This window comes from Chryseobacterium sp. JUb7, assembly GCF_024806495.1.
In the GTDB taxonomy this organism is placed as follows: Bacteria; Bacteroidota; Bacteroidia; order Flavobacteriales; family Weeksellaceae; genus Chryseobacterium.
On record NZ_JANUFF010000006.1, the window covers coordinates 1 to 57,671 of the forward strand.

Sequence of the window (57,671 nt, forward strand, 5' to 3'; positions counted from 1 at the left end):
CTTTTTCTTTATATAAAAACATTTATCCCCCCCCTCTCCCCCTTTTTTTTTTTTTTTTTTTTTTGTGGGGGCGCCCCCCCCCCCCCCCCCCCGAAAACCCAAAAATAGCGAGTGCGGAAAGCGGGATTAAGCTCCTAAAAAATATTATTTGATATTATATTTTTCTGATTTGAAGCTTAATTTTTTCAAACCTTGCTTGATTTCCGGAGCATTCATGAATAATTTCCATAAAAACCCTGTTCTGTAGTTTTCAATCATCGGTGCAATGGTTCCCTGATCGATCGCCAGATATCTTGGAGTCGTCCAATTATCATAATTGATTGACGTTGCATCGTAAGGTCCTGCAGATCCGATAAATTCGGGCTTTTGAGTATATATAAATCTTAAAAAATCCATTGATTCTTTCGGTGAATACGGAAAGCTGCTCAAAGCCGCAGTCGGAGTAATGACGCCATGGTCATTTTGTGGGAAATGGGCATCATAGCCAACGCTTCCGTCTTTATTTCTCGAATATCCAGCTGTTAATCCCCAGTAATTAGGTCCGTAACCTTTCCATTGTTTTGGGTTTTCAACACAGTATTTGTAGTCGATAAGCACCTGATTTTTATTTAAATCAAAATAATTTTTAATTAGTTTATCAGACAGGTTGGTAGGATCTAGACCGATGTAAGAATATTGAGTCCAAAACAAAGGACCGCCATATTCCTCGGCTCCGTTATGCTTAACATACATAGGAAGTCCGTATTTTTCTTTGTCTGAAAGATAGGTTCCATTTCTTGTCCAGCCCTGGTAATACGTTTCAGCATCGATTGAATAAGTGGGTGATGAAGCTGCTAAAATATACGTAATTAAACATTCGTTATAACCTTGCAGCGGAAAATTCATTTCCCACTGATATTCCGGTGACCAGTGCCAGTACAGAACTTTTTCGCCTCCTTTCGTATACCAGTTCCATTGAATACCTTTCCAAAGCTCATCACATTTTTTTGCCAAAGCTTTTTCTTCTGCATTTCCATTTTTGAAATATTCACGGACCATTAAAATTCCGGATGTCAAAAATGCTGTTTCTACCAAGTCTCCACCATTATCTTTTTTCCCGAAAGGAACTGTTTTTCCTGTTTCGCCATTGATCCAGTGAGACCAGGCTCCCTTGTGACGATCTGCTTTTGCTAAGAAATCCATCATGACAGTCAATCTTTTTACCGCCTCTTTTCTTGGAACGAAGCCTCTTTCCACTCCGACTAATATGGTCGCTAAACCAAATCCTGATCCACCTGTTGTCACAACATGTTTATCATGATCCGGATAGATATTGTCTTCATGGTAGCGCTCTCTTCCCAACATCGAGTTTGGTTCGGCATATTCCCAGAAATATTTCAAGGCATCTTTCTGAACTCTGTTCATCAACTGTTCGTCAGTAATATTGCTTTTTACGACTTCAGCTTTTGAAACTTCCTGTTTTGCACTTTGAGAGTTTTTGCAGGAAACAGTAAGTAATGATGCAATGGCAATTGCGCATATTATCCTTTTCATTATATCATTTTTTAAAACAAAATACTAAAAAAAGAGGAGAACTTTCATCCTCCTCTAAGTTTATGATTAATTTTAATAACCTGGGTTTTGAGCTGATAATCCTCCAGCTTCCATAATAAAGTCCTGAGGTAAAGGGAATACTTCATGAGTCCCAACCTTAAAGACTTTTCCACCATCAGCTGCCATTGCTGTCGCTGCCTGGCCTGTTCTCACCAAATCAAACCATCTGTCATGTTCGAAAGCAAGTTCTAATCTTCTCTGTTTCCAGATATCTGCTCTTACATCCGCTTGGGAAGCTGCAGGAGTAACTCCGATACCAGCTCTGTTTCTCACTTCATTTAAGAAAGGAATCGCCGCAGAAGTCTGACCCAGCTCGTTCATTGCTTCAGCTTTGATTAAAAGAACTTCGGCATATCTTAAGTAACGGATGTTTGTATCTGTAGAAGCCTGATCATAATATGCTGAAGAATAAGCTTTATAATTATAGTATTTATTTTCTGCATCTATATTCACCACTCTATTATCATAAAGAGACATTCCTCTGTGCATAATTGTAGCATCTCTTCTTTTATCTCCATCAGGATAAGCATCATATAATCCTTGAGTAGGTGTTGCAAATCCCCAACCCCAACCTCCAGTACCTCGAGGCGACTGAACTTGAGTATATTGTTGTATTGCACGACCACTAACAGCACCTGAACCTTGAATTTCAAAAATTGATTCAGCATTGTTTTCTCCCGTAACTTTATAAATATCAATAAACTCAGGAGTTAAAGAATATCCGGCAACCTGATTGGCTTCATCAACAGCTAACTGCCATTTTTTCTGATATAAATAAACTTTAGCTAGTAAAGCATGCGCTGCTCCTACAGAAGCTCTACCAACATTATTCCCTGTATATGTTGATTTACCAGGTAATGCTGCAATAGCATCCTGAAGGTCTTTTTCTATAAAAGCATAGATTTGTTCTTTAGAAACTCTAGTAAGCTGCATTTTTTTATCATCCTCACTACCTGGAGCAGGAACATGATCTACCAAAGGAACCCCACCAAATGATTTGACTAAAGTAAAATACATAAATGCTCTCAGGAATTTAGCCTCGCCTATTAATCTAGCTCTCAAAGCAGGATCAGCTTTATCTAATTGCGGAATATATAATAACGCCTGGTTTGCTCTATTAATACCCTGATAATTAGAAGCAAATAATTCTTTAAATGAAGGTGTAGTAGCCGTAAAGTTTAAAGCATCAAGAATATCCTTATCTGAACCATTATCTCCAGAGCTAGATCCCTTATCAGCGTCATCCGAAACAATTGAAGTAACTCCAATCCAAGCGAATGTACTCATATTCCAATCTAAAAATTTTGCATAAATAGAATTTACAAAATAAGTAGCTCCATCATTATTATTGAATTTTTCAATATCACCAACAGTCATTGATTCTGAAGGAGAAACATCAATAAATTCATCCTTGCAGCTTTGTGTTAAAGTCCCTGCTGCCAATAACATCAAAGAGACGATTAATATTTTATTTCTTTTCATTTTTTTAGAAGTTAACGTTTAAACCAAATAAGAATGATCTTAAAGTAGGGTAAGTATTCAATTCTACCCCAGCCAATCCGTAAGGATTTCCTTCAGCATTAGAATCTGTAGCACTATAACCAGACAATTCAGAAGAATATCCTGAATATTTTTGCCATACTACAGGATTGATTGCGCTTACATACAATCTAATAGATTTTACATTTTTAACTACATCTTTGATGGTATAACCAATAGAAATATTATTTATTCTAAAATAATCTCCATCTTCTAGGAAAAATGTAGATGCAATAGGAATAGCAGTCGAAGGTGCTGGGTTTGCAGCATTAACATTCGAAGGTGTCCAATAATCATTAGCCACAGAAGATTCAATATTTTCGCCACTTATTCTTTGTGCTTTTTTACCATTATATACCTTAAAACCAAATGCACCATATCCATTAGCTGCAAAATCCCAATCTTTATAGCTTAATGAAACGTTGATTCCTAAAGTAGATTTCGGAATATAAGAATCAAAATATTTTCTATCACCAGCATCAGCAGATCCAGTGACACCGTTTCCGTTAAGATCTTTATACTTCATATTTCCACTAGCATCGTATCCGTCAAATTCCCATAGATAAAAACTTCCCAATGCCTGCCCAACAGTAGATCCATTAAATAGCTTTGTCCATTGGCCATTACCTAAATCTCCTCCGCTTAATTGAGCTATATTTTTTCCTGTGTCAACTCTTGTTAACTTATTCTGATTGTATGAATAATTTCCACCAATAGAGTATCTCCAATTATCTCCGATTCTGTCAGCCCAGTTTAGTGAAAATTCCAATCCTTTGTTGACAACAGCTCCCATATGAGAATAATATGTTTCAGACTGTCCTGAAGTCAAATAATTAGAAATACCTAAAATAAGATTCTTAGTCTCTCTATTGTAGGCATCTACTGAACCCGTTAATCTATTATTCAATATTCCGAAATCTAATCCAACTGATGATTCTTCAGTAATTTCCCAACCCAATAACGGGTCATACCCTTTATTTACAGTGATACCATTACTTACGACACTACTGTTTCCAAAACCATAGTTATAAACTGTACCTGAGTTAAGTGGTAAATAGTTCAATGGAACTTTTTGGTTTCCTAATCTACCCCATCCTCCTCTAAGTTTTAAAAGATTAAAGAAACCTCCTTTCATGAAGTCTTCTTCAGATACTACCCAACCTGCTCCAAATGATGGGAACGTTCCCCATTTTTGACCTGCTGCGAACTGAGAAGATCCGTCACGTCTTACGGTAGCACTTAATAAGTAACGGTTCATTAATTTATATTGTGCTCTTGCGAAATAAGATATCGTTGTATTTCTATCACCTTTTACTGACTTAAGATTCTGTACATTATTGACATAATCAAAATCTTTAAGATTCCAGTAATTTTGATCTGTTAACAGAAGATTTCTTCTTGTAAGTTCTAATGATTCAATACCATTTATAACCGTTGCTTCAGTACCTATTGTCGCTTCAATATCATGTACTCCAAACTTTTTATTATATGTCAAGTAGTTTGTTAATGACCAGTTATAATAATCTTCTTTCTTATTAAGAAGGGTATTTCTAGCATTGTTATTATCAAAACCTGTAACCACTCTTGTAGGATCTGCCGCCAGCCAAACAGCAACAGCATCTGTAAAGTTATATGATTTATAATTTCCGTATTCACCACTAAATTGGGATGTAAATTTTAATCCTTTTACAATATCTACATCTAATTTCAAACCACCCTGCATAATCATTCCTTTACTTTGTTGATTATCATAGAATAGTTGACTCATTGGGTTTCCAACATTGTTAAATTGAGATCCTGTATAATCTACAATACCACTAGGATTAACTCTAGGAATACCAAACTGACCAGAACCATATCTAACAGGGACAATTGGAGATTGTTTATAAGCTGTTGTAAATGCGTTTAATGGTTTAGGAGTATCTTTTGTAAAAGCTACACTTAGATTTTGCGATAAAGTAACCCCTTTCGCAATTTTGAATTCGTTATTAGTTCTGATTGTTGAACGATTATAACTTGTACCTCTAAGTATAGATTCTTCATCATAATTGTTTAAGCTTAAGAAGTATTTTACTGATTCTCCAGAACCTGATATAGAAAGGTTATGTTGATTATAAATACCTGTTCTGGTAATTTCTTTAAACCAATCTGTATTTACTGGTTGATCAATTGAAAATTTATTTTGTCCCAGAGCAATATTATTGTAGTTAGCAAATTCAGAAGCATTTGCCATTTTCACTTTCCTTAAAGGATTTCTAATCCCAACTAAACCATCATAAGAAACGCTCAATCTCCCTTTACCAGATTTTGTGGTAATGATAATAACTCCATTTGCAGCTCTGTTACCATAGATAGCTAATGCAGCTGCATCCTTAAGAATATCATAAGTTAGGATATCATTCGAGTTGATGTTATTGATGTTATTAGCAAACATTCCATCTACAACATATAAAGGTGTTCTTCCCCCTGTTACAGTACCCATACCCCTAATCATAACGGTAGGTGTAGAACCCGGCATATCAGATGCTGTCACCTGTACCCCCGCAGCCTTACCCTGAATAGCCTGTGATGCGTTTAAAACTTTGGTTTTTGTAACTTCTTCTGCACTGATTGAGCTGATTGCTGTGGTATTATCAACCTTTTTACGGCTACCATACCCGATCATTACAATCTCGTCAATTTTATTCTCTTTAGGAATAGTATCCTTCGGAGCAGTCTGAGCATTGACATTCATTCCAAAATAGAGAACAGCAATGAGACATGAATACTTTAAATCACGTTGTTTCATATAGTTTAAATTTATTCGTACAATCAAATTAAGAATCAGGCTTCACGACCTTTTTCAATGTCTTAATTGAAATCGTTTCGTATTTCTCAAAAAAAGACATTAGCCAAAATTATAAAAATATACGTTACATCGTTAATATTTCTTAAAAATTATAAATTTTCATAACTAAAATAAATAAATTTCAAAAAAATCGATTTTTTAATAAAATATTTACCAAAATCAATCTGTTTTAATAAAATAAATAAAATGGATTTATATCGATTTTTCTTATAAAATTCCCCAATATCTATTGTAATTTTAATATTTTGTTAAACAGATTATAGTGTTTAACTTTGGTTCGTTATTTGAAAAGGAAACAACAAGAAAAAATTAAATGAAAAAATACATCATCGCCGCAGCTTTAATTATCGGAACCGGTGCAGTTATTACTACTACCATCCATTCGTGCTCTACACTGGCATCTACGGATCTGGGAGTTTCTATTATAAAGAAGCTTTTATTAAACGGTATTGATAAAGGGATGGGGATCTACAGCAATAAAGAAGCATTCCTGCAAAATAATATGGTGGATAAAGCACTTCCGAAGCAATTGAGAGATATCAACTCGACATTGGAGAAGATTGCCCCTTCTCTCGTTGCAAAAGAAAGAGATTATATTGCCCAGGCCGCAGCCTATACAGTGAATACTTCCCGACCTATTCTGGAAGGCGCTGTAAGCAGTTTAACCTCGCAGGATGTCAAAAGAATTGTTGATGGTACTACAGCCACACAGATTCTAAAAGAAAAGACTTCACAACAGCTTGTAGCTGCTATCGCTCCTAAAGTAGATGAAAAACTTAATGAGTACGGCATCGTTAAAACCATCAATACAGCTCTTTCCGGAAATAATCTTTTGGGAAATCTTTTAGGAGGCAGCAATAATAACGTCAATGCAGGAGGTTTAAGCAAACTTGCTTCAGAACAGCTGGTAAACGGTCTTTTCAATATTATCGAAGATTATGAGCATCAAAATTCCAAGGCGCTTTTAGGACCTCTTGGAAAATAGAAAAATTTTCGTTAATTTTATATATTAATTAAATTTGTAGATGGATATATTACAAGGAAATCAACATTCAAATCCCGAGGAATTTTACAGTTCTTTAAAGGAAAAACTGGAAGGTCATCATGATTTTCCGGAAGACTATTTATTTAAATTCATTATTCCTACAGATCAGAGTAAGCTTACTGAGATCTACAAGGTATTTGACGGAATTAAGTTCACACTAGGAAATCGTGAAAGCAAAAACGGAAAATACACAGCCTGCAATATCAATGCTTTTGTTTTGGACGCAGATCAGGTAGTGAAAATTTATAAGGAAGTCGCAAAAATAGAAGGAGTTATTCTATTATAAAAATAAAAAAGTCAGCGTTACAGCTGACTTTTTAGTTTATATGTTTGTTTCTTATTTTTCTATAAAATACTTTACATTTTCAATCGGTCGTCCCAACATTGCTACAGAACCTTTAATCAAAATAGGTCTCTGGATGAGAGAAGGATTTTCTGACAGAATTTTGAGCCACTCGTCCTCAGAATAGTTTTTATCGGTAAATTTTTCCTGATACAGTTTTTCAGTTTTGCGAATGATATGAAAAACACTTTGGTTAAGCTTTTTCAAGACCGTTTTAAGCTCCAGAATACTTAGTGGATCTTCAACAATATTAATTATTTCAAATGCGACCCCGTTTTCATCCAAATACTCTAATACAGCATTAGATTTTGAACAGTTTCCGTTATGTAAAACCTTAACTACCATTTTTTATTGGATTTAAAAATTAATCTTGTACTTAACAAATTTAGAAAGAAATCAAGTGACAATAGCCTTAATTAATGATAAATTATTGTTAAAACAATCCGTTAAGCTCGGCTTCTATTTTTTCAAGAATAAATCCGAAATCTTCAGGCTTTTCTACAAAGTCCAAATCATCGACTTCAATAATCAGAAGTTTTCCTTCAGTATAATCAGAAATCCATTTTTCATATTTCTGATTCAGTTTTGAAAGATATTCTATACTGATTGACGCTTCATATTCGCGTCCTCTTTTATAGATTTTCTTCACCAGATTCGGAACATCAGATTTAAGGTAAATCAGTAAATCCGGCGCCGAAACAAAAGATTTCATCAGATTAAATACTGAAGAATAATTATTAAAATCTCTGTCTGAAAGCAATTTCATATCATTAAGATTTTCCGCAAAAATATGAGCGTCTTCATAGATTGTACGATCCTGAATAATATTTTTACCGCTTTCTCTGATTTCTTTTACCTGACGGAATCTGCTTCCCAAGAAATATACCTGCAATGCAAAACTCCACTTACTCATATCAGCATAAAAATCTTCCAGATAAGGATTGTGATCCACATCTTCAAACTGTGCATCCCACCCGTAATGCTTAGAAAGCATCGTCGTTAATGTCGTTTTTCCTGCCCCAATATTTCCTGTAACCGCAATATGCATATCTTTTTCCTTACTATTTTTTTATTGATAACTCAATGATTAAACTCCTAATTTCTGAATTTCTCCGATCTCTTCAAAAAGGTTCAACATATCAAAACTTTCAGTTTTTTTAGCCGGTTCTTCTTTAGAATCCTCTGTTTTTTCCTTGGTCTTTTCTACCGGTTCCGGATCAGTCTGCTGTTTTATTTCTTTACTTTTTTCGAGGTCGTAAAGATAAAGTTTGTTGGCCTTGATTTCAAAATATGCAAGTGTATTTTTATCCACAATTTGCGCATCCTGATCTCCGAAAATCCTGGTCATTTCTTTTTCCGGGTTGTATTTTAAAATCGAGTTGTTGGTAATAACCAACACAAATTCATTTTCTCTTCTGAAGCGTTTTACGTTTTCAACAGGGGCCTCAAAGAGTTTTTCGAATTTGAAATTATAAACTCTGATATGTTTTTTTGTTAAAATGTATACTTTATTTTCAAAAATCAGCAGATCCATCAAATCCTCAAAACTCGCATCAAAAGGATAAGAATTGATAATCGTCTCATTCCTGAAATTGTACTGAATCAAACGTTTTGTACTGTCGTCCAACAGCCACAGCTGCTGAAGATCTTCAGCATATGCCATCTTGATAAAACCGAATTTCTGTTTAAAATCAACACGTTGAATTTCATTCATATTCTGGTCTACAAACTTCATTTCCTGGGCATTCTCAGAAAACAAAGGGACACTCAGAGGATTCTGAACAGTCTGAATTTTAAAAGGCACCGTCACCATCAGCTTTCCGATCTGTTTTCCTAAAGAATCGTATTTTGTAAAGCTAAAATCTTTGTTTCTGTAGATATAAAGATTTCCATAATCGTCAGCAAACATGTCTCGTGCTTCCTTCAGCTTTAATGTATCAAGGGGAAGAGCTTTCTGCGCAGAAAATGTACAGAAAATAAATAACAGTATTAAATGTAGTACCTTCAAATTTCGTTTTTTCGGGGATCGTTTTTCTAAAACGTACAGTAGCAATTTACATACTTTTATTGAAATATAATCCTCTTTTTAGATGATAATTATTTTATAGCGACCTCATATATTTTTGGCCAGTTTTTCCCTGTTACCAGCATATTTTCACCTTTGAAAGCGATTCCGTTTAAAACATGTTCTGGATTTCCCTGACTGTTTTCATCGGTAATTTTTGTAAAATCAAATTTACCAACCACTTCACCGGTTTCAGGTTTAATTTTCAGAATAATCGGTTTGTACCAAACATTTGAATAGATAAAACCGTTATGATATTCAAGCTCATTAAGTTTGTCATAAGTTTCCTTATTTCCTGCTACAGATACCGTTTTTACTACTTTTGAAGGATCATTAACATCCAAATAATAGAGATTATTTGATCCATCGGTGGCTACTAGGTTTTTACCATCATATGTTAATCCCCAACCTTCACCGATTACGTTAGGCAAAGGAAATTGAGACAGTTTTTTCAGCGAATTTTTATCATAAATAAAGCCTATTTTACTTTTGTATGTCAGCTGATAGATTTTATCTCCTGCAATCGCACATCCTTCAGAAAATATTTCAGCAGGCTGTTTTTCCGTTATAATAGGCGTTGTACTCCCCAACGTATATTTTATCAATTGAGAAGCGCCATCCAAACCGTCACTTTCATATACTGTATTCCCTTCCAGTAAAAATCCTTCCACGAAATTATTCGCATCATGAGGGTATTCAGCAATGATATCATAATCCATTTGTTTCTCCGGATTTTTCGCAAAAACATTAATGGTCGCATCCTGATTTAAAGTTTCTCCACCTTTGGTTTTAATAACAAAAGTAACCTCATTATCTCCCAATGCAAAAAATTTAGGGTCAATCGTTAAGCCCGAAGTTTCTTTATCTCCAAAACTTATGGTAATACTTTCTGCGTTCTCAGTGACATCTTTGGGAAGATTAAGCTGATCGCCAAAATGGTATCCTTTATCTTGCATTGAAATATTGTAGTTATTCAAAGAGTCCAGCAGCTTTTTATCATTTTTACAAGAGACCAGTAACAGCACAGCCACCAAACCCGAAATTATATTTTTTCTCATTGATTTTAAATATTTTTCAAAAATAGTAAAATTTATTCCTATCCATTAAAAATAGCGTCCCTAAGGAACGCTATCATTTATTTTAATTAAATCTATTGATTAACATTATTTAATGGCTACTTCGTAGATCTTAGACCAGTTTTTACCTGTCACCAACATATTTTCGCCTTTAAAAGCAATTCCGTTTAATACATCATCACTTCCTTTGGTATTTTGTTTTGCAATATCTGTAAAATCAAAAGTTCCGACTACTTCCCCTGTTGCAGGATTAATTTTCAGAATAATTGGTTTCTGCCAGACATTAGCATAAATAAATCCGTTGTGAAATTCAAGTTCATTCAGCTGATCATATGCCTGGGTACTTCCAGCCACGGCAATATACTTCACCAATTTTGAAGGATTATTGGCATCAAGGAAATACAGTAATTTACTTCCATCCGATGCGATCAGGTTTTTACCGTCATACGTCAAACCCCAGCCTTCTCCCAATACATTAGGATAAGCAAATTCGGATAATAATTTTAATGAACTTTTATCATAAATATATCCTTTTTTACTCTGCCACGTCAGTTGGTATACTTTATCTCCGACAATCGTGCTTCCTTCAGAAAAATCCTCCTGGGCCTGCTTTGTTGAAGCCAGAGGAGTTGTTGTTCCCAGTGTATATTTTAAAATCTGAGAAGAACCATTCTGCCCGTCGCTTTCATAAATCGTATTTCCTTCAATCTGGAAACCCTGCACAAAGTTCTTAGGATCGTGAGGATATTCAGCTACGATTTCGTAATTTATTTTTTGTTCAGGATTTTTCGCAAAAACGTTGATTGTAGCATCCTGATTTAAAGTTTCGCCCCCTTTTGTTTTGATATTAAAAGTGACAGCATTGTCTCCCAGAGTAAAAAACTTAGGATCAATGGTTAAATCTGAAGTTTCTTTGTCTCCAAAGCTTATTGAAATACTTTCTGCATTGTCTGTAACTTCTTTGGGCATGTTTAGTTTATCACCAAAATGATATCCTTTTGTTTCCATGGAATTATTAAATTCATTCAAAGTATTCAGGATTTTTTCATCCTTATTACAAGACGCCAACAATAAGATTGCAGCAAAACCTGCTATAATATTTTTTTTCATTGAATTTCTAAAATATTTCCCCAAAAATAGCAAATTTTATTCCGCTTTTCTAATTTCATCTGCATGTTGACCAAATTGTAATATATAACCGTTGTTATCATAGATCGCGAATTCCCGCATTTCCCAATCGAAAGTTTCAATTTGGTAGCAGATTTTTGCTTTTGTTTTCAGTTCTTCCCAAAGTTCATCAACATCAGTAACAGTAAAATAAAAAGATCCTGTAAAGCTTATTGCCGAGACTTTTTCATGCCCGTTAGGTTTCGACAGCATAATCTGAATATCATTTTTTTGTAATAATGCCCAATCCCAGTCATCATTTTTCGCCAACACTGTAAAACCAAGAATATGAATATAAAACCCTATTGTTTCTTCTAAATTTCCTGTCCATAATACTGGCCGAAGTGAGGTGAATTTTGACATACAGCCTATTTTTCAAGATAAGGTTTCAGACTTTGATTAATAATTCCGGACCAGCCCTCCGCAAAACTTTTTCTGGAAAAGTTTTCACCAAGATCTTTAAAATTATCAATATTTTCATGGATTAAAGTAATCACGGTTTCGTCTTCCTTTTGTAGCAGCTCCCAGGTAACTACCGTTTTTTCTTCTGTAAAATCAGGATATGACCAGGTATGTTTTAATTTTCTGTTTGGAACAATTTCCAAAATTTCGCCCTGATGATGGTATTTGTGGGCTTCTCCCGGTTCATAAAAATTAAACTGCTTACCTACTTCCAGTTCAAAATCGGTGATATTAAAATACCACGATTTCATTTCTTCTTTGTCTGTTAATGCCTTCCATACTTTTTCAACGGGAGCATTTACTTTGTACTGAACAATAATAGGAATACTCATATCAATATGGTTTATGGTTCATTAGCTATGTGAAAACCCTGTAATTTTAGCCTCATCAAAATCCAGCTGCATTTCGATCGTTCTCATGACATGATCATCAAATATTTTCTCACGTTTTAAACGGTGAAGTTCATTTCTCTGGGCCTGAATTACCTGTCTCAAAACATCTTTATTTTCATTCATTGCAGAAACATAATCTCCTGTAGAAGCCATACACTGGGCTTTATCAGCCATCATCATCATTTCGTTCTCAAGTTTATGCTTTTGGTGTTTTACCAGACTGTTTTTCTCTGCCAGTTCTGAAAAATCATTATCTAATTTATGCAAAGCAGTTTCTTTTAATTTTCTCATTAAAATAACTTCCTGTTTCTCTTCAGGCAGCTCGCTTCCGGCATCATTTATTTTTAATATTTTAAGAATCGGTGTTAATAACAGCCCCTGTCCGACCAAAGTGATTAAAATAATGACAAAAGTTACAAATAAAATAATATTACGATGCGGAAATGCCTCTCCGTTTGGTAAGAATGCCGGAATAGACAGCGCTGCCGCCAAAGATACCACGCCACGCATGGCTGCAAAACTGATGATAAACGGTTCCCGCCAATCTGGTTTTGGAGCTTTTAACCTTAATTCTTTGGAGCATAATCGTGGAAAATACATTAAAGCATAGCTGTATAAAATTCTTGTCAGAATAATAGCTCCGCCAATTACAATGCTGTAAAAAATACCTTCTGAGATAGTATAATCTTTCATCGCTGCTACGACAACCGGCAATTCAAGACCGATAAGGATAAAAATAATCGTATTCATCAGAAAAATAAGTACACTCCATACATTACCCGACTGAATTCTTGAGGTGTGGCTCAGATAGCAATGTGAATTGTACGACATCAACAAGCCTCCGGCAACCACGGCCAACACGCCGGAAAAATGAAAATGTTCTGCCCCGACATACATGATGTAAGGAACAATCAGGGTTATAATGGTATCGATATTTGAATTTGATGGAATTTTTCTCAACAGGGCTCCAAACAAAAATCCGGTTCCCACTCCTACTGCTATTCCGCCAATGGCCATTATAAAGAAATCCTGAACGGCTTCTCTAAAAATAAACTGTCCCGAAATCACTGCGGCCAGGGCAAATTTAAAGACAATTAAACTTGATGCATCATTAATGAGACTTTCACCTTCAAGGATACTTGTTATTTTTTTAGGAATCTTCATATGCTTTAACACCGAAGTTGCTGCCACAGCATCCGGAGGAGAGTTTACGCCGCCCAATAAGAATCCCATTGCAACGGTAAGTCCCGGAATTATAGATGATGAAAGATATGCTACAACAATTGACGTCAGAAATACCAATCCGAAAGCCATTGAAAAGATCTGTTTTCTCCATTTATGGAAATCCTGCCATGAAGTAAACCAAGCCGCCTCAAAAAGGATCGGCGGAAGGAAAATCAGGAAGACCAAATCCGGTTCTATTTCAATATGGGGCATTCCCGGAACAAGGCTTATTAATAATCCTGCAATAACCAGGAAAATGGGATAGGCCACTTTCAGTTTCTGCCCTATCATTACCAATATCATCACAGACAATAACACCGCGATTGATATTATGACATAAGTGTGAATCATATATTTATAATTTTTTATTTAAAGTTAATTTTTGTTTTTCTTACCTCTCACAAATGATCATTAATGATAAAATCAGTATGCTCTGCTTACTCTGCAAAAGGTCTTTTATTTTAGCTCATTTTAAAGGACGATATTATTTTTGGGAACAATAGCCGGCGGAAGATCACTTTCATCCAGCATATCTCTCATATCAATCTCAATGGTTCTGCTGATCTGAGTAATCGGCACATCATTGGGACTCCCTTCAAAAGGGTTCACTGAAGCCTCGCCTACACTGTCCAAGGTATGAAAACACCACGTTACAAGAAGAGAAAACGGAATATTAAACCACAAAGTAAAATCTTCGAAGAAAGTTCCGTCGCCCAATTTATCAAACTCTTTCAACAGCCCGAACGGCACAAAAACAATAAACAGGAGTAAAAGATAGGTGGTAATAGAAGAGAAATTTCTTGGATACGGAAAATTTTTAATTCTCTCTGCCTTACCCTGATTATCTGTAAATTTCACCAGCTGCTGATTGATCTGAGTCCATTGAAAGTCATTAATTTCCCCTTCTGCATAAGCTTCAGATAATATTTTGCTTTGGCTTGCCATCAATTGGGTCGCTCTGTTTTTTTTACCTAAAATATATTCAAGCTCCGTTTCTGTGAGATATTTTTTCAGTTCATTATCCAATGTGGTAAGTCTTTCGGGAATATCATACTTTTTCGCATATTCATCATATTGTGCCGTCATCATATTTTCCCACGCCCGAGGATCACGAAGCTGAAAACGGAGTGCCGTCAACCAGGCATAATGACGCAGAAACATCTCTTTTACTTTATTCGGATTCTTTGCCGAAAGAGCATCGCGGAGAATATATCCGAAACTTCTACTGTCATTGATGATGGCTCCATAAATCTGGCGAGCTTCCCAAAGGCGGCTGTAGCTTGCATTGTTTTTAAAACCCACAATAAAAGCAACCGCCGTTCCCATAATAGCAATCGGCTGCCACGGAAATGATAGAAATGTACATCCTAAAAAATATAATATCGTAGGAACAGCCGATAAAATGGCTAAACATACAATGCTTCTCTTCGTCCAGACAATGAACTCCCGGGCACTAAATCTTTTTCCTGAATGCATAAGTGTCGGTTATTTTTAGTTTTTAATTAGTTTTATATATTGAAGACTTAACACTCAGCAAAACTCTTTTTAGTTTTTCGTAAATGGAATATTATTGTAAAAGCCAATTTGTATTTGTCCTCTGTTTTTATTTTCCTGAATCTGATTCATATAACCTGCCTCAATCTTCATATTTTTATTGATTACATATCCTAAAGCCCCATAGACCCTGTTTCTGTCGAAAGTCGGACTGTTTAAATGAAGAAAAATCTCATTATAGGCAGATAAATAAAATGTTTTCGGAAGCATTTCTTTATTGGTAATAGGAATATTCACTCCTAAATAATAACGGAACCTCATCCTGAAATCATCCTGTAAAAAACGTTCTTCCAATCGGTAACGGTGCTGAAGATTAAAACGTCCGAACTTTTGCTTTGTAATAAACTGCTGGAAAATTCTATGTTCTATATTTTCTGTTTTTTCACCATTTACGTAAGGCTGACTTAAAATAAAGCCATATCCAAGCAAAACATTGTTATTATTTTCCGTTAAGTCATATCCAATACCTGTACGGATCAAAAGCTGTTCTAAGTCTCCGACGGCATCAAAATTACGGTATTGAATTTCATTATGGAAATTAAATTTCTTACTGATTTTATTATTTCCAAAATACATATACCAAGCTCCCAAATCATTTTTTTGTGCGAATGAGAACGTAGCTCCCAAACTAAAAACAAACATGGCCAGTGACTTTAAAATCTTCATATTTCTTTAATTTTTTAACTTATAATTTTAAATAACTTTCGAAAAGACATTAATTTTAATTATTATTATCTATCATAATTTAAAAAGTGATTTCGATTATCAATAATAAGTAAAAAAAAGATGGTATGAAAATAATTTTTATCAGGTCTTCAAAATGATTATATTTCTAAAGAAAAGGTACTTTTTCTATGAGAATTTCATTTCCTGATCTGTCAAAATATAAGCACGTCATTTCATTTAAATCCATTTTCCAGCCTTCTACTCCATTATCGGCACAATCGTTACAAAAAGTCATATAATCTGTACCGCCTTGCTGATGAAGTTTCAGCCTTGCCATGAAATTGCCCAGGTTTATATTTTCCGAAATCGTTAAATGATCATATTTTGCTCCGGTAGAACCCGATTTATTTTCTGCATCAAAATATTCAGTATTCCCATCTTTCACATGGGCGACATAGTGAGAAACTCCAAGGTTTTTAATAGCCTGAATATATTTAGGAAAATCAGCCCCGCTTTTTACTTTTTGATGTTCTGCTTTAATTTGATCAATACTAAATTTCATCTCTGTTTTATTTTTTAATCTGATTTAATTTAAATTTTGCCTTGACTACTTATCCAAATTTAAAAATTTTTGGAATGCAAATGTATTGTAAAATAAAAACCGGCAATATCTTTTGCCGGTTTGTTTTAACGATATTTCGAATACAAAATATTAATATTAAGAATATTGCTGCATTTTTGCAGGGTCATCATAGTTGACCATCCAATTAATCCCGAATTTATCGGTAAACATTCCGAAATAAGCACCCCAGAACGTATCTGCCATTGGCATAGTCACCTGTCCGCCATCCGAAAGACCGTTGAATAACTGATCTGCCTCCTCTTTAGACTCTGCATTGATTGAGATTGAGAAATTATTTCCGGTTTTCAGTTGAGAAACCCAGTCGCAACCGGCATCGCTCCCCATTAAAGTGGTTTCTTTAGAAATAGGAAGAGAAACATGCATAATTTTATTTTTGTCTTCTTCTTTAGCTTCCTGGCCTTCCATTGGAGGCATTTCCCCGAAAGTTCCGATGTATTGATATTCGCCTCCGAATACGGATTTATAAAAATCAAATGCTTCCTTACAATTCCCGTTGAATGTTAAATAAACGTTTACTGATGCCATAATGTGTTTCTTTTTTATTAGTATAATTTAGTTTTAATCTGTTAAAGGTTGGGTTAAAAGTTACTTTACAAGCATTACTTTTCTGATAAATCTTTCAGTCTGGTAAGTCCCTCCTGATAATCTTTCCCGATGGCATCTTCCATATTCATCACTAACTTCATTATGGTAAAAGGATAAGGAATTTTAGACGTAAATCCCCAGGTTGCTTTTGTGCCGTTTCCTTCCGGAGTTAATGTCACGTAAGCATGAGCTTCACTTTTATAAGGTGTTAAAAAAACGATATCTGTATCAATTCTTTTGTGGTCAGCATCTACTTTTTTAACTTCCTGACAGCCTTGTCCGGCTTCTTTTTTTGTACTGCTCCAGCATACCTTTTCACCAGGCTGCCCCGTTGTTCCGGTCCAGTCTTTTTTCATTCCGGGATCGAGATCATTCCAGGAACTCCATTGGTCCATGGCTTTCAGTGTATTGGTATTTTGCCATACTTTATCGATGGGAGCATTGATAGATATTGATTTCTCATATTTGCAGTCTCCAGAAATCAAGGCTGCGGCAACCATCCATAAAATAAGGATAGAAGCAAGTACGATAATAATTCTTTTTAATATTTTTTTCATCTTTGAACGTTTTTAAATTTATCTGTGTTGATCTATAAGAATCATATTTCCGTCAGGATCTTTAAGGTATATATGGGCAGGACCTGAAGTCGTTTCATCAGTTTCTTTATCGATTTCCACCCCTTGATTTTTTAAATGCTTCTGAATATCACGAACATCATCAAAAGATTCAAGGTTTTGGGCATTCTGATCCCAGCCAGGGTTGAAAGTAAGCATATTCCCATCAAACATCGCCTGAAAAAGACCAATCAAATGATCTCCGTTTTTCATAATAAGATAGTTATGTTCTATACTTCCAGCCATCTGAACGAAACCTAATTTTTCGTAAAAATCCTTTGATTTTTGTAGATCTTTGACACTTAAACTGATTGAAAATGCTCCTAGTTTCATATTATTTTTTATTTAAAGCTAATTTATATCCCACTAAAACCAGTCCCCAAACTGCGATTCCTAAAATCCAGAACCAGATTGGAGTAGGCAGAATATACATCATATAAATTCCCTGCAGCAAGAAAATGGCTCCGCAAATAACGGCATATATTTTCTTTCCGTCACCGGCGATTTTTGTAGAAGAAAAACCTGCTATAAAAGCTCCGACAGCATACCCTATAATCACAAACATCAGCGCCATAAGAGGTGCCGTTTCAACATATTGTTTTAAAGCCTCCATATCATCGGCTTTCATCCCTTCAGGTCTCGGAAACAGATAATGTCCCAATTTTTCAATGGCAGAAATGCACAGTACTCCAAAGAAAAGTCCCGCAGGCACCGCTAAAATTTTTCTGAGCATAATTATTGGTTTTTCAGGCGCGTTTTGAAATCCAGTGTATGATCATAGCTCTTCCAGTCACCAATGAGTTCAATATATTGAGCTTCTACTTTTTCAGACGTCTTATTCCATTTGAAAGTATAGATAAATTTACCTTTGAAAACTCCGGAATGCTTCCCTTTACTTTCTTCAGCAAATTCATATTCACCATATACACTGCCTCTTTTCTTAGCATCTTTATATTTGGTGATTTTTAATTTACCTTCAAATTTGGTATAATTTTTATCGACCAGTGAATATCCTGAAACAAAATATTCCTGATCATTTTTTTTGTCCTGCTCGGAGATGTTGATCTTTAGTTTGATCTCCTGTTTGTTATTTCCGATGGTCCCTGTGTAAGGCTTACTTTCATTCAGCCAGACATTAGATATGTTGGGCATCTGGGCAAAAATGAAATTGGAAACAAGAATAAAGAATAATAAAATTTTTTTCATAGATGTTGTTATTTTAAACTCCGAATTGAGCCAAATGGTGATTTAAATGTTTTGCAAACATATTATTCCACTCATCAGCTTTTAATTTTCCGAACGAGAAAGACTCTTTATCATCAAAAGCCGAAGCGCCCAATTGTTGTGTTTTTTGGATAAACCCGATCAGTCTTTTCTTTTCATCATCAAAGCTTTTTCTTCCTGAGATCAGAAACTGCGGTGCTGTAGGAGAATCTCTGGGATAAGCTTTTTCTCCTACCACTTTAGGCTTTACAAAAGTCTTCAGAATAAATTTAGCAATAGCACCCGGTTTTTTATGTTTTTCAGGCTCGTATACCATTTCATAAGTAATACAACAGTGTGCCAACATCTGGTCAACTGTCATTTTCCCCCACAGACCGTGGGTGTCTTCCACCAGCTTATTTATTCTATCAATGTAATTCTGAGCATCTTTTGCATCAAAAACGTTTTCCATAGTTGTTTAATTGTTAAAAAACAAATATATCAGTTTTTCTTATCATTTTCCACTCTTTTTTTCAAAGAAGTTAAGCAACTACTTTATAATCAGTTATCCATTAATAACAATAAATTTAAAGTTAAAAATAAATGAATGATCAATCAGTGCTTTAGTAAAAATAATATTTTGATGTTTAGTGTAAATTAATCATCTGTTTCAGGTAAATCGGGTATGGTTTCAGGTTTGACATAACGGAACATCAACCACATTTTAATTTTTAAAGCAATCCATCCTAAAACAGCATATACAATCAATAAAATTCCCAAATGTTTCAGATAGGGAAAAGTAAGTTCTACGGAACCTTTTTGAATGAGTAAGATTTTAAACGCCTGTAAAAATGGAGTCAGCGGAATAATATTCGCGATAAACTGTACAAAGGCCGGCATCGCATTCAGAGGCCATGTGAAACCACTGATGATAAATGCAGGAGAAGCAATAACCATCAATATCTGAGTGGCTTTCAAGGCATCAGGAATCAAAATACTGATAAAAACACCTAAAAACGATGCAGAACCTACGAAAACTGCCGTTAATACAATAAAATTGAATATTCCTTCCGGCATCGGGACTTTAAAAATCATGTGCATAAAATAATAAACTCCAACAATCAGAATTGAAAATATCCAGATTGGAATCACCTTGATCAGCATGGTCGGAAACGCCCATCTTTTCATTTTAAAATATTCTTTAATAAATGTCCCGCCCTGAAATTCAGCAGCAAAACTCACAGCCATCGCCAACAGAATCACTTGTTGCAAAACGACGGCCAACATCGCCGGCCACATAAAAATCAGATAATTTCCGGTCGTGTTAAACAGGGTAATATAGTTTGCTTTAAACGGCTCATACTGTGTTGCAGCTCTTGTTGCCGGCATTCCCGCTTTTTGAAGTGCCTTGATTGAAACTCCCGCAGAAAACGTTCCGACTGTCAGCTGCAACGCTTTTGAAGCAAAATTGGCCGTCAGTACATTTCCTGTGTTAATGTAAACATTCAGCTCAGGATATTTTTTCTGAAGAATAAAAGCTTCAAATTTTGAAGGAATGATAACCACCGCTGCCGCTTCATGTTTTATCACTTCATCTTTAATACTGAAAGGCTCCTGCAGATAGCGAATGACTTTAATACTTTTATTATCTTCCAGCATTTCGGTCAGCTGATTCGATAAAGGAGTATTATCTCTGTCGATCACCAGAACAGGTGTATTTTCAACTTTTCCGCTTTTATAAACGAAACCCAGTAAAGTGGCATAGAAAATCGGCGCCAGAAAGAACACTGTTCTTAAAGTCGAATTGCCGATAAACAGCTTGAATTCTCGCTTTAAAAGTCGGAAAAACTCTTTCATAATTATTTTAGCAATACATTTGAATTCACCAGGATATCTTTTGCTTTATTCATATCTTTTGGCTTTACTTTAATCTCATAAATTGCATCCTGAAGCTGATAATCCGGATATGCCGTGGTAATATCTGCATACTTAGTCAGCTGTTTAATATACAGAATTGTTCCTTCAATGTTTTCTTTGTTGTAAGGAATCTGCATATTGACGGTCTGCCCTTTTTTATACCTTGAAATCTGACTTTCAGGAACTGTAAATCTGAAAAATGTACTGTTGGGAATATATCCGTTGAACAAAGCAAATCCTGCAGTAGCCAATTCTCCCGTATTCAGGCTGATCGTCTCAATTTCCATATCATTGGTGGCAATGATATATCTTTCGGAATAAGCAACATTGGCTTCCTGTAAAGCACCTTTTGCCTGTGAAGCCTGACCGGCGGCCATCTCCACTTTTTCAAAACGGGTTCCTCTTTTTACATCATCCAATTCAGCAATTACTGCGTCATACTGAGCTTTTGCACCCTGCATTTTAGCATAAACTTCATCATAGGCCTGTGGAGACATCAGACTGTCGCGGAACATATTTGAAGCTCTTTTAAATGATTTCTGGGCAAAATCATATTGTTCTTTCAAGCCTTTATATTTGGCCTGAAGCTGCTTCAGCTGATCAGCTGTAGCTCCGTTTTTAGCCATTTGCTCCTGAGCGGTTGCTGCACTTACCGCGCCCTGAGCCTGAGCTATTTTAGCAGAAACTTCGGGAACATCGAGCAATGCCAACGTATCCCCTTTTTTTACCGTCTGTCCTTCTGCAACGTATATTTTTAAGATCCTTCCGGTAACTTTGGGAGCAAAAGAAACGACGTCTTTTTTTGTCTTCCCTTCAGAATCATTCAGTTTTTCATTTTTTTTATCGCAGCTTCCCAATACAAAAAGAAGTACAAATAATAGGGAGATATTTTTTTGCATCATTTTAATTTTAAGGTTGATAAAGTTTAGCAATATCCAATTCCTGAGTAGACCTCATCAGCTCTATTCCTGCTCTTCTTTGATTAAAAATTGCGTTTTGATATTCGAGTTCGGATACTTCAAGATCATTTTCGGCATCTATCAGCTGGGAAGACTTGCTCATTCCGTATCTGAATTCTTTTTCAGCCTGAACCAAAGCATTTTTCGCCAGTTCTTTTTCTTTTGCTTTTAATGTAATCTGAGCACTGGCAATATTATAATTGGTTTGGTTGTTGGCTAAATTTAAAGTCAGTTTCTTCAAAGCATCTTCCTTTTGATTCTGAAGAATTTCTTTTCCTATTTTTGCAGTTTCTTCAGCATGCTTGCCTTCCTTGCCGTCAAAAATCTCCCATTTAAAGCCCACTCCGGCTGTAATCAATGGGAAAATATTGATGTTGGTAGGTCTCCAGTCCAGTCTGGCGCCTTCATATCCAATCAAAGGAATTGCGGGAATGATATTTTCAGAAGTCTTAATTCTGCTTCCGTACAGCCCGATATAATAAGCGGATGCCATTAACTGAACCTTTGGAATCATCCATGTTCTCTCTGCTTTTATTTTGTAATCGGCTGCAACGATGCCATGCTCCAGTGCACGGATTTCTGCTCTCTGATCAATTCCTTTTTCCGGAGATAACAATTCGACAGGCTCCAAAACCGGTTCGATCACTCTCAGTCTTTCTTTATTGATTCCCGTTAAAATATAAAGTTGTGTAAGAAGAAGTTCCTTTTTCCCTTCATATTCCACCACTTTCGCATCTAAAGTAGCCTGAGCCAGTTCTATTTTTTTATGATCGTAAGGTGTTATAAGCCCATAACCAAGTGCTTTATCAGCTGTTTTCCGGTTGATATCCAACCTTTTTTTACTTTCGTCCAATACTTTTTTGGACTGATGAATTAAAGCTAACTGATCATATGCTTTTGAAATATTGGCAACGACCTCATCTTTTGTTTTTTCGAGCAAAATATCTTCTGACATTTTCTTTTCCTCGATTGCTTTTTTCAGATATTTGACTTTTCCTCCGGAATACAGCAACATTTTTGCATCTGTTTTTGCAATTCCTGAAAATCCTGAAACATTTAAATTATTATTAAAAGAACCCTCCGGAATCCTGATAAAAGGTGTGAGATTGATCTCGGGGGATGTAAGCCTGGCGGTTCCGTTAAGATAACCTACCTGTCCGCTGACCTCCAGAGTCGGAAGAAAAATATCCTTTAGTTTATGAGCATCAAGATCTGTAAGTTTGTTTTGTGTTATCTGCATTTTAAGATCCGAATCACGAACCATTGCACTGTCTAAAAGTTCTCTGAAGTCCGGTGCAGATTGAGCCCAACCGAAGACAGGAAGTGCTAAAAAACCAAACGTAAAAATCAATAAATTGTTTTTCATTGTTCATGTTTCTAACAAATATAATACAAAAAATCCTGAAATCCGAGAAGAAAAACCACGAAATGGTGAATTTAAAAAAGGTTTAATATGAGTTTAATCCCAAGCCTTTGCTGATGCTGTTTTCAGCGAAATCGTTTAACCAGTATTTGGGTTTTGTTTTAATGAAAAATTTTACTTTTTTGAAATAAAAAGAAGAAAATAAAACTTTATTGGTCTTATCAGTATTCCTTTAGCAAAGGAAAAAAATGATTCATAAAATAAAATCGTATTAATTATCGTTAAAAAAAATCATAAAACTAAAACCTTGAAAAAAACAGTCCTCTTTTTTCTACTTTTCATCTGTATGTATTCAACAGCTCAAGAAATGGAACCCTGTCAATGCAATCTCTTGAAAAAATATCAAGACAGTATTAAAAACTCTTATTCCAAGCATACATTCAAACCCATTTCAAAGAGAAAAACATTAAAACCACCTTTTAATTTTATCACTGTAAAATACCTAAATAAACATGCTAACTTACATGATATTATAGATTCGGTAAAAATAAAAACTGATATTGCCCGCAGTAGGAAGAAACCTGACAACAGTTTTGAATTTTTTGATGATTATGAAATACATGATTCAATTCAAAAGATTGAGTATTCAAAAAAATATGGTGATATTCCAATACCTCTCATCATTAAAACCGGAGAATTAGGAGGTGTTCAAGCCATATTGTACCGTACAAAATCATTTCGTTCAAGATATTACTTACGTCTTTCAACCGATCATGGAAAAACATGGAGAAACTATTTTACGGGGCTGGAAGAGCGTGATAATTATATATTCAAAAGTAACTCAAAATATCCTTTATGGCTAGATAAAAGTAATATCCAAATAGAAGCAGACATAGTAAGATTAATCAAAAAAGAAACTTTTCCTAGTGGAGAAGCAAAGTATGAAACGTTAAAAAACAACGCTCTTGTAATACTAAATATTAATGATATTATTAAAGATTCAGACCATGATGGGATCAATGATTTAGAAGAAAAATTACTTCTTTTCACTAATCCATATTCAAGTGATACAGATCATGACGGAATTAGCGATTTTGATGACCGAAACCCAAGGTATAAAAGTGTAGATAATGACTTTTCAAAATTAGCACAAGGCATAAGGTATGGTGATTACCCACTTATTGAAAATCACAATCCCCGCATTGATGAATTTATAGTTAATTTAAAAACATTTGAAGAAGATTTTAGGAAACAACAAGAAAATATACAATCCTATTCTTCAGAAAGAGAAAAAAGTTTTTTAGATACATTAGATTTTTTAATTATAGTAACCAATGACGGAAATTTCAGAAAAATTGAACCGTTTGATGAGAAAATAGTTTTCTTAACCTCAAAAGAATATTCGGAATATATAAAATTAAAACCTGATAAATTTCCTTTTTTACATTACAGTAATATTTTTAAATGTGATGACGATAAAAATACTTACATTTTGATTATGGACGGAACTCTAATCGGAGAAACCTATTTTATAAAAAAAATTCTTGAAGGATGGCATATAAAAATTGGCAATCGATGGCAAACCTAAAAACAGAAACTCCCCACAAAATGTGAGGAGCTTCATTATCTATATAGTTTTAATTTATTTCTGTACAGCTTTTTTCATTGCCGTGTCCGGACGCCAAACTCTGTAACGTACTTCCATGTCTTTTGGAATGTAGAATACAAGAGGTAATTTGCTGTTATATCTTACGATTTCCGGTTTTAGTGTGACAAATTGTTTTGTCAATTTTTTATCCGGGCAAGCCATCAGTGTTCCTCCAACTTCACCTTTAGATTCGACATCATAATAATTATATCCCCAACCTTGTAAATCCTGGGTTTTAATATTTCCCATTAAAAAGTGCTTGTTACAATCCAATGATTTCTCTGCCCCTACAAAGAATTCGACTTTTAAATCGTTTTCGTTTTTTGCAATCGGCAACTGAATGTATACCTGCTTATATCCTTCTTTGGCTTTCGGGAACATCTCAATCTGCAATTTCTCAAATTTTTCTGCATTTTTTTGTGCGAAAGCATTTACTCCTACCATCATCACCAATCCTGCCATTAAAGCTTTTGAAAATTTCATAATTTTGTATTTATTTTTTATTAATTCTATAATGCCAAAAATCATTCCAAAATCTGAACATTTGTTCCTTTTGTGTGGGTATTCATCTGCGGCGCATAATAATTCTGCATAGTAGTGATCCCGTTTGAGAACTTCCCGGTAGCATTGGCTATATAATCATATTCAAAAACATATTTCCCTTTCGGCATATATTGAATATAAAAATTTGTGGAGGCATCTTTAGTAGATTGATAATAGCCTAAATTATTTTTCCACTGATAGCCAGAAAGCACATCTACCGGTTCAAATCCGGCTGCCCTCATGTCTTTGATATGAATGAATTCCATCGCACGGTCTGTATTCAAAATCATTCTTACGGTTACTTTATCACCTACTTTCAACGGCGTTTCAGTAGAAATTTTCTGTAATTCTTCGCCATTTACGGTTTTGATTTTTCGGTACAGTTCTTTGGTTATTGAAATGTAATTTTCAGATGATTTTATTTTATCCAGATCCTCATAATATTGCCAGAATAATCCTCCCTGAACAATTCCGGGACCCGGTTTTGTAACGGTCACTGTTGCCAGATTTTTATCTAAAACATCCGATTTTACAGAAGATTTCACATAACCTGTTGCCTGAGTTTCCGGTTTCAGTTCTTTGCCGCCCCAAATAACGGTCGCTTTATCGCTTTCTGCACCAGTCCATGATTTTCCTGAATTCAATATCGTAAAGATCACTTCCGATGTTCCTCTTGAACTTCCCCAGGAATTCACTTCTTTCTGTGTGATCAGCCAGATTTTCATATCTTCGATGAATTTCTGATCGTTTGGCTTTAGTTTGTTAAATACTTCCAGTGCTCCGGCCTGATTCACAACTTTTGAACCAAACCAGCCCCAGTCATCAAGATTTTGTTTCCAATATACGCCCTGAGTTTTGGAGTCTACAGAAGTTTCTTTTAAATAATTCATCAGTTTATCGGAAACCTCTTTTAAGCCATAATTATTCATTAGCAAAGCTATTCTGTGCAATCCGAAGAATGTAAAATCTGTAATTTTTGCTGTTTTTGCTTTTTGTTTTACTAGTGCTTTTAAGGTTGCTCCTTTTCCTTTTAGCGGATATTGTTTTTCCCAGTAATTTCGGGTATCAAGATAATCCAAAGTCCAGTTGTTCCAGACGTTTTCTTTTTTAGCATCCCAGTATTTATTGATTTCGTTGTCAACATATTTTACCAGATTTTCAACCCATTCATCCTCTTCTGAATCCTGATAATCTTTCACATTGCCTTTCAGCCATGAATTGATTTTTCCTAAATTTTTCAGAATGTACAACGATGTTCCATATGAGCTCGGATAACCTTGATACCACGAGAAACCACCATCAGGGTTTTGCAGTTTTCTGAAATCATCCCAATCCTGACTGATGGAATTTTTCATTGAATTTACATCAAACAACAAAGCCAGTTTCTGCATCTGTTCCTGTTCGTTTTTACTCTCTAAAACCCATGGTGTTTCGTCCAGTAACAATTGTTTCAGTTCCTGATTTTTCTCAAGATTTGAATTCAATAATCCTTTATTCTGATATTCTTCAAAAACGGTTTTCATCTTTGGATTAGCCTTGAAAATTTCAGAAGCTAATACATCGGCAAACCATTTATTAAAGATCACATCAGCAGAATTATTCTGATCATTTTTAAGACTTGGAAGAGCAAACATGATCTCCCAAATCGGATTGGTTGTCAGTTCCAGAGTGTTCGATACATTCGAAATGCTCGTTGACGTTGCATTTTTAAGATTTTCAAGCTCGAAAGTCTTCGTTTCACCTTCTTTCACAAAAACCGGAAGCGCATCAGTTACCAGCATTCTATTGGGCAATACCGCAACGGCCTGCTGCTCACCATCTGAATACTGCCCTGCTTTTGCAACGACTTTTAATATAATAGAAGAAACATTATTCGGAACTTTTATTTTCCAGGTCAGCACTGAATTTCCATTTTCGTCTAATGAAAAAGCCTGTTCCTTATTATAACCGGAAACTGCTGTCAGTGAATTCAAACCAAATTTCTCAGAAATATCTTCATTGGTAAAAGCATCCAAAATCTGCAGACCTGCTGAGCCATTGAGCTTTTTGTTTGTCAGGTTTGACAATTTTGACTGAAGATTCAGCTCATCACCTTCTCTCAAAAATCTCGGATAATTAGGCGTTACCGAAAATTCTTTTTGCGTAACCACTTCTTTTTCCAATGTTGCAGCTCTGGCATCTTTTGTATGAGCCAGGAACATCAATTTCCATTTGGTTAATGCTTCCGGTGAGGTGAATTCGAAGCTTACATTTCCTTCCGAATCGGTCTTTAAATCCGGATAGAAAAAAGCTGTTTCGTTGAGGTTTTCACGAACTTTAATTTTACTTAAGTCTTTTTCAGACGGTGGTGGTGTCTCTATTTTAGGAGCTTTAACAGGTTCCGGCACAACATTCTGTATCACTTCAATTTTATCGTCTGCTATGGCAACCTCAGCCTTAGCTCTCATCATTCTTCCTTTTGCTCCTGCAACGGGTGATGGTGGCGGAGCGTAAGCAGGAGCTTTTACTCCTTCCTGATTGACCAGACCTGTTGTTGTCAAAAGTGATTTAGACATCAGATAAATACCCCCATCAAACCAGTCGAAATTGGGAACTGATACATAATACCCTTCCCAATACGGCATTCTTTTCTGATAATATTTTTGAAGAAGATACTGTCTGATATCATAAGAGGTAACTATAGATACAGGAGTAGACAGGCTCTGCCAGTTAAACTTGTTGACCGCAAATTTATCCAGAGACATATCGTACATATTGGCTAAAACCTCTGCACTTATCTTTTCTTTATTGCTTCCCAATACTTTTACCGCCCATTTTTCTTTTGAGTTCGGTTCCAGTTTATCACGGAAGGTTACAGTCTCAATTCTTAAAGGCTCTTCAGTATCTTTTATCTCAAGATTTACAGATTGAGTCTGAACATCATTAAAGCCAACCAACTGAAACTGTATATTTAACGCCTGTACATTTTTATCTTTCGGAATATCTGTAGTATATTCTAAAATTCCGTTTTTAAACTGATGAATTTCAGAAACCGTTTTACCTGAACCATCCTGAACGAAAACATTCAGTGAAGCATCAGGAACTGAAGAATAAGCGTACAATGTAGCCTTCTCACCTCTCGAAAACTCTTTATCGGGTTCTAAAACCGTAAGGAAAGTTTTTTGATTACTTTGTAAAACATTTTTGTTCCAGACGCTGAAATTTTGAGATGTTCTGATGGTGTCTTTGCCTTCAATATTATAGAGCTCAAGCTGGTAATCCCCCGCTTCCAGTTTTCCAAGATCTAGTTTTGTTGACTGTTGAATTTTGTCAAAAATAATTTTCGATTTCCAATTTTTAATATCATCATTTTTATCATAGAAATCATGTGGAAACTTACTGATAAATTCTTCTTTAGAGAATTTCGGAAGGTCCTGAACTTCGGATTTAAAATTACTTCTGAAAATTCTGTCAGGAGTTTCCAATTTTGAAAGTTTTACATGATATGATTTTTTAAGAATCTGCTCGTTGTAATTTTTTGTTTCAACATTTACTTTTACACTTTCGTCAGAGAATGTATTTTTAATATCATCAGCCTGTATATAATGAGAAACTGAGGCAACTTTCAGCTCTGTATCAGCCGTTTGCGTCTCACCATTAATATCTGTTACAGAAGCATTAATTTCATAATTATCAACCTGAATCCCATCCAATTTTTCATCTTTTTTAAGATCCAGATGAATGACAAATTCTCCTTTTTCGTTGGTTTTTGCTTCTCCTAAAATAGAATTTTCATGATCTTCATTCTGTGGATACCATCCGAAATATCTCCAGCGGATATTATGTTTCTTAATTTCATAGGTTACCGTTGTATTACTTAAAGCAACTCCGGAAAACATCATCGCTTTTCCTTTAAGTTCAATAGTCTGTCCGTATTTGTATTCTTCTTTTACAGGATCAAATATCACTTCAAACTTCGGCCTTTTATACTCTTCAATCCTGATATTTTTATATCCTTCATCTTCACCTGTTTTTAATGTAACTGTCCCGTTCAGTTTGCCTTTTGGAAGGATAAAACTACCGTGATAAGAGCCAAATTCATTCGTTGTGAAATTTTGAGAAGACACTTCCTGACCATTGGTATCTGTCAATGTGATTTTTTGTTTCAATCCGGAAACTACAGATTCAGTTTCCTTATCTCTTTGGGTGTTGATTACTTTAAAATAAACGGTTTGCCCAGGTCTGTAAATTGCCCGGTCTGTAAAAATCTGAGCTTTAGATGGTATTTTTTTAGGACGGCTATATTCCGTATTTACATTGTTTCCATACACCTGCATCATCTGGAAATCGTTTGTTTTTGGCTGTCGGATCAGGAACGTTCTGTAATATTCTTTATTTGCAGTCGCCGGAAATTTGAATATTCCTTTCTCGTTTGTTTTTCCGTCTACTTTGCTTAACGTTTTATTGGCAACGAACTCATAAAAAGTCAGATTTTCATTAATAACGGGCTTTCCATTTTCGCTATTCACCAGTTTTAATTCATTTAATAATTGATTTCGATCTGTTTTTGTCTGGTAAATAATTTTGTTTCCGGAAACCATAAAATAAAAATCCTTTTCTGCATCACTGTCTTTTTCACTGACTCCGGTAACAGAGTATTCTGCAAGATACACTCCCGGAGGAAGAGCCTGTATTTCCAAAGAAGTCTTATGAGTACGGTAATCTTTGGGATCATCCAATTTATAGACTTCTTTTTTTACCAGTTTTTTCTTAATCTTATCAAAACTATTGGCATAAGAATTTTGGACGTACTGCAGAAATGATGTTAAATCATCTTTTACCTCATAAATATTGATAGAAAAAGACGACACATTTTTATATTCGGCTACAAAATGAATCGGGCGGTTTCCCTGTGTCTGCTGCTCATATTTGATATTTAAAGAAGGATTAAGAATCTGACTTTCCTTATTTTTAATATTGTCAATGAACGGAGATTTTGGATATTGAGTCTTGGCCTTACTGATCAATTCAAGTGCTTCTTTTTCTTTATTTTTAGAGATCAGCTCTTCTACAATTTCATCTATGATCCATACTTTATAGTCTCCTTCTGCTTCAGACTTTAAAAGCTCCTGAAGTTGTTCCAGCTTATTCTTGCACCGGTTAAATTCACAGTTATCCTGCAATTTTTTATCTGAAAAATATAATTTAGAATTCCCTGTATTCTGAGCAATTAATTCATCATAAACAGCATTGATTTTAATCTGATTTTGTTCAAGCTCATTTTTAGTAAAAAGATCACTGTCTGCCAGGAAAGCTATCTTTTTTGCAGAATACCAATCTTCTAAAGTCGGGAAATAAGAAATATATTCATTATTTGAAAAAGCATCTTTGTATTTTTTTAAAGAAACCTTTTTCATCTCTGCTTTCTGCTGATCAAGGTCCTGATAGTTTTGAATCAGATAATTTTTAAAATCTAATTTGCTCCATGTTTCTATTTCCAAAACATCCTGTGAGTTGATATTTGTACGGCCTCCAATCTCCCAGGAATGTTCGTTATAATAATCTAATAAAAAACCATTCACCAAAACATTAAAGACTAATTTATCTTCACCTTTCAGCTGTTTTTCAACCGTCTGTAATTTTTTGAAAAGTCTGCTGACAGAATCATTCCTGTCATCCTCATCAGTCATGTTCACAATACTGAATTCTGCTTTTAAAGACTGGATAAGCTGTAAAATATTATTGTCTTTCATCGCTTGTTTTTGTATGTCTGAAATTATGGGAAGATTAGATTTATAAGTACCTTTCTGATAATTTACGGCTACTTTTTTCCACTGTTCGTCATAGTATTTCTGAGCAAAAACAGCCGAAAAATTCAGCAGCAAAAGCAAAAGCACAAAAACCTTGTAAAATCTTTTCATATATATTATTTTTGATAAATGAATTTCTTAAAAATACTCAAAAAATCTGTTATAGACAGTCAACTTTACGTATCCTTAATGGGAACTCTTTTTGCAGTATTTTTCATGGAAGAGCAAAACACATTCCGTTTGCCTTCTGTTTTATTGATTTTCATCACTTATTTCAGTGGCTATCTTTACACTAAATATCAAAAGACAAAGCATTTTTTTAAAATTTTAATTTTAAACGCTATTGCAGGTATAATCTGTGCTTTTCTGATTATTATTAATCATAACGAAATCAGGTTGGTAAAATGGTTTATCATTGTGGTTTTAGGATTGCTTTACAACAGTTTTTTCCTTGATGTTTACATTCGGAAAATACCTTTGCTGAAGGTATTTTACGTGGGGCTGGTATGGGCCTTGGTCAATTGCTGGCTTACCCTTCCTGAGTTCAGCTTCCCTATATTTTTAATCAGCTTTTTTTACATAACGGCTTTGGTTTTACCTTTCGATATCCGCGATATGAAAGTAGATACGGTAAAAACTTTTCCTACTATTATCGGAGTTCAGAATACAAAGTATCTGGCTTATTTCATGGTTTTTGTGAGTTGTATTTTAGCCCTATTTTATCTGAAGATCATCTATTCAACAGCATTTTTTATTTCCAGTATCATCACATTTTTATTAATTTATTTCTCTGAAAATAAAAGAAATGACTCATATTTTTCTTTCGGAGTTGAAACCTGTTCTGCACTTCCTTTTTTATTCTTGTTAATATTGAGTATTTTTGACAAATGATTATTAAGAAACTTTCTTTGCTCAATTTCAAGAATCATCCTGAGAAAAAATTCGACTTTTCGCCACAGATCAACTGCTTTGTAGGAAACAATGGTGCAGGAAAAACCAATATTCTGGATGCCCTGCATTATCTTTCGGTTGGAAAGAGCTTTTTAGGAAACACCGATCTTAATAATATCAGGAGTGAAGAAGATTTTTTTGCCATCGAAGCTGAAGTTGAAAACGAAGACGGGGAGGATATTATCAAAATTCTCCAGCCCAAAGAAGCCAAAAAAGTCATTAAAAAAAATGATAAAAGCTACAATAGAATGGCAGATCACATCGGATATTTACCCAGTGTAATGATTTCGCCCTATGATTCAAATCTGATTTCAGATTCTGGGGAAAGCAGGAGAAAGTTTCTGGATTCGATGATTTCACAGACCAATTCTGAGTATCTTTTTGATTTGATTCAGTATCAGAAAATCGTTCAGCAGAGAAATGCTTTATTGAAATATTTCGCTAAAAACAGAACCTGGGACAAAGATTCATTAGAAATTTATGATGATCCAATAACCAGATTCGGAACTAAAATTTTTGAAAAAAGAAAAAAATTCGTTGAACAGTTAAATCCTATTGTACAGAATTTTTACAGTATCATTTCGGGTGGAAAAGAATCTGTTTCGGTGATTTATGAATCTCATTTATTAGAAGGTTTCGACTCTGATCAGCCTGACAAAAAATTTAAAGATCTTTTAAAAGAAAGTCTTGAAAGAGACAGAATGTTAACCTACACTTCCAAAGGAATCCATAAAGATGATCTCCTTTTTGAAATGGACCATGTTCTGATTAAAAAAATAGGCTCTCAGGGTCAACAGAAATCATTTTTAATTTCTTTGAAACTGGCTCAGATGAGTCTTGTAAAAGAATTAACCCATAAAACACCGATTCTTTTATTGGATGACATTTTCGATAAACTGGATGATCACCGTGTTTCACAATTGATAGAGCTTGTCAATCAGGAAAATTTCGGTCAGATTTTCATTACAGATACCCATAAAGAGCGTACAGAAAGCGTTGTGAAAAAGATTAATGAAGAAAGTATAATTTTTGAAATTTAGAATGAAAAGGCAAAAAAAACGCGAATATCAATCCTCAGAACTTGTAAAATCTTTTGCAAGAATTCATGGTTTTGAAGATAAACTCATCGCTTTTGAGATTAAAGACTTTCTGGAAGACTACCTTGACGAAAGTCTTTTCAATGAAATTACAGGTGTGGATTTAAAAGAAAAAATCATCATCATTAAAATCAGTTCTCCACTTTTAAAAAATGATTTTAAAATGCGCAAGAGCTTTTATCTTAAAAAATTCCAGGATAAGTTCGGAGAGGAAAAATTCAGTGATCTTTACATTGTATAAGTTTAATGAAACCAGGAAGTTTGAAGCTGGAATAAGGAAGTTTTTGAAATACAAATCAGAGAGATCATACAATTTTTACTTCATCACTCAACTTTAATGATCTTCGGGTTTTGTAGGAATTCTACTGTTCATCAAATCATCTGCTTTTTTATCTAATCCTGAACTTAATGGAATAAAGAACTTTAGCGGATGTTTGAAAAAGTATTTGAAAATTTCCTTATAAATTTCACTTACCTGCCCAAAATTCATCTTTCTGGATCTGAATGCCAAAAACATAGACAAACTGAAGCTTACTAAAAAGTTGAAAAATCCAATCAGAAAAACCGTTACAAAAGAAATCCAGAAAGTATAGGAATCGACCGTAAAGTCTTTTCCGTAAAGTCCCAGTGCAAAATTTCCGGCTGCAAAGGTGATATGTCGAATATCCAGATCCAAACCGAAGAACAGTCCCACAGGTGCCGTTGCGCCAAGGAAAACTCCAAACCAAAAATTAGAAACAATTCCCGGCCAGTTTTTAGCATAATATTTAGACAATCCTTTTGCGAATTTTTTACCTAAAAATTTTCTGATTGAAAGGTTTTTTGCAATCCTTTCCGGAATTTGATAAAATACAGAATTATTTCCAATATTTCCTGAGATGATGCCTGAAATAAAAAGATAAAAACCAGCAATACTCGCATGAAGAATCGCTTTAGACTTAAATGGATCTAAGTCTTTTAAGAGCTTATCTGACCTGTCTACGGCTAAATTTTGCGAGAAAAAAACATCCAATCCGTAAATAATCGCCAAGGCAATCGGAAAAGATAACAATACGTTCCCGACAAAAGCTATAAACTGACTTCTAAACAGCTTTGAGACCAAATGAGCAAATTCTATATTATTTCTTTTTCCGTTGCTTTCTTCAGACAAGACCTTTGTCATTGTCGCCGCCGTCATAGCCGGTTGCTTCGTTGCCAATGTAAATCCCATCAGGTAGATCATTACAAATCCCATGGCATAATTCATGGAATATAAAAAAGCATGAAAAAAATCACTGCCGGGAGCATACCCATACAGCATTTTCAAAGCACACAAAGCTCCTACGATAATCCCACCACCACTGGCTTTATAGAACATCGTCATATATTCTTTACGGGTAGATGTGATATAATGCGCGCCGGTTTCAGCGGTATGATTGGTGATCAGATGAGAAATTAATCTGGTACTGTCATTAATTAATTCCGCAATATTGTTTTTATGAGACTTATAGCTCAAGATATTAAAAACCAGCTGTTTGGATTTAATCAAAATATCTTCTTCACCGTCAATAACCAGCAATTGTACAATTTCATAAATCCTTTGAGTCTGTTGGCGGATTTTCAGGAGAGACTGATTAATTTTCCCTGAAATGCCATACTTGGAAGAATTTTTAAAGGCTATACTTACAAACTCCTGACATTGCTCAACATAAATTTTGATCTGTTTATATCGGCTGTCTTTAGAATTCAGCAAAAGTCCCGGATTATTTTCAAATTCTTCTGCGAGCCCTTCCAGTTCGTTTTGCAATGCTAAAAAGGGATTGTCAAAATTTCTGTATTCCGGAGCCATTCTTACTACGTCAACCTCCATGGCCATTCCTGTCACACGCCAGGAAAGAATGTTCATTGAAAAGATGAGCTCTTTTTTGACCGTTGCTTTTTTAATAAAATCAGCAGCATCAATCATTCTTAAAAACTCACCGATTTCATTTTCCGGAAGATTATGGAAATATTCAAGATCTTTTTTGGGTCTGAGACTGATATTATCAATTAAGTACCATACCGTTTTTTCATTTTCCACAGGAGGCAGAATCTTATTGAGGACTCTTTTTTTAAACTCGGGAAAAAAAGCATTTTCAGAAAGAATATTAGCCTCTGTTAAAGACAAATTAAACGGTCTTCCCGCAAAAATATGGTGAATGTAATATTTAAAGTTTTCTGTAAAAGAAGGATTACTCCTAAAAAAATTAAGCACATCCGTAAAATCAGCTCTTTTTACGCTTTCCAGAAACTCGGCAAGAGGTTCCAGAGAGAGGGTTTCATTCTTAAAAGAGAAATATTTTTTAAGAACAGATTGAAAGTTTGCGCCGGAATTTAAGAATTTCATTAGTACAAAGATACTATTTCAAACTTACATTCCTCATTTGTCTCATGATCCAGTTATGTTTTTTCGTTAAATAAGGTGACGGATTTTTAGGATCATATTTTTTAGGGTTTGGAAGAATGGCAGCGATCCAGGCTGCTTCGGAAGCCGTAAGATCTTTAGATGATTTTCCAAAATAATACTGCGAAGCTGCTTCAATTCCAAAAACGCCCTGCCCCATTTCTATGGAATTCAGATATCTTTCAAGGATGATATCTTTACTCCATACCTTTTCAATAATGAAAGTATAAACAGCTTCCAATCCTTTTCTGAACCAGCTTCTTCCCTGCCAAAGAAAAATATTTTTTGCTGTTTGCTGAGAAATTGTACTTCCGCCTCTTATTTTTTTCCCCTTTTCATTATGCTTCATTGCTTTTTCAATCGCCGTATAATCGAAACCGTCATGAACAAAGAATTTCTGGTCTTCAGAGGCAATCACTGCTTTTTTTACCTTATCACCCATTTCGTCATAGGAAATATAGTCTCTCTGCAGCCTTCCGTACTCAAAAAGACCTCCAATCTGAGTAATGGTAATGGGAGGATTAAAAAATCTTCCCCAAATGATGAATACTACATTCAGAATGAGAATGATAAAAATAAGTTGTTTAATTTTCTTCCACATATTATTTTCTAAAAAGGAATTACAAAAATAAGCAAATACTCGGATTTATTTTAATTCCTTCATATAAGTCAGCTGATAATCTGGTAAAAGCTCAGGATGAAGGATTTTTATATAATCTTTAAGCACAAGATCTGCTCTTACAATGCCACTTTCAAAAAAATCATTCGCTTTCTGTCTTTCTTTTCCTGAGATTCCATAAATTTTTCCGGTGTTAAAAACATCCAGCTTTGCATAAAAAGGATTGATGTTCAACATATCTTTTTTAGATACATGGTTTCCGGCATTGACCCAATATTGTACACCTTTAGATTTAGCAAAAACCTCTTCAAAGCTCATTGTTACAGCCTTTTCTTCGGTATTATCTTTTAGAATATAATGAGCATTAGCATCAGAGATGAAATTGGCAACAGACGTTTTACCACCCGGAAGATACCATACATCCCCATACATTTCATTGGCTAATACCACAGGTTTTTCTTTTCCCTGTAAAGCCAATTTTTTTAAATTACTGTAGTTTTTTTCAATCTCTTCATATTTTGCGGATGCTTCCGTATCTTTTCCGAAAAGCTTTCCGAAAAGCTTAATATAAGCTGTCTTTTCCATGGGTTTCTGTTCCATGTATTCATCTAAAAACACAACCTGAATTCCATTGTTTTTCAACAACTGATAGGTATTATCAAAACTGGCAATATAGTTTGTAAAAATAGCATCCGGTTTTAAAGATATAATTTTCTCAACATCGTATTTCTGCTCATTCCCGACATTCTGTATAGTCCCGGCCTTAACCAAGCTCTGAATTTTATCCGAATAAATATATTCCGGACTTGAAACCCCCACCACTAAATTTTCGGCTCCCAATTCTGAAATATACCCCGCCATACTTGCGTTTAACAAAATAATTTTCTTAAAAGGAATTTGATTTGACTTAAAATTATAACTAAAATTTCCTGATTTTATCTCTAAAACATTATTCTGATCTTTATAATGTACCAGATTTGATATAGAAATAGAGTTTTCAGGTGAATTTTTTGACTCTCTTTTACAGGAGATTACGCTCAAAAACGCGATTAACAGTAAAAATTTTGGTTTCATCTTTCAAAGAAAAGAAAAAAGTGCTATATTTGCAAACCTTTAAACAACAAGGAAACAACGGCCTCGTGGCGCAACTGAATAGCGCATCTGATTACGGCTCAGAAGGTTACAGGTTTGAATCCTGTCGAGGTCACAAGACGGGGGTTTAAATTTTTCGAATTTAAATCCCCTTTTTTTTGCTTAGATAACTCCCTCCTAATCAGGAAGATAATATCAACAAAAGAGTTGATTTTGCTAGTTTGAAAATCGCTTCCATCAAAAATTATCTTTTCAGGGTATATCAAACTTACAATTGCGCGCTTGTCTATAGGGCTAGCATTTATATACCGCTCTGAAATATTTCCAACTATTTTTAGTGCTTTGCCAATTTTATCTTCTACGCCTTCTTTTCGTTCTGACTTTACCAACAGGCTAAGTTTATATTCAAGGTCATCCAGTTCGCCTTTATATCTATTTTTAATATCCCTAAAATCCTCTTCATCAATTTTGTCCGACAGGTACATATCCCGCGCCTTACTAATTCTATCATTTAATTCACTAATTCTGCTCTTAAGAGTACTACGTTCACCATCAAAATTCTCAGAAGTAGACTTTGTATTTTTTACGATGATCTTCTTTAAGATTTCTAGGACTCCTGTCGGAAAATCATATTTGGAAAGCTCTTCTTTAAAAAGTTCGTTAACTTTATCAGAATGGTGTCTAAATCCACAGGCTGTGGTACAATGATAATAGTAATAGTGTTTTGTGTGCCCCTTTGAACTACTCGCCGTCAGATTCTTCCCACAATTAGGACAAAGCAGAAGACCACGGAGAGGATATCTTTCTTCATTGATTATCCTTCCTCCCGGCAATCTGAGATCTTTTGTACCTTTCTTTTTCAGGACATGCTGAACTTTTAAAAACAACTCTTCCGAAATTAATGCCTCATGTTTACCCGGCACAATATCCTCCTCTTCATTTTTATAAGCACGCACATATATTTTACCACAATAAGTAACATTCCTCAGTGCAACCATAAAAGCATTACTAGAAATATTTTTACCCTCTCTCTTATTCATTTCCACTCTTACCTTTGCGGTTGGGAGATGGCCTTTTGCCACTTGTTCAAAAGCCCAAATTATATTCGAAGCTTCTGGTTGTTTAACGGCAACATACTTTCTTCCATCCTCAGTACACTTGTTTACATAACCGTAAGGGGCTATTCCCATCAACCGCCCCTCCTTAATTGCACGTCGCATTCCATTGGTCACGTTTAGAGCTCTCCTATCATTCTCAACTTCAGGAGTTGACAAGTAAATAGCCAAGAGCACTTTATTTTCGGGTATACTTAGATCCAATGGCTGTTCAATCGCCTGAGGTAATATATTATTTTTTTTAAGGTGTCCAATCATTTGGTAGGCTTCGGAGGTATTCCTGCTGAATCTGTCCCATTTAGTAAACAAAATTAAGCGCTCCTCGCGATATCCGCGGCTCCTTTTGAAGCTTTGTAGATAATTTTTCCACTGGGGCCGATCAAAACTTTTCGCAGAATGGTCTTCGAAAATTACTCTGTCGATCGTAATAGCTAGCCTATCACAATGAAGACGCAAACGCTCTTCCTGGTCCCTCTGCGAGTACCCCTTATCTGCCTGTTCGTCTGTCGATACTCGGATATATAAATCTGCGATCATAATTCAGTTATTTAATTTGGTAATGAAATTAGAAGTGCCAACAAGAGAATAGCAACCGTCTGATCCTTAAAAATTTACTAGAAAATCTAATTACACAAAATTACAAAAAACTTTTAATCGGGAGAGAATATTTCCTTGATGGTGATCCTTGCCAATAGATGCAAAAACTCCATGATTTTTATTGCTTCCTCTTCATCCACATCAATACCTGCCTCTTTTAGCATTATCATTGACTGTTCAATGGGCAACTCATCTAATTTCATAAGGTGGTCAAGTCCAATATCTTTCAAATTTGAACCATTCCCACTATAGCTGCTTCCATTTCTTCCTTTTTTTGTAGCCATTCTGCATAATTATTTTCGGAATCGAAAAATTACCAACATTGCATGGCCAACATCTAAATCAGTGTAAAACTTACCTTAAATAACCTAAACTTTCCTAATAATCTCTGTATAATGCAAAAGCATGGTTTGTATTAATTATCGCCAAGAATTGCTAAATTTATATAGGCGAATAGTAATGTTATATAAAATGGGGAATGTGTTCGAGAACAGTAAGTTTGAAATCGAGGTCAATGGCTTAAAAGTTGTTGTAATTGAACACACTTTAAGGGATCAGCAAATTTTTCGTCTCGTTTTTGACGATAATAGAGCTCCCTTGGTTATAACTTCAGCCAAAACGTGGGCAGGTGAAGTATGGACAAGTATTCCTCAAGGAAGACAAAAAGAGGCGGAGCTATTCGGTAAAGAAATTAGTAAACATTTAAAAACTTAATCATATGTGTTATTACAACGGACAACGAGTTTCAAGAGACGAATTCATTCGCTTGATGGATCTGGAAAAGGCAGTAATGAATTATGATTTTTTAGATCAAGAAATACACGAAGGCTTTAATTACGGAAATATTGCTGTTTTACGCCCAACGGAAGATAAATGCAATTTCGATATCGTCCAAATGGAATGGGGATTTATCCCTTCTTATACAAAAAACAGAGAAGATGTTAAGAAAATGCGTTTTGGCTACAAAGATGGGAACGGAAAATGGCACCAGGCTTACACAACATTAAATGCAAAAGGTGAAGAGCTGCTTATGAAGGATGAAAATACAGGTCGTGAAAAAATGTTTAGGAAAGCGGCGCTGGAAAGAAGATGTTTAATACTGTCAAGTGAATTTTATGAGTGGAGACATCTTTACCGTCTAAACAAGAGAACTAATCAACCGCTCAAAACAGCAGATAAATATCCTTATCACATCGGTCTCAAAAACAAGGATTATTTTTTTATTGCTGCAATCTGGCAAAATTGGATTGATAAGGATACAGGAGAAACGGTGGATACCGTGGCTCTAGTAACAACAGAAGCAAATCCTCTAATGAGACAAATTCATAACTCTAAAAATCGTATGCCTACTATGTTGCCAGATGAACTTGCATGGGAATGGATGATGCAAGATCTTAGTGAGGAACGAATAATGGAACTTGCAACCTATCAGATCAACACTTCTGAAATGGAAGCATATACAATTGAAAAAGATTTCAGAACGACTGGAACGCCGACAAAAGCATTTGTATATGCGGATGTCCCTGAACTTACATATGAGATCTAAAATGTATTGTTTCAATTAGAGCAAGACGTCGAAAATTACAAATCGTCTAAGGGACCTTATTAAACTTTGCAAAGTTACATTCTACGTGGAAATTACTTTTAAAAAATTACTTTTCTAAAAGTAAGTGAGATCCGGGTGCTTCTTGGAAAATTTTGCCCCTTATATTCATCTGATTTTCTACCTGCAATTCCGTGACTCCAACCATACCGTGCTTCACCAGACATCACCAAAAGACTTCTTGGTTCCAGTAGCAATCCCATCACATCCTTGCTTTGGACGTTGACAAAATCCATAAGACATGTGGAACCCAAACTCAATGAAAAAATTGTTTCGTCAAAACAGGGTTGACAGTCCACGTGATTTGCAATCCCTTGTCCAGGTAAGTATTCATTAACAATAAGCTGATCTGGATCTTTCTTTATTAAATTCTCTCTACTTATCCTTTTTATGAATGGTGCAGCCCACTCAGGTAGATCCCCAAGATACATGGAATAATTCAGCGCACGAGCTCTATAATCATATTTATAGCCATAGTGCTGAACTCGTCTTTTCAAATCGTTCAACCAAGGTGCGCTATTGACTGCATTTATCAGGTTTTTCTCCTCTGCACATGTTATAAAATTCGGAATATACTTCAGTCCATTTATAGCACTAAGGTTAACGCCTTCATTTATAGAAGGAATATCATCCCAGTTTTCAGGTACTGGGTTAAATAGATCGTACATCCTTATAATAATTCTAAAATTTCAAATGCTACCGTTTCTTCTGTAGGCGGGTGGTAGCTGTTTCGCCTATTATTGTACCGAACAAGTGAACTCTCTCCAAAGAGAACCTTAAAATCGCCGAGAAAGCCTTTAAATGCATTATACTTCACATTTTTAGAATGCTCAGTCGTATTCTGAAACAGAATATAAAATGGGATGTCTTCTTTTGCCCTTCTAATATTCATTACATCATGGGCCAGTTCCTCCTCATCCAGACTGTCACTTGCAAAAAGATAACAGGTATTGATATAGATACTATTAGCATTGCTAAGTAACTCGTAATCTATATTCCCGAGCCGCTTTATATACATAACCGAACCATCATTCAAATAAACCTCATTAGTCATCATATTTGCAGCCTCTTCCCGCATGGATTTATAATAATCTACACCAAAGTAATCAAACGAAACTGAATCGCCATTTATTGCATGCAGATGATCAATAAGTGCAATTGCAGACGTAGCAGGTCCACAGCCGACATCAATAAATTTTATACGGCCGTTCGTCTGGTGAAAATTGTGAATACGGTTAAATCGTTCAAGTAAGTGCAAAGTCGAATAATAATGTTTTCTCATATTAAAATATGAGTAAAGTTTGACGATATCATTTGCTGTCAGACTTCCATAAGTATTATCAAAATGTGCCTGTCCAAAATTAATGATCTTTTTTCGGATCGTATATGTGTCATAACCTAATAAGACCTGATACCAAACTGTGTCTTCGTGCGTCCTGATATAGCGCAAAAACTTATCTTCAAAAAGCTCTTCTGCGAACACAGAAGGTTCGTAAATTTTTTCTATTCCTTCTCCGATTACTACCTCGGCAGTAAACTGGTGTTTATTCTGTTGATAGATATTTAATAACTGATACTTTTCAATTAATTCATCATTCTCAAATAACTGCTGGAATTGTTCCTTCAATTCATGATGATTCAACCTTTCCAGCAGAGCAACCGTCTCTAAGTAATATGAATGAAGATCACGTAATACATCATTTTCGTAATCTTCGTCACCATCCGTAATTGCAGCTGATAGCTTTACAACGTAATTTTCGAAAAGCTTACAATGGGAATCAGCACTAAGATATAGCTTGTGGTGCAACCACGATTTTAACCTGTTTTTAAAAATATTCTCTGTTAAATGATTCGAGCAGTTGGATACAAGCCCCTTATTGTTTGCTTTTTTAAAATACAGTCCCAATTCCTTATACAAAAACTGAATTTCGTTTGATTCCTCCTCGTCTTGTGGCAACTGCAAAACTCCAAGGTGTACCAGAATTGATGAACACCTATCAGTATTATCCTTAGTAATATCTAGATTAATAAACATCAACTTAAGGAGATTTCTGTTGCCAGAAATAAACTCAGTTATTTCTGCCGGGGTGGACTGAATAATCTTACCGCTAAAATCATTTAAATGTATCATTTAGTGTTCAATTTTTTAAAAAGTTGCAGTCTCTGCTGGATCTCCTGGATATCGATATTGTTTCTGTGATCGAGAAGATACCGATAAAGATCTGCTTTTGAAAAGCATGCCCTTTCAAAAATTGATCCTGCATGGCTAAAATCTGAAATTATCATTGGCTTGATGCTAATTCTTGCATGATGACAGAATACACCAAGATCAGAAATTAACGGAATCTCCTCTGACAACTTGGACACCTCCTCTAAAACAGTATCAAAAGGATCATGGAATGAAATATTTTGATATAGCTTACCATACAACACAGTTTCAGCCATGCGGTAATTGTCCACAGGTCGCTTAATCATCGGTTTTTCATCTACCAGATTCTTTGGAACCCGAACTGGAATCTTCACCTTATTTTCTCCACCGTTAAATACGAATTGATAAACAAGTTCAATAATAACATAATCAAACCTTGTTGTCAATGGAAATTTGATCGGAGGCTTGACCTTGATAAAATCAGAGATTGCTTCTGGCGGGCTGATTCGCTCATCCGTATTTTTTAAATTTTTATATCCATAGAAGTAACCTAATACTGCAAAGGCATATTCACCAAAACTATTTGAATAAACAGCTTCAATATCTTTTCTTGCAATATCAATATTGTTCAGATTTCCGTAGTTTCTTAAAAAGGCAAATACATACAGCTGCAACTGGGATTTAGACTTTGACTCATCTATCACCTTCAGAGCTTTCTTTCGCTCCAGATTTTTTGATAAAAGAGTAAGAATATTCTTCCTTAAACTCTCTGAATCTTCATTCACTGTATTCAGTAATTTCCCAAAATTTAATGTATCCTCATCAGTAAAATTATCGTTGTTATTTACCCTAGAAAAAATCCATCTCAAAAGTTCTTTTTCAGGTGGGCATGAATCGTTGAATAAATAACCGTAAAACTCTGATATTATATTCTTAGGAATTATTTCAGTACCGAAACTCTCATCTAAAACCTGCATTGCATAGAAGAAATGATTTGGTAAAGTCTTGTATATTTTGCTCTTTGCCGAAATCAGTAAATCATAATTGCGTACAAAAGCAAGTAGGCCAAGTATTCTGTCAAATTTATCTATTTTAGCACTGTAGTCCGTAACTTGTTCCCGCTTGATAGTCTTAATATCAAAACGCTGTTGCTTTTCCAGTTTTTGCACCAGGACCAGATCTTCGGGAATAAAGCCCCCGTTAAATACCAGCGCATCATTTACTATAGAATCCTTTACGATCTGATCCTGTACAAGAATCGATTTTATTTTGCTGACAGGAAAGGGTGCCTCCAACAGAGCAAAATTCTCGTGAATCAAAAGAGTATCTATATTAAAACCTTCAAGATCTATCTCCAAAAGGATGTGATCAGCATATGAAGAATGTGATGGACTATTAACCAGGACCAGGAAATCCTTATTTATTGTCTGCAGATCAGGAAAAGCTCTATTTGCGATATATTTCGATGGAGAAACTATGCCCGAAGAAAAATAATGAAAGATATTACCATTATGGATTTCCAGATAAACAGGTTTCCGGATATCAAACTTGACAATTGTTTGCTGCTTTTCATCATTAGCTGGCTCTTCCGAAACCTCTTTTGATAATCGTGACTTCTCTTTAACAGTATTCACCTGAGAACTTAGTTGCTCCGTTAACTCATCCTCGCTACTAATCTGACCTACCGTCGGGTAAGCCCATGTAACAACTTGCCCGCTTTCATATCCCTTTTCTTGAGAAGATATCCTGTCCTCCTTCGCAGAACTGTCATCCGCAGCTAAATTACTGTCTGATTTTACTTTGTTTGCCTCTCCAGCGTCTACCTGTTGTTTTAAAAACTTTTCCTGGGCAAGGTCGCTATTCCTCTCCAATTCCTCTGGATAAATTGGCACGTTCTTCACCTCATCTTCATTGGCTCCCTTTTGCTCGTATACTATCGTAGGATTAACATCATCAGTAGTATTAGATAGTGCCGTTTCTTCAAAAAGGCCATTTTCCGCACCCTGCTTTTTTTGATCTTTCTTTGAAACAGATTTATTTCTTTTATTCGCTTTAGCCATCACTAGTCTTTCTTTTTTGAATTATAACAATTCATTCAATATATTCTGTCTTTCCGCCTCATTATAGAAATTCATAGAGGCAGGCTTGTATCTATATAATATATAAATATCACTTTTAGCTCTTGTTACGGCAACATAATAATGGCTTCTTGTCACCCAAGGCCTACCATCACTATTCAATTTTCGCATGGCATTATCCGATGATTCGAAAAAAGGCATGATCACGATATCAAATTCAAGTCCTTTACAAGACTCAAAAGTAGTTATAAATGGTGTCCTAAACTTTTGTTTTAAAACAGCTTCGTCAGCAGGATTGATCCCATGCCAATAATAGGAAAAAGCTCTATCATCGGCAGCCTGCAAAGCACACGAATATCCATTTAGCTCCAGATATTCTTTCAATTTAACCACTTCGTTACCAAAATGACATAGTATACCAATATTGCTATTGGGATTATTTTCAATAACCTGCCGTACATAGTCCATTTGCGCCGTATGTGCCAGTCTTGGCACAACCTCAGGGTCATTGCCCGACTGAAGATCTCCCGAATCCATAGCTTGAACCCGTAAATCCTCCGGTACAAATTTTTTGGCAAGCTCAAATATTTGACGCGTGTTCCTATGGTTACCTCCCAAGTACTGTGTATCGGTGGCAATGTGGTGCCGAATACCCTCCAAAATAATATCTTCCGCTTGATCTTCTGGGTAATACTGCTTAAAATTCTGGGCCCTATCAGCCCCCACACTCACATTATTCGTCAATTCCCCAACATTGTTATAAACAACCCGCGGTAAATCTTGCCCCTCATCAAAAAATAATTCCCTAAACTTTACATTATTCCTACGGGGTCTTCTAATATACCTATCAAAATTTGCAGCAACTTCCTCATCGGAAGCTTCAGGCCTAAACCTTCCTACATTGTCCCAATGCCACTGATAAAAAGTATCAAGTTTATTTTCCACTATATCATTTATCCGTCGCTCATCCAGTTCACCGAACAGTTCCTCTGCTCTTGCTCTTAACATGCCCTTAATCGTGAGAATAAGTGTTTTATGGTATGTAAAAAGCATAAGATCATCATGCTCTCTGACAGAGCGCAAGAATCTAAAAATAGTAACTACAGTCTTTCCACTTCCCGGTCCACCGGTCACCAACATTGCGCTCCTCGGATGAAAAGCCAACTGCTGGTCAGGATAAAGTGCGTTAATAGCTGGTAATGAAAATCTGAATTCCGGCATATTTCTTTTCTAAATATTTTAGCCTTTACTTAAGGCTACTTCTTTTACAGATCAGTACATACTAGAGCACATGGTCACACACAATATGCAAATCAGCCATACATCGCAATGTACTCAAGATAATACTTTTTAAATTAATACTCTCTGCAACATCTGTTATCTCTTTAGCAAATTTACTTCTTTTATAAATAGATTAGAGACGTTTTATTCGTAAAACCACTATTTTTTAACATCAAACTTATTTACTGAGGTTTGGTTTATTAAGAACCAAAACTTCAGCATATATATTATTTACTAACGTACGGAACTAGTAGCTTACTCGATCGTTGCTTGTAAATGGAAACATATAGAATTGAAAAGATTTCAGAAGAAACGAATACCGACGGTACAAGGCTTATGAAATAGCGTATGTGAACTACACCAGTTGACCAAAAAAATGGAGAATTAATTTTTACAGCAATTCTCCATAAAAATTATTGTCAACCCTAAATGTGTGATTTAATTTATCCTTTTCACACCGGCCTATCATCGTTCCATCTTCTTGCGTATATAAAAATACTTTTCCGTTACAACCTCTTTTGATACAGTCGATAGACCTCTTATTAAGCGTAAAGTTCCATGTTGAGTTTCGTTTGATTGTCAAATGTGTTCCTTCATCCAATACAACCTCATTTTGCACCTCAAGCCTACCTGTAAACATTAGGTACAAAATTTTATGGGCATATTTGTATTTTCGCATACTTTCCATATTTCGAGACATGTATAAACCCATCACTGCGGCAGTTAAAATAAAACACAGGGTTTTGGCCCAGTCAGCTTCAATGTAGAAAAATGATGCGCAAAATACAGCACCAAAAATGATTGTTGCTAAGTAGACATGCATTGAATCTTTAATGGATTCCCACAGAGTGAAAGTTAGCTGTCTATCCATACATTCTTCAAAATAAACAGTTTTATCATCATAAAAAGATATTGGCTTTCCAAGTATTGCCAAAACTTCTCTTTGCGGATATTCAATCAATGCTTTAGCGATATCCCGATGACTAAGGGTTTCAATTTTAATATCTTGGTTCGCCAATTTAAGCTCATCAATGACATCACATTCTTTAGGGCCTATTTTACGATTGGTGACAAAAATGAACTTCTTGACTTCGAGGTTTTTATCAATACAGTTCCTATAGTCATTCTTTATCTTGGTTGCTATATTGTCAGACCAGGTTGACATGGCAAAATATTCTCTGGTTTCAAGCACATAGCCATCTCTACCACCATCTCCAAGTGGCCCCATGGAATCTACCTCCTGGAAGGTACCACCATATTTTTTCCGAAGGTAATTCGCTGCACATTTTTGAAACTCTAATCCATCCTTACCTTTTAGTATATTTTCTATGTACTCTGTATCCAACATATTTTTTTCTGTTGAAAATATAAATAATAACCCAGGTAAGAAAATTGTATTTGGTACTTCATCTTTCTTTAAACCATCCTATTTCGGCACTTTAATCTTTTTTTGGTCTAATATCATAATTCCCTATATAATATAAACACTCGAAGATTGACGTTCTTGGCGTGTCTTGCCATATTAATAACAGATTTACTAGCATCAATAATGCTATCTCAGTTACTAAAGTATTGGTATCCTTAAATGAAAAATATGTCTTTTCTTGTACAAGTGCTATTAAAAGTTGCGATTGCTTGGTTTGATGATGTGATTTCCGTTTTAGGTATAACAAACCTTTTTTACTAAACCTTTTGTATTTATTAAAAACAAAATAAACTGTATATTAAGCACTTTTCCTATAAACATTTTTGCAGACAGAGAGAGGAAAGACATTTAGTACTCTTTTTAATAAACCAATTATATCAGTATCCCGTTATTTGAGACGATTGGTTGGGATTTCTTTTATACAGTAGCAAGTAGCTGCATAAGCCTCATTTTTCATTTTCCACAATTCTCAACAAAAAAGATAAACTTGGCGCCAGCTATTTTGAAACTTGGATCTGACCCAAGAATCAAAATTATTTAAACAATTTATTAAACAAAAAATTCCTCAATTTTTTAACGATTGATACCCTGTGCCTTCCCAAATTATAATTTGAGCTGTTTAGGTTCCGAAGTTTCAAATAATTTCCAAAACTAAAATAACTGTTTTCCTGAAGTTGCCCAATCGAATTCAAATAATAATCAGTTTGGAACGCTTCAATAGCATCTTCCTCCCCATAGAGTATAGCTGACCATTTATAGATTTTTTCAAGGAGTTCCTTTTTTAGCAGATTCTCCACGGGATCGCCCAGGTCTTGATCTTCTAATACTCTGACACAAGAATCCATAATTTCCACCGTCAGCGTCAAATCAAATTCTTTTTGTAGTTCAAACTCCGTAAAAGAAAATGCAAAATATCCGTAGTTTATATACTGTTTTTCTATTGGATGCATCTTTAAATATTTATACAGTAAACCAGCTTCAATATTACTGATACTGACTTCAATACTAATATTGTAAATTACTTCCATGATAAATCTTTGATTACAATTTACTTCTTTTATTTATAAAATATAAAAGATTTATGCTGAACTTGGTGGGTACACTAATTGACATCTATGTCCGAAACTCATACCAACAATGCGGAATTTATCTGCATATTAAAAACACCCGTAGATTGGGAGTCAGCGGGTGTTTTACCATATTATTAACCTATTTTATAAAAAGTTTGCTCGATCGAGCAAATAATTATTGATACCTAATTTAAACACTTTTCACTAAAATATCAAATTGACGAATTAACATTACTGCAACAGTAGGAGTCTTCACCTCTATTTGCAGCATTATTCCAGCTGTATGATCACATAATATACAAGTTTAAATTCATTTTTTATGTCTGTGCGGATACGGCGTATCGCCTCAGTGATCTCCTCTTTATCCAGGTCATCTTCAAAATCTCTTATCAACATCAAGACAACTTCTTCGGGCAACTGATAAGTCGATAATATGTTTTTTGTCTTCACCACTGTAAAGTCTTTTTCTGCGAGTTCCGCAATTTTTTTCTCGTTTCGGGCGCGATACCTTCGCCCATCAACAAGCTTCTGCTTTTTCTAGCCAATATAAAGGCAACAAAAACAAGCGGCAATCCCACGATTACTGATGCTAATCCATCCAGCTCGGGAATTTTTAGTGAATGGTTCAGCCACGTTATCATAGTTACAATTATTAATTCTGAAATCTTTAATATTACAGATTATTCCCTAACTTTCCATATGAATAATTTTAAATAACGATGATCAGGGTCTATATAGATTGGAATGTAATGAGCCAGATGAAAAATGGGCAACACAGTGAATTTTATTCAATTATTTCAGATAACGAGAAATTTTTAAAGCCTTATTCAACTTCGCATCTTGGCGATATTTCTGCGAGTAGCCAAGAACTATCAAATATGGAGAATATCGATTCTGATCTGGATTTTATCTCCAACCTTTCCCAAAATTATTGTTTGTTCCATATAGAGGGCAGAACCGAATTTCGAAACAATCCTCCTCGGGATTTATACATACAGGATAGCAATCTAAGTCAACTACTAGATGTGCTTCGTATCGAACCACTTTCAGACAATCTTGATGAAGAAAGTAGAAATCTTCAGGAACTATTGAATGAGCAAATTACGTTATTTAAAAACACTCCTATCGATAAAGTTTTTCAAAAATCCTTCGAAAACCCTGAAACAGCTCACCTAATGCGCAGCTTTCTCCCTGAACTTGAGGACAATTATACACAGGTTGGACTTTTAACAGCAATCTTTGGAATGATAGAAAGAATGAACAAAAATACAGCTTATAAAGATTTACGTGAAAATCTTCAAGGTGGGGCAGATATAAAAAGAGACCAAATATTTCACAGCGCTTCCCCCTATGAACTCATTGATAAAGCTTATAAAAAAAAAGGAATTTTAGCTGAACCAAAAGGCCCGGCCCATGAGTTTGCCTCCCCCTGGTTTACAGAAATAAGTAATGAATATATAGCACTGGACATGCACGGGTATCAGGAAGATAAAATTTCTATAAACAGAGGCAGGAAACAAACTTTCAGAAATACCATGGAAGATGCTTTTCATACAGCTTTTGCGTCTTCATGTGATTTTTATATTACTCAGGATCAAAGAAACTGTAAAAAGGCAAATGCCGTCTATGAAAAACTTGATATTAACACTATCGCCATGTCGGCCGATGACTTTCTGATCCTTTACAAAAAATGTCTTCAGTTCAAAACAGTAGATTTCCTTAATCAATTGTTGCATTTATTAAAAAATTTAGCACCGTCCAACACCTCCGACCTTAAGAGTAGCCGTTATGACTGCGCTTTCTTTTTCTGCGACTACTTTAATGTTATACGTATAATTACCGATAAAAGTACTAAAAGTCCATTCCTTCTCATGACTAGACATTTACCCACTAACTCCCTACCTATTTTCGGCAAGGAAGCACATGTTCTTGTCAGTAAATTACAGCTGCTTTTGGGTAACGACGTAGATAATTTGGAAAAATTCTCTGATCCAGAATTGGAGCAGATTGGAAAAGACTGTTGGCCCGGCAGACATTGGGAATACGCCGATGTTAACATAAAACTACGCGCTATGGAAGGACATCTGCAATTATATTTGTACCCACCAAATAATAAAAATAGGATTCAAGAGCTATTGCACGCAGTAAAATCCTTTTTTAACTTTGGAAAATAAACGTCTTGACAAATAGCCCTAGCTATCAATAATTTATAAAAAAAATTGTATTATAAATTCCTTGGATTAGCTAAAACTAATCAAATAGAAACATCAACTGAAAATAGCAAAGTAAAATGAATACATCAATTGTCGGAAAGTACGATTTTTTAGAGGGAAATAAATTATATCAAACAAGAGCGAGAGTAGCTTTACCCTACCTAGTTAAACAAGCTGAGGCCCGTCAGACAATTTATTATTCCGACCTTGCTAAAATCCTTGGAATGCCAAATCCACGAAATCTTAATTATGTATTGGGTGTGATTGGAAGTGCAATGAAAGAACTGAGCTTAAGTACTGACATCAGAATACCAGCCATCCAATGTATCGCGATCAGCAAAAGAACAAACCTTCCAGGGGACGGAATTTCTTGGTTTATCGATATTTCTGATTACAGCACCCGTAGCCCAAGCCAGCAGAAAGAGTTTTTGGATGCTATGCTCGCAGAAATATACTTATTTCCATACTGGCGGGAAGTTTTGAATGTTCTTGGTTTGGATCCAATACACATAGACCTTCAAGAAGATTTAGATAAAGCAATCAAAATACGATCAGGAGGTGAAAGCGAAAGCCACAGAAAATTTAAGGAGTTTGTTTCAAAAAACCCTTTAGTACTAGGTCTTAAGGATTCCCTTCCAAATGGAATACTCGAACATGTGCTTCCTTCCGCTGATGTTATTGACATACTATTTATTGATCAATCCCTTAAAATAGGGGTTGAAGTGAAATCTCATATTTCTCCCCCAGAAGATATTTTGCGGGGAATATTTCAGTGTGTAAAATACAAACATTTAATTGAAGCAAAACAAATTGTAGATAATGAACTTCCGAACAGTCGCATTATTCTGGCATTGGAAGGAAGACTTCCCGAGAAATTCATCATAGCAAAAAACCTCTTAGGCATTGAGGTTGTAGATAATATACAAATGTCCAAGGAAAAGTCCATAGAAGAATAAATTGACTTCGCTTGATTTATATTATTTTCATATCATTCTTACAATCCATCAACAAAGAATTATATGAAAATCTTACTTAAAATGCTGCGGTTGTGCCGCAGTAGTAATGTATCCAAAAGATAGAGTTCCTGATCTGAAACAATACTATTTCTTTTATTACTTTCAATTTTCATTGATTTTATGCTATTGGAGATACCCCGATATGGAAATCTTCTAAGCTCACTCATCCGGTCCAATACATATCCGGCAAATTTCTTTTTTATAAAAACCGTATCCTTTTTATTATCAAATCCCTTAACATCTATCCCCACAAAATCAACGCGTGGGTTATTTTCATACCACTGACCCAAAAACCCTTCCTCAATAAATTTAGGAATGTATCTTTCAAATCTTTTTTCCCGTTGAAATCGCTCACGGTCAAAAATGTATTCCTCAACGTTTACTTCCACCTCATCCAGTTCAAGGTATTTGGCAAGACATAAGCGATGTTGCCCACCCGTAGTGAAAAAGTGATCGCCATACTGTTCAACTGTCTTTTCCTCCTCATTAAAGTGGATATGGTCAATAATCTGGTCTAAATCGACCAAATTGTCAATAACCCAATCTAGTCGTTTCAGATCGCCCAATAAATCGTCCCAGTGATATGTCCAGTCCTTTGCCTTATAAGCTGGACAATTGTACGAGTAGGCGTATTCAATACCACATATGTTTGCTGGATTGATCTTCTTTTTTACAGTCCTCTTGCGATAAAAAAACTCCTTATGGAGAATTTCATCCGGGCGATAAACAATATCGCTATGCCAATGCTGATTAGGATAGTTTGGATTATGTAATTTTATCCAGTCTATCCGTTGTTGATGCGAGTACCTGTAGGCCATTTATTTATATTTTTTCGCATTTTACCAATCGATACCATTCCAGGCTTACCTTTCACTTGCAATTGTATCCGGGTTTACAAGCTCATGAATGGAAGGCACTTTCGAATACCCGTTCCCTCCATAACGAATATGGTCATTATTTTCACTTTTGTAAGTTGTCAGTATATTTTTAAGCTCAATCGCTCCTTTTATGTCGAATATTTCCTTTACATTATCAAAATGCTTTTTAGATGTCATTTTTGCGAAAAAATTGATAGGCTGTGATTCTCCATAAATATAAGTATAAGGAAACCACGTTTCGTAATCAACTATCTTCAGATAGCTAACGAAATAACATACCATATCAGCTAATATAAGGTCGGTCTTTTTAAAATTTTCACACAAATTCATAATAATATACTCTCCAAAACCTGTAATCTTCTTGTGTTCCCTAGAAAAATATTGTTCCAGGTATTCATGGTAGCCTCCGATAAAAGTAAACTTAGAAGCTTCTGTCTTTCTGGCATATTTTTCTTTTTTGTAATATTTAGTATGCAGCAGATCTGCAACGAGTTTGTAGTTTTTATTTTTTAAGGCTGCAGCTATTGCATACAGGAAAAGTTCATGAAAAATTACTTTAAAAATGTCAAATCTTGCAGGGCTCCAGCTGCCTTCGTGTTCCCTGGGACTATCATAAAGAGGAGCAGTTTCAAAAAATTCGATTAATAATTCATCGCTATTCTCTAGTTCGTTACTTGCCAAAATTTGAATAAATTGTACAAAATCTTCTTTCAATGGTTTATATGATTTCAGCGTATCATATAATTTCTCTCCGTAACCGATTAAATCTGTTGGCGTATTAACAAGCTCAAAGTCCCAAAGTTTATCTTGAAAGATCTCAATAAAACTTTTCAATTCCCTATATGCAACCTTTCCATTCTTATTGATCTGGTTATTTATTGTCTTTAATTTATTGTGGGTTTCAGCAAGATTTACAACTGAATCGGTAATATAGCTGGGCGCTTTTATTCCTAATTTAGGTTTAGGAAGCGATGGCGCTTCAAGAATATTTCTTAATAATTCCTCATAACTATTTTCAAAGTCCTCTTCCCTAGAAAAATCGATATATTTTCTGCTTTGTAAATACACAGGAAGAAATGCATGTCCATCCTCATCCCTCTCTCTTACGAGTGGAATAAATTTGACTTGCTCTTCCTTCGAATAGATATTGGGCGTAATAATCTGGGTTTCGGTTCCCACACCCCCAGCTCGATCATTAGATTTTTCTGTATATGTTTTATCAGAAACTATAAGTACCCGAAAAATATCTTTTGCCTTAACCATAGTTTCCATGAAACTATGGATATCATGACCATCTTGAAGTGACCACCTATCTAACACAACGTCAACGCTGTCGTTCATTAGTCTTGTTGCAAGATCAACTATCCATTGTTGATGCTCACTATTACCCCATGCATAGGAAATAAATACTTTTTTACTCATGTAAATTGTGCTATTCTAGGTTTAAAATTAGCTTAAATAATGCTTTAAATTCTCCAGCTTTCTATTACACAAAAGTAAGTAAATCTTTGTGTCTAAAAGCAACTAGCAACAGATCCACGCGAATAATATGAAAAACAAATCAAGGAAAAGTTAAAGACCGCAAAATTTTACAGCAGTGCATTTCCTACTCTGTTTGAAAAAATCTATTCAGTCCACTTAACGCTATTCCCAAAATGCCTTATGCATAACATTATTATGGCGTGTGCTTTATGGCACCGGGCTTTCCGTTACAAGTCCTCGTTCCTGTGGGCTTTCCACTTCAATCACTCACGCAAAAGATATCATTTCAAAATCCATAATTCAAAACATCACTATCATTGCCAGCCCACAAAAGCAAAAGCACATTGACGTCATGCCCGTTCCTTCATTGTAAAAGAGCTTTCTGCTTTCCTGATATAGACAATTGAAAGCCGCACTCCTAAGCTCGTCCGACTTGTACGCAGCTTCCAATTACCTATGAATAATACTTTTTTAACACGACTGAAATTTCAGGAAAATAAGATTTGTTTAATCAGTTTTTATCAAAAGAACAGTCGAAAAAGGGAAGTAAAAATACGTCGGCCAGCCACCGACACCACCCTGCAAGAGAAATAACGAATGAACGGTCTACGCCCCAGAGGGTCCCCCCCATTAAATCATCATTTCTCTTGACTTTGCACCATTTGACCGGCGTATACATTGACTTTCTTTTTTTTCCTGTTTTTTCTTTTGAAAAAAATGATTCGGGGCCGAGCCTCAGCAGGACAGGAAAAGGGGGAAGCGTAACAGGATTGTATAACTTAAAAACAGACGATTATGAACATCATCGGAAGACTGACAAAAAATGCAGAAGTCAGCAAAACACCAAACGGAAAAGAAGTTGTCAACTTCTCCATCGCAGTGAATGACAGCTACAAAAACAAAGCAGGACAGCGAATCGAACAGACCGAATTTGTGGACTGCTCCTATTGGCTCACTCCTAAAGCAGTGACATTCCTTGTCAAAGGGCTATTGGTTGAACTATCGGGCAGAATCAGCGCAAGGGCATGGCTGTCAAGTGACGGAACAGCAAAAGCAGGGCTCAATTTCCATACCTCAGCTATCAAGCCTTTAGGGAAACCCGCAAAGCAGGAAAACGGACAAAGCACACAAGGAAGTGCAGGAAAACAGAACGCAAACAACGCAATACAGGCAGGCTCGGATGATGACGATTTACCTTTCTAATCGTCCGATTCAATCTCACAGATTCATCAATAAACAGAACACCTTAAAATCAGAAATCATGGCACATAATCTAAATTACAACAACAGAACAGGCAGATATTCATTTTTCTCAGTAAAGGAAAAGGCTTGGCACGGACTAGGACAGATTGTTCAGGACTACCCTACAAGTGCCGAAGCAATACGGCACGCAGGTCTGGACTACGAAGTAGAAAAAAGTCCACTATTTACAAAAGGTTCGGGCATCGTTCAGATTGCAGACGGTATCGTCATTCAGGACACGGAAATCGAGGTTCCCAATTATTTCGCAAACATCCGCACGGACAACAATACCGTACTCGGTGTGGTGGGTAAAGACTACCATATCGTACAGAATAAAGATGCCTTTACCTTTTTTGATTCTATCGTAGGCGGTGAAAGTGGCATCCTCTATGAAACCGCAGGGGCATTGGGGCAGGGAGAACGCATATTTATCACTGCAAAACTCCCTAACTACATCCGTATCGGTAATTCCGATGATGTGATTGAAAAATATATCTTCCTGACGACCTCCCATGACGGAAGCGGAAGCATCACGGCAGCATTTACCCCTATCCGAATCGTATGTCAGAACACCCTGAACGCTTCTTTGCGCAACATGAGCAACGTTGTACGCATCAAACATACCGCAGGAGCCAAACAGCGCCTGAACGATGCCCACAAAGTAATGGGATTGGCAAACACACTGACCATGCAGATGGACGGCATTTTCAACAATTGGGCAAAGGTCAAAGTAAAGGACAGTGAAATCCGCAAGCTGATTCAGCTCGCCCTATGTCCGAACAAAGAAACATTTGACCTGCTGAAAAAAGGGGCGGATGATGAATTGTCAACGATGTTCAAAAACACGGTAGATGATGCATTCGCATACGCCATGATTAACGATACCCAATTGATGGAAACGACAAAAGGGACATTGTTTGGCGCTTACAATGCCGTGACCGGGTACTTTCAGAATGTACGAAACTACAAAAATCCCGAAGCAAAACTACAGAGCATCGTTCTGGGCGGTACTGCACAGCTCAAAACCCAAAAGGCATTTGAACTATGCACCTCATTTGAGAAAATCGGCGCAGATGTGTTTGAACTGAATTAATAAAACTTTTAAAGGTGGCAGTCCTGCAAAAGTCTGCCACCTAAAAATTAATCCTAAAAGATGTACAAATGAAAACACTAAATCAAATGGATAACCTAGATAGAGCCTATCTACTTGCCAACCTTTTTCCCGATGAACTAAAAAATCTGACGGATTTTATCAAAAAAGAAGCAGATTTCTGCCAAGATAACAAGGTGCAGATTTTAAAGGATTGGACAGAAAAGCATATTACTGCCGAACTATGGTACAACCTAATAGCCTTTTTTGAGCGTAGATACAAAAAGAATGGCACAAAACTGTACAGGAATAAAAAAACATTCAGGGACCAACTTTTTGACGGTTACGATGCGCTGTTCAGTATCAATGCCCTTATCAAATTTACAGCAGAGCCACAGTGTTCTAAAAAGCTAAAATATGCGATTTACTTGCTGTTTGGAGACAATTTACTCGTAACGTTAGACCTAAAATCCGAGCCATGAAACCAACAGCAAAAATAACGGAGTTTATGTTTCTAAAGGTCTACAGTGAGATAGGACGCAACAATTTTGAAATTGCTATCATCAACCTTTCCAAAGACTGGCTCAATGGAACGAAAGAAACAATGGAACTAGTGGAAATGCTTGGAATCAACCCTATTATGGGCTATATCGCAAAAAAAGAACATACTGTTCGGTTTCTCGTTCATGAGTCTACGCATATGCCTTTTTATGAACAGTGGTTCGGTGAAAATGAACTCACTTTTGTTGAAGCAGATGCGCAGGAAATAGAATGGTTATGCAATGAAAATGGATTTGTAAAAAGCGATGTATTACTCGTCCATTCTAACGGAATGGCTCGTTATCAAGCATTCGAAGACATCCGTCTCAGGACATCTGAGTTCGACCTGAAATTGATTCAGGAAATATTAACCCATCAAAATTAATGATTATGACACGTTCAAATCTTCATATCACATTAAGCAACGGCGAAGAAATTATATGTGTTGCCGACAGCACGAGTGCCCCCGAAC

General features: G+C 35.5%; 53 protein-coding genes and 1 tRNA gene (1 of these 54 running past the window's edge). 16 read left to right on the forward strand and 38 right to left on the reverse strand.

Annotated elements, in window-relative coordinates:
* Positions 1–144: 144 nt before the first annotated feature.
* From M2373_RS12325 to M2373_RS12335, 3 genes are all read right to left on the reverse strand, one after another.
* On the reverse strand, positions 145–1,533 hold the full coding sequence (locus tag M2373_RS12325; RefSeq protein WP_259111110.1) for a glucoamylase family protein: 1,389 nt from the start codon (positions 1,531–1,533) through the stop codon (positions 145–147).
* A 72-nt stretch (positions 1,534–1,605) separates the two neighbouring features.
* The gene (locus M2373_RS12330) at positions 1,606–3,075 is read right to left on the reverse strand and encodes a RagB/SusD family nutrient uptake outer membrane protein (RefSeq protein ID WP_259111112.1); all 1,470 of its coding nucleotides are present in this window, start codon (positions 3,073–3,075) and stop codon (positions 1,606–1,608) included.
* A gap of 4 nt (positions 3,076–3,079) precedes the next feature.
* Entirely contained in the window at positions 3,080–5,920 is a 2,841-nt protein-coding gene (locus M2373_RS12335; RefSeq protein ID WP_259111114.1) for a SusC/RagA family TonB-linked outer membrane protein, read from the reverse strand.
* A gap of 373 nt (positions 5,921–6,293) precedes the next feature.
* On the opposite strand from M2373_RS12335, the gene M2373_RS12340 reads away from it, so the two are divergent.
* Together M2373_RS12340 and M2373_RS12345 are read left to right on the forward strand one after the other, a co-directional pair.
* The gene (locus tag M2373_RS12340) at positions 6,294–6,965 is read left to right on the forward strand and encodes a DUF4197 family protein (RefSeq protein ID WP_259111116.1); all 672 of its coding nucleotides are present in this window, start codon (positions 6,294–6,296) and stop codon (positions 6,963–6,965) included.
* Between the two features lie 40 nt (positions 6,966–7,005).
* Positions 7,006–7,311: a DUF493 domain-containing protein gene (locus tag M2373_RS12345; protein ID WP_259111118.1), complete on the forward strand. Its 306-nt coding sequence runs from the start codon at positions 7,006–7,008 to the stop codon at positions 7,309–7,311.
* Between the two features lie 51 nt (positions 7,312–7,362).
* On the opposite strand, the gene M2373_RS12350 is transcribed toward M2373_RS12345, so the two are convergent.
* The 20 genes from M2373_RS12350 to M2373_RS12445 form a co-directional block, all read right to left on the reverse strand.
* Entirely contained in the window at positions 7,363–7,713 is a 351-nt protein-coding gene (locus tag M2373_RS12350; protein ID WP_259111121.1) for an ArsC/Spx/MgsR family protein, read from the reverse strand.
* A gap of 88 nt (positions 7,714–7,801) precedes the next feature.
* Positions 7,802–8,416, reverse strand: a complete 615-nt coding sequence (locus M2373_RS12355; protein WP_259111122.1) for a deoxynucleoside kinase — start codon at positions 8,414–8,416, stop codon at positions 7,802–7,804.
* Positions 8,417–8,455: 39 nt separating this feature from the next.
* Positions 8,456–9,376, reverse strand: coding sequence for a hypothetical protein (locus tag M2373_RS12360; protein WP_259111124.1), 921 nt, complete (start codon positions 9,374–9,376; stop codon positions 8,456–8,458).
* 89 nt (positions 9,377–9,465) lie between these two features.
* Entirely contained in the window at positions 9,466–10,491 is a 1,026-nt protein-coding gene (locus tag M2373_RS12365) for a glutaminyl-peptide cyclotransferase (protein ID WP_259111126.1), read from the reverse strand.
* Positions 10,492–10,596: 105 nt separating this feature from the next.
* Complete coding sequence (locus M2373_RS12370) at positions 10,597–11,619, reverse strand: glutaminyl-peptide cyclotransferase (protein ID WP_259111128.1); 1,023 nt, start codon at positions 11,617–11,619, stop codon at positions 10,597–10,599.
* 36 nt (positions 11,620–11,655) lie between these two features.
* Complete coding sequence (locus M2373_RS12375) at positions 11,656–12,039, reverse strand: VOC family protein (protein WP_259111130.1); 384 nt, start codon at positions 12,037–12,039, stop codon at positions 11,656–11,658.
* 5 nt (positions 12,040–12,044) lie between these two features.
* Positions 12,045–12,470: an SRPBCC domain-containing protein gene (locus M2373_RS12380; protein WP_259111132.1), complete on the reverse strand. Its 426-nt coding sequence runs from the start codon at positions 12,468–12,470 to the stop codon at positions 12,045–12,047.
* A gap of 21 nt (positions 12,471–12,491) precedes the next feature.
* Positions 12,492–14,105, reverse strand: a complete 1,614-nt coding sequence (locus tag M2373_RS12385; protein WP_259111134.1) for a Na+/H+ antiporter — start codon at positions 14,103–14,105, stop codon at positions 12,492–12,494.
* 120 nt (positions 14,106–14,225) lie between these two features.
* Complete coding sequence (locus tag M2373_RS12390) at positions 14,226–15,230, reverse strand: bestrophin family protein (RefSeq protein ID WP_259111136.1); 1,005 nt, start codon at positions 15,228–15,230, stop codon at positions 14,226–14,228.
* Positions 15,231–15,299: 69 nt separating this feature from the next.
* On the reverse strand, positions 15,300–15,974 hold the full coding sequence (locus M2373_RS12395) for a DUF2490 domain-containing protein (RefSeq protein ID WP_259111138.1): 675 nt from the start codon (positions 15,972–15,974) through the stop codon (positions 15,300–15,302).
* A gap of 166 nt (positions 15,975–16,140) precedes the next feature.
* A complete protein-coding gene (locus M2373_RS12400) occupies positions 16,141–16,536 on the reverse strand; it encodes a DUF1398 domain-containing protein (protein WP_259111140.1) in 396 nt (131 codons plus the stop codon).
* A gap of 156 nt (positions 16,537–16,692) precedes the next feature.
* Positions 16,693–17,142, reverse strand: a complete 450-nt coding sequence (locus tag M2373_RS12405; RefSeq protein ID WP_259111142.1) for a VOC family protein — start codon at positions 17,140–17,142, stop codon at positions 16,693–16,695.
* Between the two features lie 74 nt (positions 17,143–17,216).
* A complete protein-coding gene (locus M2373_RS12410; RefSeq protein ID WP_259111144.1) occupies positions 17,217–17,759 on the reverse strand; it encodes an SRPBCC family protein in 543 nt (180 codons plus the stop codon).
* Positions 17,760–17,777: 18 nt separating this feature from the next.
* Positions 17,778–18,149 carry a VOC family protein gene (locus M2373_RS12415; RefSeq protein ID WP_259111146.1) on the reverse strand — a complete coding sequence of 124 codons (372 nt, stop codon included), beginning with the start codon at positions 18,147–18,149 and terminating at the stop codon, positions 17,778–17,780.
* Position 18,150: 1 nt separating this feature from the next.
* Positions 18,151–18,549 (reverse strand): hypothetical protein, encoded by a 399-nt coding sequence (locus M2373_RS12420; protein ID WP_259111148.1) that lies wholly within the window; start codon positions 18,547–18,549, stop codon positions 18,151–18,153.
* A gap of 2 nt (positions 18,550–18,551) precedes the next feature.
* Positions 18,552–19,022, reverse strand: coding sequence for a hypothetical protein (locus M2373_RS12425; protein ID WP_259111150.1), 471 nt, complete (start codon positions 19,020–19,022; stop codon positions 18,552–18,554).
* A 13-nt stretch (positions 19,023–19,035) separates the two neighbouring features.
* Positions 19,036–19,491, reverse strand: coding sequence for a DinB family protein (locus M2373_RS12430; RefSeq protein WP_259111152.1), 456 nt, complete (start codon positions 19,489–19,491; stop codon positions 19,036–19,038).
* A 185-nt stretch (positions 19,492–19,676) separates the two neighbouring features.
* A complete protein-coding gene (locus tag M2373_RS12435) occupies positions 19,677–20,876 on the reverse strand; it encodes an ABC transporter permease (RefSeq protein ID WP_259111154.1) in 1,200 nt (399 codons plus the stop codon).
* Positions 20,877–20,878: 2 nt separating this feature from the next.
* The gene (locus tag M2373_RS12440; RefSeq protein WP_259111156.1) at positions 20,879–21,835 is read right to left on the reverse strand and encodes an HlyD family secretion protein; all 957 of its coding nucleotides are present in this window, start codon (positions 21,833–21,835) and stop codon (positions 20,879–20,881) included.
* Between the two features lie 10 nt (positions 21,836–21,845).
* Complete coding sequence (locus M2373_RS12445) at positions 21,846–23,261, reverse strand: TolC family protein (RefSeq protein ID WP_259111158.1); 1,416 nt, start codon at positions 23,259–23,261, stop codon at positions 21,846–21,848.
* A gap of 304 nt (positions 23,262–23,565) precedes the next feature.
* Here M2373_RS12445 and M2373_RS12450 point away from each other — a divergent pair, with 304 nt between their 5' ends.
* Positions 23,566–24,846: a hypothetical protein gene (locus M2373_RS12450; RefSeq protein WP_259111160.1), complete on the forward strand. Its 1,281-nt coding sequence runs from the start codon at positions 23,566–23,568 to the stop codon at positions 24,844–24,846.
* A 54-nt stretch (positions 24,847–24,900) separates the two neighbouring features.
* Here M2373_RS12450 and eco read toward each other — a convergent pair whose 3' ends face one another.
* Both eco and M2373_RS12460 read right to left on the reverse strand, forming a co-directional pair.
* Positions 24,901–25,389 carry a serine protease inhibitor ecotin gene (eco, locus tag M2373_RS12455; RefSeq protein ID WP_259111162.1) on the reverse strand — a complete coding sequence of 163 codons (489 nt, stop codon included), beginning with the start codon at positions 25,387–25,389 and terminating at the stop codon, positions 24,901–24,903.
* A 41-nt stretch (positions 25,390–25,430) separates the two neighbouring features.
* Positions 25,431–31,349, reverse strand: coding sequence for an alpha-2-macroglobulin (locus tag M2373_RS12460; protein ID WP_259111164.1), 5,919 nt, complete (start codon positions 31,347–31,349; stop codon positions 25,431–25,433).
* Positions 31,350–31,367: 18 nt separating this feature from the next.
* Here M2373_RS12460 and M2373_RS12465 point away from each other — a divergent pair, with 18 nt between their 5' ends.
* From M2373_RS12465 to M2373_RS12475, 3 genes are read left to right on the forward strand one after another with little or no spacing between them, the layout of a single operon-like run.
* A complete protein-coding gene (locus M2373_RS12465; RefSeq protein ID WP_259111167.1) occupies positions 31,368–32,129 on the forward strand; it encodes a hypothetical protein in 762 nt (253 codons plus the stop codon).
* Positions 32,126–33,229: a DNA replication/repair protein RecF gene (gene recF, locus M2373_RS12470; protein WP_259111169.1), complete on the forward strand. Its 1,104-nt coding sequence runs from the start codon at positions 32,126–32,128 to the stop codon at positions 33,227–33,229. The genes M2373_RS12465 and recF overlap by 4 nt, the downstream gene beginning before the upstream one ends.
* Before the next feature lies 1 nt (position 33,230).
* Positions 33,231–33,527: a hypothetical protein gene (locus M2373_RS12475; RefSeq protein ID WP_259111171.1), complete on the forward strand. Its 297-nt coding sequence runs from the start codon at positions 33,231–33,233 to the stop codon at positions 33,525–33,527.
* A gap of 93 nt (positions 33,528–33,620) precedes the next feature.
* Here M2373_RS12475 and M2373_RS12480 read toward each other — a convergent pair whose 3' ends face one another.
* The 3 genes from M2373_RS12480 to M2373_RS12490 are packed head-to-tail and all read right to left on the reverse strand — an operon-like array spanning position 33,621 to position 37,401.
* The gene (locus M2373_RS12480) at positions 33,621–35,651 is read right to left on the reverse strand and encodes a site-specific recombinase (protein WP_259111174.1); all 2,031 of its coding nucleotides are present in this window, start codon (positions 35,649–35,651) and stop codon (positions 33,621–33,623) included.
* A 13-nt stretch (positions 35,652–35,664) separates the two neighbouring features.
* Positions 35,665–36,309, reverse strand: coding sequence for a monofunctional biosynthetic peptidoglycan transglycosylase (gene mtgA / locus M2373_RS12485; protein WP_259111177.1), 645 nt, complete (start codon positions 36,307–36,309; stop codon positions 35,665–35,667).
* A gap of 45 nt (positions 36,310–36,354) precedes the next feature.
* Entirely contained in the window at positions 36,355–37,401 is a 1,047-nt protein-coding gene (locus M2373_RS12490) for an ABC transporter substrate-binding protein (protein ID WP_259111179.1), read from the reverse strand.
* A gap of 59 nt (positions 37,402–37,460) precedes the next feature.
* Here M2373_RS12490 and M2373_RS12495 point away from each other — a divergent pair.
* Positions 37,461–37,534 (forward strand) — tRNA-Arg (locus M2373_RS12495).
* On the opposite strand, the gene M2373_RS12500 is transcribed toward M2373_RS12495, so the two are convergent.
* Complete coding sequence (locus M2373_RS12500; RefSeq protein WP_259111181.1) at positions 37,500–39,071, reverse strand: recombinase family protein; 1,572 nt, start codon at positions 39,069–39,071, stop codon at positions 37,500–37,502. The genes M2373_RS12495 and M2373_RS12500 overlap by 35 nt on opposite strands.
* 113 nt (positions 39,072–39,184) lie before the next feature.
* Positions 39,185–39,415: a hypothetical protein gene (locus M2373_RS12505; RefSeq protein ID WP_259111183.1), complete on the reverse strand. Its 231-nt coding sequence runs from the start codon at positions 39,413–39,415 to the stop codon at positions 39,185–39,187.
* A 196-nt stretch (positions 39,416–39,611) separates the two neighbouring features.
* Here M2373_RS12505 and M2373_RS12510 point away from each other — a divergent pair, with 196 nt between their 5' ends.
* Positions 39,612–39,845, forward strand: a complete 234-nt coding sequence (locus M2373_RS12510; protein WP_259111187.1) for a hypothetical protein — start codon at positions 39,612–39,614, stop codon at positions 39,843–39,845.
* Positions 39,846–39,900: 55 nt separating this feature from the next.
* Positions 39,901–40,677, forward strand: coding sequence for an SOS response-associated peptidase (locus M2373_RS12515; protein WP_259111189.1), 777 nt, complete (start codon positions 39,901–39,903; stop codon positions 40,675–40,677).
* A gap of 98 nt (positions 40,678–40,775) precedes the next feature.
* Here M2373_RS12515 and M2373_RS12520 read toward each other — a convergent pair whose 3' ends face one another.
* The 6 genes from M2373_RS12520 to M2373_RS12545 form a co-directional block, all read right to left on the reverse strand.
* Positions 40,776–41,402: an alpha-ketoglutarate-dependent dioxygenase AlkB gene (locus tag M2373_RS12520; RefSeq protein WP_259111191.1), complete on the reverse strand. Its 627-nt coding sequence runs from the start codon at positions 41,400–41,402 to the stop codon at positions 40,776–40,778.
* Positions 41,403–41,404: 2 nt separating this feature from the next.
* The gene (locus tag M2373_RS12525) at positions 41,405–42,697 is read right to left on the reverse strand and encodes a hypothetical protein (RefSeq protein ID WP_259111193.1); all 1,293 of its coding nucleotides are present in this window, start codon (positions 42,695–42,697) and stop codon (positions 41,405–41,407) included.
* A gap of 164 nt (positions 42,698–42,861) precedes the next feature.
* Positions 42,862–44,943, reverse strand: coding sequence for a hypothetical protein (locus M2373_RS12530; RefSeq protein ID WP_259111196.1), 2,082 nt, complete (start codon positions 44,941–44,943; stop codon positions 42,862–42,864).
* Between the two features lie 21 nt (positions 44,944–44,964).
* Positions 44,965–46,182 (reverse strand): hypothetical protein, encoded by a 1,218-nt coding sequence (locus tag M2373_RS12535; protein WP_259111199.1) that lies wholly within the window; start codon positions 46,180–46,182, stop codon positions 44,965–44,967.
* Between the two features lie 451 nt (positions 46,183–46,633).
* The gene (locus M2373_RS12540) at positions 46,634–47,590 is read right to left on the reverse strand and encodes a hypothetical protein (protein ID WP_259111201.1); all 957 of its coding nucleotides are present in this window, start codon (positions 47,588–47,590) and stop codon (positions 46,634–46,636) included.
* 611 nt (positions 47,591–48,201) lie between these two features.
* Positions 48,202–48,696: a hypothetical protein gene (locus M2373_RS12545; protein WP_259111203.1), complete on the reverse strand. Its 495-nt coding sequence runs from the start codon at positions 48,694–48,696 to the stop codon at positions 48,202–48,204.
* Between the two features lie 791 nt (positions 48,697–49,487).
* Between M2373_RS12545 and M2373_RS12550 the strand changes: the two genes are divergently transcribed.
* The gene (locus M2373_RS12550; protein ID WP_259111205.1) at positions 49,488–50,912 is read left to right on the forward strand and encodes a hypothetical protein; all 1,425 of its coding nucleotides are present in this window, start codon (positions 49,488–49,490) and stop codon (positions 50,910–50,912) included.
* 263 nt (positions 50,913–51,175) lie between these two features.
* Positions 51,176–51,907 carry a hypothetical protein gene (locus M2373_RS12555; RefSeq protein WP_259111207.1) on the forward strand — a complete coding sequence of 244 codons (732 nt, stop codon included), beginning with the start codon at positions 51,176–51,178 and terminating at the stop codon, positions 51,905–51,907.
* A gap of 59 nt (positions 51,908–51,966) precedes the next feature.
* Here the strand turns inward: M2373_RS12555 and M2373_RS12560 are convergent, their stop codons facing one another.
* Positions 51,967–52,785 (reverse strand): hypothetical protein, encoded by an 819-nt coding sequence (locus M2373_RS12560; RefSeq protein ID WP_259111208.1) that lies wholly within the window; start codon positions 52,783–52,785, stop codon positions 51,967–51,969.
* Between the two features lie 45 nt (positions 52,786–52,830).
* Positions 52,831–54,267, reverse strand: coding sequence for a toll/interleukin-1 receptor domain-containing protein (locus M2373_RS12565; RefSeq protein WP_259111210.1), 1,437 nt, complete (start codon positions 54,265–54,267; stop codon positions 52,831–52,833).
* An 855-nt stretch (positions 54,268–55,122) separates the two neighbouring features.
* Here M2373_RS12565 and M2373_RS12570 point away from each other — a divergent pair.
* From M2373_RS12570 to M2373_RS12590, 5 genes are all read left to right on the forward strand, one after another.
* Positions 55,123–55,530 carry a single-stranded DNA-binding protein gene (locus M2373_RS12570; protein ID WP_129058434.1) on the forward strand — a complete coding sequence of 136 codons (408 nt, stop codon included), beginning with the start codon at positions 55,123–55,125 and terminating at the stop codon, positions 55,528–55,530.
* A gap of 58 nt (positions 55,531–55,588) precedes the next feature.
* Positions 55,589–56,662: a DUF932 domain-containing protein gene (locus M2373_RS12575; protein WP_259111215.1), complete on the forward strand. Its 1,074-nt coding sequence runs from the start codon at positions 55,589–55,591 to the stop codon at positions 56,660–56,662.
* 68 nt (positions 56,663–56,730) lie between these two features.
* Positions 56,731–57,141, forward strand: a complete 411-nt coding sequence (locus tag M2373_RS12580) for a hypothetical protein (protein WP_259111218.1) — start codon at positions 56,731–56,733, stop codon at positions 57,139–57,141.
* A gap of 26 nt (positions 57,142–57,167) precedes the next feature.
* Complete coding sequence (locus tag M2373_RS12585) at positions 57,168–57,584, forward strand: hypothetical protein (protein WP_259111220.1); 417 nt, start codon at positions 57,168–57,170, stop codon at positions 57,582–57,584.
* Positions 57,585–57,589: 5 nt separating this feature from the next.
* Positions 57,590–57,671, forward strand: partial view of a penicillin-binding protein gene (locus M2373_RS12590; RefSeq protein WP_123871770.1) — the 5' portion only. Its footprint extends 275 nt past the window's final position; 82 of the gene's 357 nt are visible here — the first part of the coding sequence; it begins with the start codon at positions 57,590–57,592; its stop codon lies off the right edge, out of view.

Bases quoted from the DNA above. Each gene is read 5' to 3' on its own strand.
- M2373_RS12325 (WP_259111110.1), bottom strand. From the start codon at position 1,533: ATGAAAAGGATAATATGCGCAATTGCCATTGCATCATTACTTACTGTT.
- M2373_RS12330 (WP_259111112.1), bottom strand. From the start codon at position 3,075: ATGAAAAGAAATAAAATATTAATCGTCTCTTTGATGTTATTGGCAGCA.
- M2373_RS12335 (WP_259111114.1), bottom strand. From the start codon at position 5,920: ATGAAACAACGTGATTTAAAGTATTCATGTCTCATTGCTGTTCTCTAT.
- M2373_RS12340 (WP_259111116.1), top strand. From the start codon at position 6,294: ATGAAAAAATACATCATCGCCGCAGCTTTAATTATCGGAACCGGTGCA.
- M2373_RS12345 (WP_259111118.1), top strand. From the start codon at position 7,006: ATGGATATATTACAAGGAAATCAACATTCAAATCCCGAGGAATTTTAC.
- M2373_RS12350 (WP_259111121.1), bottom strand. From the start codon at position 7,713: ATGGTAGTTAAGGTTTTACATAACGGAAACTGTTCAAAATCTAATGCT.
- M2373_RS12355 (WP_259111122.1), bottom strand. From the start codon at position 8,416: ATGCATATTGCGGTTACAGGAAATATTGGGGCAGGAAAAACGACATTA.
- M2373_RS12365 (WP_259111126.1), bottom strand. From the start codon at position 10,491: ATGAGAAAAAATATAATTTCGGGTTTGGTGGCTGTGCTGTTACTGGTC.
- M2373_RS12370 (WP_259111128.1), bottom strand. From the start codon at position 11,619: ATGAAAAAAAATATTATAGCAGGTTTTGCTGCAATCTTATTGTTGGCG.
- M2373_RS12375 (WP_259111130.1), bottom strand. From the start codon at position 12,039: ATGTCAAAATTCACCTCACTTCGGCCAGTATTATGGACAGGAAATTTA.
- M2373_RS12380 (WP_259111132.1), bottom strand. From the start codon at position 12,470: ATGAGTATTCCTATTATTGTTCAGTACAAAGTAAATGCTCCCGTTGAA.
- M2373_RS12385 (WP_259111134.1), bottom strand. From the start codon at position 14,105: ATGATTCACACTTATGTCATAATATCAATCGCGGTGTTATTGTCTGTG.
- M2373_RS12390 (WP_259111136.1), bottom strand. From the start codon at position 15,230: ATGCATTCAGGAAAAAGATTTAGTGCCCGGGAGTTCATTGTCTGGACG.
- M2373_RS12395 (WP_259111138.1), bottom strand. From the start codon at position 15,974: ATGAAGATTTTAAAGTCACTGGCCATGTTTGTTTTTAGTTTGGGAGCT.
- M2373_RS12400 (WP_259111140.1), bottom strand. From the start codon at position 16,536: ATGAAATTTAGTATTGATCAAATTAAAGCAGAACATCAAAAAGTAAAA.
- M2373_RS12405 (WP_259111142.1), bottom strand. From the start codon at position 17,142: ATGGCATCAGTAAACGTTTATTTAACATTCAACGGGAATTGTAAGGAA.
- M2373_RS12410 (WP_259111144.1), bottom strand. From the start codon at position 17,759: ATGAAAAAAATATTAAAAAGAATTATTATCGTACTTGCTTCTATCCTT.
- M2373_RS12415 (WP_259111146.1), bottom strand. From the start codon at position 18,149: ATGAAACTAGGAGCATTTTCAATCAGTTTAAGTGTCAAAGATCTACAA.
- M2373_RS12420 (WP_259111148.1), bottom strand. From the start codon at position 18,549: ATGCTCAGAAAAATTTTAGCGGTGCCTGCGGGACTTTTCTTTGGAGTA.
- M2373_RS12425 (WP_259111150.1), bottom strand. From the start codon at position 19,022: ATGAAAAAAATTTTATTATTCTTTATTCTTGTTTCCAATTTCATTTTT.
- M2373_RS12430 (WP_259111152.1), bottom strand. From the start codon at position 19,491: ATGGAAAACGTTTTTGATGCAAAAGATGCTCAGAATTACATTGATAGA.
- M2373_RS12435 (WP_259111154.1), bottom strand. From the start codon at position 20,876: ATGAAAGAGTTTTTCCGACTTTTAAAGCGAGAATTCAAGCTGTTTATC.
- M2373_RS12440 (WP_259111156.1), bottom strand. From the start codon at position 21,835: ATGCAAAAAAATATCTCCCTATTATTTGTACTTCTTTTTGTATTGGGA.
- M2373_RS12445 (WP_259111158.1), bottom strand. From the start codon at position 23,261: ATGAAAAACAATTTATTGATTTTTACGTTTGGTTTTTTAGCACTTCCT.
- eco (WP_259111162.1), bottom strand. From the start codon at position 25,389: ATGAAATTTTCAAAAGCTTTAATGGCAGGATTGGTGATGATGGTAGGA.
- M2373_RS12460 (WP_259111164.1), bottom strand. From the start codon at position 31,349: ATGAAAAGATTTTACAAGGTTTTTGTGCTTTTGCTTTTGCTGCTGAAT.
- M2373_RS12465 (WP_259111167.1), top strand. From the start codon at position 31,368: ATGAATTTCTTAAAAATACTCAAAAAATCTGTTATAGACAGTCAACTT.
- recF (WP_259111169.1), top strand. From the start codon at position 32,126: ATGATTATTAAGAAACTTTCTTTGCTCAATTTCAAGAATCATCCTGAG.
- M2373_RS12475 (WP_259111171.1), top strand. From the start codon at position 33,231: ATGAAAAGGCAAAAAAAACGCGAATATCAATCCTCAGAACTTGTAAAA.
- M2373_RS12480 (WP_259111174.1), bottom strand. From the start codon at position 35,651: ATGAAATTCTTAAATTCCGGCGCAAACTTTCAATCTGTTCTTAAAAAA.
- mtgA (WP_259111177.1), bottom strand. From the start codon at position 36,309: ATGTGGAAGAAAATTAAACAACTTATTTTTATCATTCTCATTCTGAAT.
- M2373_RS12490 (WP_259111179.1), bottom strand. From the start codon at position 37,401: ATGAAACCAAAATTTTTACTGTTAATCGCGTTTTTGAGCGTAATCTCC.
- M2373_RS12500 (WP_259111181.1), bottom strand. From the start codon at position 39,071: ATGATCGCAGATTTATATATCCGAGTATCGACAGACGAACAGGCAGAT.
- M2373_RS12505 (WP_259111183.1), bottom strand. From the start codon at position 39,415: ATGGCTACAAAAAAAGGAAGAAATGGAAGCAGCTATAGTGGGAATGGT.
- M2373_RS12515 (WP_259111189.1), top strand. From the start codon at position 39,901: ATGGATCTGGAAAAGGCAGTAATGAATTATGATTTTTTAGATCAAGAA.
- M2373_RS12520 (WP_259111191.1), bottom strand. From the start codon at position 41,402: ATGTACGATCTATTTAACCCAGTACCTGAAAACTGGGATGATATTCCT.
- M2373_RS12530 (WP_259111196.1), bottom strand. From the start codon at position 44,943: ATGGCTAAAGCGAATAAAAGAAATAAATCTGTTTCAAAGAAAGATCAA.
- M2373_RS12535 (WP_259111199.1), bottom strand. From the start codon at position 46,182: ATGCCGGAATTCAGATTTTCATTACCAGCTATTAACGCACTTTATCCT.
- M2373_RS12540 (WP_259111201.1), bottom strand. From the start codon at position 47,590: ATGTTGGATACAGAGTACATAGAAAATATACTAAAAGGTAAGGATGGA.
- M2373_RS12545 (WP_259111203.1), bottom strand. From the start codon at position 48,696: ATGGAAGTAATTTACAATATTAGTATTGAAGTCAGTATCAGTAATATT.
- M2373_RS12550 (WP_259111205.1), top strand. From the start codon at position 49,488: ATGAGCCAGATGAAAAATGGGCAACACAGTGAATTTTATTCAATTATT.
- M2373_RS12555 (WP_259111207.1), top strand. From the start codon at position 51,176: ATGCCAAATCCACGAAATCTTAATTATGTATTGGGTGTGATTGGAAGT.
- M2373_RS12560 (WP_259111208.1), bottom strand. From the start codon at position 52,785: ATGGCCTACAGGTACTCGCATCAACAACGGATAGACTGGATAAAATTA.
- M2373_RS12565 (WP_259111210.1), bottom strand. From the start codon at position 54,267: ATGAGTAAAAAAGTATTTATTTCCTATGCATGGGGTAATAGTGAGCAT.
- M2373_RS12570 (WP_129058434.1), top strand. From the start codon at position 55,123: ATGAACATCATCGGAAGACTGACAAAAAATGCAGAAGTCAGCAAAACA.
- M2373_RS12575 (WP_259111215.1), top strand. From the start codon at position 55,589: ATGGCACATAATCTAAATTACAACAACAGAACAGGCAGATATTCATTT.
- M2373_RS12580 (WP_259111218.1), top strand. From the start codon at position 56,731: ATGAAAACACTAAATCAAATGGATAACCTAGATAGAGCCTATCTACTT.
- M2373_RS12585 (WP_259111220.1), top strand. From the start codon at position 57,168: ATGTTTCTAAAGGTCTACAGTGAGATAGGACGCAACAATTTTGAAATT.